Below are 57,671 nucleotides of genomic sequence, written 5' to 3'. Positions count from 1 at the left end.
AAATTTTCACTTCTCGTTTTACTTCTTCTACTGTTTCGCACGCTTTCATATTGGTTTCATCTTTAAAATGACCGAAGAGGGATTCTTGGGGGGCGTTATCCCAACAGTATCGCTTTGGCCATTATACGTGCCGTATGCGCTTTTCGAATTGGGCATACAATCTCGGATTTCTACATAATGCGGCGAATACGTTGTAAGTTATATGTAATCCCATATTGGTTTTCTAACGTCATTTCGTTCTTGGGAGTTTTCCTTTTTCATTTTCTGCAATAAAATAGCGTTTAAATTCCTCAGTATAAGTATCGCTTGATCACTAGCAGCCTGCACATTAGGATTACCGTTTAGTTGTTTTTGCTCTTTTTTAGTAAATAATTATTTCGTCATTTATTCCGCTCCGACATCTTTTTTCAAAGTGTCTATCTTAGAGGGTACAGTTTTTGGATAGGCAGCTCTTTTTTCTTTATTGAACTCACATGAAAGAACGGAATCATCTTTCATTTTCTGTGGTGAAGTGCTGATTTTTGCATTTCATGGACGGCTAACGGAGCAGTTTAATTCAATATTCGGAAGGAAAAAGGTATATAGAAAGTAAGCCCGAAATATAAAAAAGCGCACCTTTTCGGTACGCACAACGAATAGCCATTTATCTGAAAAAATTTCAGATAAACAGCTATTTTGCACATGTCACTTAGATATTTTTCGACCAAGGCATGTAATTCTTTAAAATCTCTGGCTGCTGGTGAATCGGTAAATTTGGCAATTCTGTCATTAACGTCACTAGGTATTGATAGAAATCGATGCCGTTTGCTTTTGCCGTTTCAGCTAAACTTAAACAGATGGCATTCGCTTTAGCGCCTGCTTCACTAACAGAGAAAAGCCAGTTCTTACGACCTATCACATTTGGATGAATCGCATTTTCAGCCGGATTATTATCGATTTCAATCCTACCGTCGAACAGAAAAGCTTTTAATCCGTGAATACGATTTAATGTGTATTCTGCAGCTTTGGCTAAGGCATTTTTTCCGAAGAAAGGTGATTCATCCACCCATTTTGAGAATTTCTCTACAATCGGCTTTGAATGTTTTTGCCTAGCTTTTCGGCGCTTGATAACCCCGAAATCTATATTTATTATTGCTTTAGAAGATAATCTTCGCCGTTTATCGTTACTTTAGAAGCTGAGAAAAGAATTTCTTCATTTGCTGTAAAATATGGGTCTAAAATATTGTAAAATGCTTCCCATTTTTCTTTGATTTTTTCTTGTTCTTCTTTTTCATCAAGGGCTATGATTTCTTCATAAAGCTGTTTTAATTGCTTGCTATCTGCTTCACTAACTTTGAAATCAAAGTCAGCCATGTATTGATCAAATGTTTGAGGCTTTATGGACTGGTTTAGTATTTCATAGAATTCTACCCATAGCTTCCCGTACAACTCTTCATTTTCATCTTTTGCTGCTTTTTGAGATTCCTCATAAATAGTTTTTAGTTTGGCTAAAGTTTCAGCTGGGATATTTAATTCCATTCCTTCCATATACTCTTCGAATGTTTCCGGTGCATATAGCTCATCTAAATATGGTTCGAGGATTTTATCAAACTCTTCATATTTTTCTTTAGCCTTTTCTTTATCACCACTTTTTTGAAGCTTTACCCATTCTTCATAAATAGCTTTAAGTTTTATGTTATCGTTTTCTTTAATAACTATATTTCTCTCATTAAATCCGTAACCTTCCATATATTCTTCAAATGATTGAGGCTGCCAATCAGCTAATGTATACGGATCTGTAATTTTATGTATTTCTTCGTAAATTTTCTCCAGTTCCTCATGTCTCTTTTCTAATTCTTTATCGGTAAATTCTGTCTTTTTTGTAAATTCATTTTGCAACTGCTTCATTTCATTGAACAATTTTTCTATTTTTGTTAGATCTTCTTTTGTCATCTCTTTAGGCATGTCTCTTTTAAATACTTCAAATGTGAAGAAGTCTGAATAACTCTCTATAACGTTACCTTCTACAGAGATTTCTTGTCCTTCTACTAATTTCATTTTTTCTATCTGCTCATCTGAAAATTTATGGAAACTGATAAAATAATTTTTATCATCTTTCCCTTTAAGGTTTATTCTATCGGAGTAGATGTCTTTAATAGTGCCTGTAATTTTTTGTTCAAGTTGAACAGTAATATTACTATCTGTAGTTTCTACTGATGCTGCTCCTGCTTGAAGTGGCGTCAAAACAGCCAATCCTATTGTAAGTGCTGAAGCAATCATCCATGTTTTTTTAATCGTTTTTTTCATATTTACTTCTCCTTCAAAGTTTTCAAAGGTAATTTCTTTAAATAACCTACAAAAGAAACTATAACCAATAAGAGACTTATTTACCATAATAAGAATCGTTTATTTTTGATAATAAAAAGCCACTCAACTGAGTGGTCTTGCTTCGTTATATACTTAATAGCTGTTTCTTTTATCATAAAATTCCTCTTGAGTTAAAAAACTCCATCCGGTAATTGCATAAAAAGTAGGCAGCTTCTAATAATGCAATTGCTGAAATGAAACACCTTAGCATTTTATCGTATGCTGAATCAATTCCAGCCTAACTTTAAAGACCAAGATAGCTTAATTACCGTCTTGGTCATTTTCTAATTTAAGATTAAAAATTTACATAACTAACTTCATCACTGTCTGGGTCATAATATCGAAAACCTCTTATTCCGTGTTTTTCCTGTAAGTATTCTTTTACTATTTCTATATCTTTACCGAAAGTAGGAAATGGAGAGCTTCCGAATCTTATTAAATAGGGTCCTTCTTCAGATATAGAAGCGTAAAATATTTCTTTATCATCGTAGTGAAAATCGACATTCCATCCTCTATAACAAATCAAATAAGTTCCATCGTCTCTGAAGAATTTTTGGAAGAAATAGCAGATAAAACATGTGTATACATACAATATACAACTGATTTAAGGAAGTTTTATATAGGTGAATCAAAATAAGTTGTGGATGATTATACCATCTTAATGAATGGATTTAAAAGACACTTTTTGCGGATTTCGCAATCGCTTTTGGTTGCTGGAGAGATAAACCTTCCAATAACCAGCGAAGTTCCTGTTGTGTTAAGTTTCGAACTTCATTCAACCGTTTTATTCAGACCTTTCCATTGAAGACTTCGGGCTCCTCATATTAAAGCAGTCGGTAAAAATGTTGAAATTCGCTGAATATGAGGGAGAAATTATCTTAGCGCGAAATGGTCATTTATTGGGTTGTGCATTTCATCCGGAATTAACTGTGATTCAAGAATTCTAGAATATTTTGTATCCTATGGTATTGCTTGCGAAATCTGTTTTCATATAGTACAGTATGGTTAAAATTTAAATAACTGAACACGATGATGGGAAGTAGTAGCAAGCACGTTTTTTTTAGAGAGTCAGCGGTTGGTGGAAGCTGATAGAAGCACTTGTGAATCCGTCCTGGAGTTGCACAGTCGAAGTAATGTAAGTAGGCTGTAGCCGGCTGAAATGCCGTTATGAAATAAGTGGATTAGGTATATGTCTAATCAATTAGGGTGGCAACGCGGGTAGCTCTCGTCCCTTTTTAGGGATGAGGGCTTTTTTGTGTTTATTTTGATTCAAAGCGGAGCTATTCGAGTTTAGCTTGCAACGCAATTAAACCAAGACTTAATGGATGCAATGTCATTAAACTACTGGAGGTATGACGATGTTAGATATTAAACGCGTACGCGATCATTTCGCGGAAATTAAAGAAATGCTATTAACACGTAATGAAGATTTAAGCAACTTAGATGACTTTGAGGATTTAGATGCAAAGCGTCGTGAGTTAATTGCTAAAACAGAAGAATTAAAAGCAGAACGAAATAAAGTATCTGAACAAATTTCTGTTATGAAACGTAACAAAGAAAATGCGGATGAAGTCATTGCGCGTATGCGTCAGGTTGGCGATGAAATTAAAGAATTAGATGTCCAATTAAATGATGTAGAAGAACGCTTTAAAGATATGATGATGCGTTTACCAAACGTTCCACATGAATCTGTACCAGTTGGCACAACAGAGGACGATAATGTAGAGGAATATACTTGGGGTGAGGTACCAACATTTGATTTTGACATTAAAGCACATTGGGATCTTGCTACAGATTTGAAGATTGTTGACTTTGAACGGGGTACAAAAGTAACAGGTAGCCGTTTCTTATTCTACCGCGGGCTTGGAGCTCGTTTAGAACGTGCATTAATGACATTTATGATGGATTTACATGCAGATGAGCATGGTTATGAGGAAATGCTACCACCTGTCATTGTTAATCGTGATAGCTTGACGGGTACTGGAAATCTCCCTAAATTTGAAGAAGATGTATTTAAATTAGAGGAAACAGATTATTTCATGATTCCAACGGCAGAGGTACCTGTAACAAACTTCTATCGTGATGAAATTTTACTGGCTGAGGCTTTACCACAAGGCTTTGCTTCCTTTAGTGCGTGCTTCCGTTCAGAAGCAGGCTCTGCGGGTCGCGATACACGTGGTTTAATTCGTCAACATCAATTCAACAAAGTAGAATTAGTACGATTTGTAAAACCAGAAGAATCTTATGAACAGCTAGAACTATTAACAGGTCATGCTGAAAAAGTACTGCAATTATTAGGGTTACCATACCGTAAACTAAAAATGTGTACAGCTGATTTAGGATTTACTGCAGCGAAGAAATATGATTTAGAAGTTTGGATTCCTGCACAAAACATGTACCGTGAAATTTCTTCTTGCTCTAACTTTGAGGATTTCCAAGCACGACGAGCGAATATCCGCTTCCGTCGTGAGCCAAATGCAAAACCAGAATATGTTCATACATTAAACGGTTCAGGTCTTGCCATTGGTCGTACAGTTGCCGCTATCCTAGAAAACTATCAACAAGCTGATGGAAGCGTCGTAATTCCTGAAGTGTTAAGACCATACATGGGTGGTAAAGAAATAATTGCACCAAATTAAATAACGGGCAAAAGCTATTTTAGCTATCCTTTAACAGGTAATTGTCTTGCCTTTTTATCGATTTACTGATGCTTTTAATAGTATCGGGTGTTGTAAACACAGTGAATTGAAAAAATGTTTTATTTCTTAAAGGAATTTTAGACTAAAAAAGATGTTCCTATAATCAAGGATGGGATATATTAGGGAAAATTTAGAAATGACATTTTGTAGCTCTTTCGCATTTTCCACTATTCCGCATTCGGGCGCTTTTCTTTAAGAAGGAAAGCGTCTATTTCGTTATAGAGACATATACTTTAATAAAGTGTTATCCAACACTGCCTAGGAAAGGATTTTTAAAAGGGAATTACATTGTTCAATTGAATATAGATATATAACTAATAAAAAGTTGGTGACTTATGAGGATAGTTATAACAATTGGATTCGTGGTTATAGCTGGAGCATTTGTATTTTACAACAAACTTTATTTCCTTTCATAAAAGGGATGTACCAAATTTAATTGTTTGGGAGGATGTGCGTTTTGATGGATTACGTTTATCATATGATACCTAAAAAAATGACGGGGGAGGTTCTTATTTCCCTTAACGAGATAAAATTGATACATCCGGAACTTTATAAAACTTACTCAAAAAAGTATTCTGACCATCCAGAAAGGCCGAGCTTATTATTGAAAAGAATCCCCAAATTAAATTGTTTATGGAATGATGTGATTTTTTTACTACCTCTTCATCCTTACTATGTTTACGAAGCATTACATTCTCTTGGAATAAGTATTAAAAAAGATTTGATGTTTTATGAAATACCGACGGAAAGATTAATGAAAAATAAAAATGCTGTGTATTTCTATAATAAAGAGAATTATATAGGTCCTGCTTCGGATATACCTGATGAAGAAATTCAAATCATTGATATCATTTCATATCCAGAATGTTCAGCTTTACCATCAGACACATTAGCCTACTTCACAGAAGAACATAAAAAGGGTGTAAACTTCGGAATGTTTGCACATATTCCTCATATTTTGAGTTTAGGAAACATTAATATTAAAGGTGTAAATATGATTAATTGGAGTGCTGCTCCAGTTCAAACATAATGCGACCTTGTTCAACTCCCATGAAAGAACTGTGATGTAGCGCTGGTTTTTGCGCTACATGATAGCTAATGGGTAACCGATTTTTACATTGACTGGAACACATATACATATAAAAGGAGGAAACGACAAGTTGAAATTGATTTGTAAAGCATGTAATTTAGAAATTTCTGAACCATTATCCGAATTAAAAGACTTGAATTTGATTAATAAAAAGGATGGTCATGATTATATTCCTAGAGGCTATTATTTAATTCAAAAAGAAACAGCTTACGAACTATTAGAAGGATCTATCATTATAAACGTTAAAGATTTAATCAATTCAAATCGTCATTCAGATAGCAGTAGATTAAATGGTTGTTGTGGTCTTGACGGTTGCGATGGAATGAACAGGGTTTGCTTGCATGATCACGAAATTGGTACAGAATACTCTGATTGTTGGAGGTTTCATAAAGTTGTATTAAATCCAGAGTTAGTACAATTTATTTAAGATTTACAATTACACGGTGTAGTTTAGTTGAAGAAGGAATTTTCACATTTTTACTTGAAATATATCTATAAAAAGACTATCGATGGAGGGCTATTTATGGCATTAGTTTCAATCTATACAGTGGGTAGGCTAAACCATCCCTATGACCACCCTGCCTCTCGTGAATTTTATCAAGTGGGAAATGAAGTATATCGTCAGGCAACTAAGTCAGGACTTATAGAGATATTTTCACCTGAAGGAGTCCCTTTTCCTGAAGAAACCGTAAAGGGAACGGGTTCTCCTATTCTTACGCTAACGGTATGGAGAAGTCTTCAATCCTTATATCGCTTTACCTATTCAGGAAAGCATATACAAGCATTACGAGATAGAAGCAAATGGATTGAGCCATATCCAGAGAAACATCTTTCTTATGTAGTTTGGTGGACAGAAAAGGTGAAGGATGTCACATGGGAGGAGGCATTTAAGAGATACAACTATTATATTCTGCATGGTCCAACTCCTTTTGCGTTTGATTTTAAACAATCATTTGATGAACAAGGGGAGAGGTTCTTGATTAAGTAGCATGGGCCCGCTCTGGAGGGAATTGTGAAGTATTCACTTAAACTAGCGTAGGCTTTAATTTAAGACCATTGAGTTGCATAGGCAATTCTCTTTTTCTTTATTGAACTAACGTAAGCAGAAGAGTTGAACAAGGGGAAGGCTTCACCATATAAAAACTATCCATAGATTGGGTGAATATTCCGATTTCTAACAATGAAGTACCCAAACTAAGAGAACTTGTTGGATGGGATAGAAGAGAAAAAGATTACCCGACATTATTTAAGCGTTGTAATTTCTGGGCTGGGGTAACAGAAATGAAAGTAAAAAATTGATTACTTTTGGTTATGTGTGTGGAATGGGCTTAGTACATGGTTATGTGGAAGATATAATCGTTCATCCTGAATCAGTTGAAAAATGGTATTAACAATAAACAAAGAAATATATTTTTTCCATTATTAGGATAATTATTTATCTCGCAACCACGATGAAGTATAATTTAAATATAGGGAAAATTCAAATCTCGCTTAAAAAAACACACGATGGAGGATGGAATGAATAGGAATAATTTTTTAGAGATAATTGAACAATCAAATATTGCAAATCATAAAGAGTATTTATCTCAAGTGGTGAGGCCAGCAATTGATATTCTTAAGAATAAAAATGCCGAACCACGATTAGGCTGTAGTCGTTTTGGAGGAGCACCTGATTTACCAATTGGTAGCGAATGGCCAACGTATGAGAAGAAGCTGTATCGCTTCATTGGCCAGATCAATTTCACAGAAATCGCATCACCTGAAAGAGGTTTGCCATCGAAAGGGCTCCTAAGTCTCTTTGTAGCAGATGATAATTATGATGATGATGAATATCTAGAGGTGTTTGAGGACGGATATATTCATGGTATCTATATTCCTGAAACGACGAATCTAGAGACGATAATGCCGCCCCATTCAGATATTGGCAAGACTACAGTGATTGAGTTTTTCCCGACTATTGATATTCCTTATGACGAATACCAGTTAAAGGACTGGTCTTTCGATGAAGTTCAGAGCGACATATACACAGAAATCCGGGATTCTCTACATAAAAGTTCGGACTATCTTCTAGGCTATCCTTCTCATTATTCACTAGCGTATGATCCAACGCCTGAAGCAGAATGGATCTCACTGTTAACGGTTGATTCGGATGATAGTCTTGAGTGGTGTTGGCATGACGGCGATAAATTAATGATATTTATTGAAACAGAACGACTGAAAAATTTGGACTTTAGTAGATTAAGGTCTGATGCAGGTTAAAGAGCCATAGATAGTGTAGAAGATGAATCGTTACGCTAAACTAAAAGAGCGTAAATACCATGTTACAAAAGAAGGTTAAATCAATATTTATCAGTGAGAACTCTTTTGATAAACGAGGCCTGACCCGGCGTTTTGTTCAGAAAAAGGATAAATTTAGAAGAGAACCATTATATGTTTTTCTAATATTTGTGGTTATTTATTTTATTTCTTATTGAACTAATGGTGAAGTTTAGTTGAATAGTGTTGTTTAACATGTCTTCAACAATCGAGCCATTTAATGGTGTGGAAGTCTAATTGAGGAGGGAAACTGTGAGGATACCTTTTGTACCTAAAAATGTTGAGATTAATCAAGACCGCTATGATTTTATTAAAGGATATCGAGGCGGAGGATTTATGTTAATTGCGGGTGCTGTCCTTCAATATTGCTGTTGCCATTCGTTTCTTTAGTTTGTTTCTCAATAGCAGCTTTCTTCATAGGTCATTCATTTGTTTTAATAACGGGGATTTGCTCCAGTTTAACGCTTATGTTTATTCTGCTATACGGCTTTACTGGTAAAGTATTTGTAGGAAGAACGCTTACTACGTCAATAGGTTTCATAAAAGTCGTGCTTTCAATAGCCCTCATTAAAACATCTATTGTAACAATTTATATTCCAATATCTACTTTAGCACTACCATTCACTTTATATTATTTTATTCAAGATAAACTTACGAGTGTACATTCAATTACAGTTAGCACTTTAACAGCTATATTATTTGGTGTATTAATGTACATAGTTCCTTTTTATATAATGTGGTATCTCGTTGTTGGGTTAACGCTTATTTTGGTTATCACGCAATTTTCACGTAAATATCGCTTTATTTAGAAACTAAAGTTCTTGTTCAACTATCGGAGGCTTTACTTCAATAAGAGGTAGAGCCATTTTCGGTTATATGGAGGCTTGGACTTCCCTCTAAATTATAGAGACAACGTAACTAATGGTTAGTTTGGGTGAATGATCAAATTAATCAATTTTTTTATAAAAAACAGTTTCAAAAAATATAGGAAAGCCAACGTTTTGATCAAAACTTTATTCAAAATGTTGGCTTTTTAATTACGGAGAAATCAAGAGTTTAGAGTGATTTTCACTCGGCACTTCTATATAAACATCAAACTCAACAAGCACAAAAACCTTTACGCAAAGAGGCTTATCATTTAAAAGCATCCTTTAACATAGATAGTACTTACCTCTATTGTCAAAATAACAACACTCTTTCTGAATGATATAACATTTGGAATTGGCATGTGCAGTTTTTTGATTCCTGAGTAAAATTCATTGAACAGTTCATTACATTCATTTTGGATTGTAATTGGTTTTATATACAGTTAATAATACAAAAAAACAAGCATTTTTTAGTTTAAACCTCAAATAATAATGATTAGAAATAATTATTTGCAGGAGGTGAAAACTTGAGGAAATATTATCTGTTGATTGTACTTTGCATTCTTGGGATCTTTGTATTTTTTGTAAATGAAAAATCTTTTGCCGACAAAGGTAGGAAGTATTACGAAGAAGCAGGACAAATTTTGTGGGATATCAATACGGATGAAAAAGTTATTGCCTTAACTTTTGATGATGGTCCTCATAAAAAGTATACCCCTGAAATTTTAGATATATTATCCAAATATAATGCAAAGGCAACTTTCTTTATTGTGGGTGAAAATGCAGATAAAAATCCTGAGCTTGCTTTACGTGTACACGAAGAAGGACACGAACTAGCCATTCACACATATACACATCCTCTAAGAACGAACGTTTCCAAACTAATGAAAGAAATAAAACAATCACATGCAACGATTTTTGGAATTACTGGATATTCGCCTGTTTTATTTAGACCAGTAGAAGGTCAGTATACGGATGCCATGATTGATGCAATTATTCAAGAAGGGTATAAAGTTGTCATGTGGTCATGGCATTTAGATACATTCGATTGGAAAAATCCTGGAGAAAAGAGGATTGTTAACACTGTTTTAAAAGGTGCAAAGCCCGGAAGTGTAGTGTTATTTCATGACGGTGGAGGGAATCGTTCGCAAACCGTGAGAGCATTGGAAAAAATCTTACCAGAACTTGAAGAGCAAGGATATAAATTTGTAACGGTTTCTGAGCTGCTGGAAATCCAAAAATTAAGTAAAAAAGAAGGAAAATAACTATTGATAAAAAAGCGCAAATAGGTCAGGGCTTGGTTTCTAATAATAACTAAGCCTTGCTTTTTGAAATTGGTTGAAATTATTATATAATTAAGAAAAGTTTGGTATTTATAATAAAATGGAAGGTGAATAAGATGAAACAAATTATTGCATTAGGGGGAGGGGGCTTTTCTATGGAGCCTCATAATCCATTATTAGATACATATATTTTACAGCAATCTAACAAAGCTAATCCTAAAATTTGCTTTGTTCCGACTGCAAGCGGGGACTCGGAAAATTATATTTCGAGATTTTATTCTTTTTTTGACTCCCATCAATGTATTCCGTCCCACTTATCACTTTTTTCTCCGCCTACTCAAGATTTGGAAAGTTTTATTTTGGACAAGGATATAATTTATGTTGGCGGAGGAAATACTAAAAACCTTTTAGCTTTATGGAAAGAATGGTCGTTAGATCGCACTTTTAAGACAGCATGGCATGAAGGAATCCTTTTGACAGGCATTAGCGCGGGCTCAATTTGTTGGTTTGAAGAAGGAATAACAGATTCATACGGCGGAGGAAATTTACAGCCGATAAACTGTTTAGGGTTTCTTCCAGGAAGTAATTGCCCTCATTATGATGGAGAAATCAATCGAAAACCAGCTTATCATGATTTGGTCCAAGCAAAAAAGCTCTCATCTGGACTTGCTGTTGATGATGGAGTGGCCATTCATTTTATCGATCAAGAAATCCATAAAATTGTTAGTTCAAAGCCTAACGGGAAAGCATATAGGGTCTCTTTTGATGAGGAGATGAAAGAGCAAGAATTATTTGTAGAGTATTTAGGAAGTATGTAAAAACTTAAGCGTGTTGATTGGGAAAAAATAGGTTTAATATTGAGCGATATAAAGATTTTTTTGTAGCTATTTTGCTCATATATTCCGATTTAAACTGATTGTAGCATAGGTCTACTCGACTCCCACGGGAAAGCGAGTAGACCGTAGCGGAAATCAGAGCCTCCTAACTAATTAGGGTGGATAAAAATGGTTAATCAACAAACTTGTAAAAACTTTAAAGTATAAGCCTACTCATGATATTGAATAGGCTTATTTACATTTTAGAAGAAAAAACGTCATATTTGCTAATGTTGCAAAGTTAGGGGTTACGTGTTTTCATTCTAATTTTTAAAGTTAAGAAATAATTCGTCCTTTACCAAAAGGAATACATAATGGTGTGCCAAAAATAGGATCAGCCGTCATTTTACAATCTAGATCAAAAACATGTTTTACTAACGTAGTGGTCATGATTTCTTCAGGTCTTCCTTCTTCAAAGACGCCGCGATCTCGAACAGTAATAATATGATCAGCATAACGACAGGCCAAGTTTATATCGTGTAGCACCATAATAATTGTCCGTTTTTGCTGTTGATTTAATTCAAATAGTAAATCCAGAACTTCAATTTGATGAGTTAGATCTAAGTAGGTAGTAGGTTCATCTAATAAAATAATATCTGTATCCTGGGCAAGGGTCATGGCGATCCAGGCACGTTGACGTTGACCACCTGAAAGCTCGTCGACCGGTTTATCTCGTAAATGATCCACGCCGGTTGCCTTTAAGGCGTTTAACACGACTTCTTCATCTTTCTCTGTCCACTGTTTGCGCCAGCTTTGATGAGGGTAACGACCTTGTTTAACAAGTTGTAAAACGGTTAATCCTTCTGGTGCTACTGGGGATTGCGGAAGAATAGAAAGTTTTTTTGCTACTTGTTTAGTGGATAATTTAAAAATATCTTGGCCATCTAATAATACAGAGCCATTTTTAGGCTTTAATAATCGAGCAATTGAGCGTAATAGTGTAGATTTTCCACAACCGTTGGCGCCAATAAGCACAGTAATTTCATTCATGGGAATAGATAAATTTAGATTTTCAATAATATTGGAATCACCATAATTTAGTGTAAGTGATTTCGTTTCTAACGTAATAGTCATGACAGTTGACTCCTTTATTTTCTAGGGTTTCTAAATAATAAATAGATGAAATAAGGAGCACCAATGGCAGCTGTAAACACACCAGCTGGTACTTCTAAAGGGCTAAATGCAGTTCGTCCAATAATATCTGCAACCATTACTAGTAAAGCGCCAATTGCTGCAGATGTCGGAATGAGAACACCGTATGACGGTCCTACAATGCGTCTTGCAATATGTGGTGCCATTAAGCCGACAAAACCGATCGCTCCTGCAAAACAAATAGCACTTGCTACTAGACTTGAACTCAAGAGTAATAAGAATAAACGAGTTTTTTGTACAGATTGTCCTAAACTAGCAGCTGTATCATCACCTAATTCTTGGACATTTAGCTGTCGAGTAATAAAAAATGTTATAAGTAGAAGAACTATAATCACTGGAACGATAATTTGGATTTGATCCCAATCAGCACTTTTGACGCTCCCTGTAATCCACTTATTTGCTTCACTCGCTTGATAAATAGGACCGATAATCATTAACATTGTCGTTATGGCTTGCATAAATGCAGAAACGCCGATACCGATTAATACAAGTCGAGTGGGTGTTACACCATCTTTCCAAGCAAATATGTAAACAATGATACCAACGAAAGTTGCTCCGATAAAACCTGCAAGAGGTAACCATTCAATACTAACTGTTAAAGAATGATTGGAATCACTAAAGATGGCTAAAAAACCAACGACCGCTGCTCCACCACCGGCAGAAATACCGATAATATCAGGGGAGGCTAATGGGTTTTTAATAATTCCTTGTAATATAGCACCTGCCACTGCTAAAGCCATTCCAGCAAAAGCAGCAAGAAAAATTCTAGGCATTCGGAAATCAACAATAATTAATTGATCAAACTCAGAACCTTTGCCGAACAGGGTTTGGATCACCGTTAATGGATTTATAAATGAATCACCAAATGATGCACTAAAGAAAAAGACGGCTAGTGTCAGGATGCTAATAAAGGTAAGTTTTTTAGAAGCTTTGACATCAAGTAAAAACGAGATTTTATTTTGTAGTAAACGTATTGTTTTTAACTGTTTCATTATTTTTTTCCACCTTTTCGCGCAAGGTAAATAAAGAATGGCGTACCAATCATGGCTGTCATTACTCCTACTGGAACTTCTTGAGGCATAATGATATAGCGTGCTGCTACATCAGCTATCAGTAAAAGAATGCCACCTAATAGAGCGGCCATTGGAATGAGCCAACGATGATCTGTGCCAACAAACTTTCGCGCAAAATGGGGTACCACAATTCCAACAAACCCTATTGGACCAGCTACTGCAACTGAACCACCTGCTAATAAAATGACAATAATACCTACCATCAACTTCATGAATCCAAGGGGTAGTCCTAGGCCTCTTGCTACATCGTCCCCAAGAGCAAGAATATTCATTTTAGTAGAGATCAACAGAGCGCCAATCCACCCAATGATAAAATAAGGTAATACAGATATAAGAATTTCAATCTTTCGACCTTGTACGGAACCAGCTAACCAAAACAATACTTGTTCGAGTGCTGCTTCGTTTGTTGCAAGTAACCCTTGCGTAAAGGAAGCAAATAATGCACCGATAGCGGAACCTGCTAATGTTATTTTGACTGGCGTTATCGCGTCTCGTCCAGCTGCGCTAATACCATAAACAGATAGAGCAGCTATTGTAGCACCTAAAAATGCAATCCACGCAAATGCTTGCAAACTTGTAACATTGAAGAAAATCATAGCAAAAACGACCGCGAAACCAGCTCCCGCATTAATTCCTAATATGCCTGGTGATGCTAAAGGATTTTTCGTTAATGTCTGCATGAGCACGCCTGTAATAGCAAGGGAAGCACCCACACAAGTAGCGATTAGTGCTCTTGGAATCCGAACATTTTGAATAATAATATGCTCGTTAGAATGATTAAACTGTGTAAAAGATTCAATAGTCGTTTGAATGGACGTATCTGCATAGCCGTATACAATACTGATTCCCATACAAAGGAGTAGGAGTACTGTTCCTACTATTAATGCAATTGTTTTTGAAAAATTATTTTTTAAAATCATATAAATTCATACTCTTTCTTTGCATATTTATCATGTGTGTTGATTAACCATTTTTATCCCCTATTATCAATTAGAGGCTCATCACCATAACGTGGAGTTGATCTCCGTTCCGGCTGGGCGCTTTGTTGCTGACGCTTCGCTTTCGCACAGATAAAACATTTGCCGCTGCCGCTTCGCTTTCGCGCAGAGCAGAGCTTCCTGGGGGCGTCCGATGAGCCGCTTTTGTTGCTGCTGTCGTTGCACTTTCGCACAGACAAAACCCAGTTGCTGCCGCTACGTTAGCACTACGCTTTCGCACAGAAAACATCCGCTTCGCTCCAGGGTCTCATCTGTGACGCTGATCCCCAAGGAGTCGCCCAGCCTCCACTCCAATCAACTTATATGTATGACAAACGTTTTAACAAATGCCATTCCCAACTTTTGATGATGAATTTAATAACAATAAGCTGATTTTCGCTAAGTACAACTCTCTTTAATCAGTTAAAAACGGGAATATAATAGCAAAATAGCAACAAAAATTCTTTTATCGCTCAATAATAAAACCTATTTTTTCCTAATCAACACTTCTGCATATTTATAAAAAAATATTGACAGTAATAGATTCTTACAATATGATTAATTTCGTTCTCAAGTAGTTGAAAGTGATTCTCATTATCGCTTAATCTGCTTAAATATTCTAACATATACATTGGAGGAAGAAAAGATGCAAAAGGCATTTAAAAAATTACTTATTATGCTTGCTGTTGTTGCTGTATTTGCTTTAGCTGCATGTGGCAATGACAAGGAAAGCAAGAAAGAAGAAAGTTCAACTAAGAGCACTGCCTATACTGTAGAACATGCAATGGGGACAACTGAAATAAAAGACACGCCAAAACGTGTTGTTGTTTTAACAAATGAAGGAACAGAAGCACTTTTAGCTTTAGGTATTAAGCCGGTAGGGGCTGTACAAGCATTTTCAGGTAACCCTTGGTATGATCATTTAACAGATAAGTTAGAAGGCGTAGAAGTTGTTGGTTTTGAAAGTGAAATTAACCTTGAAAAAATCGCTTCTTTAAAACCAGATCTAATCATTGGGAATAAATTAAGACAAGAAAAAGACTATGAAAAATTAAGCAAAATTGCTCCAACAGTTTTCTCAGAAACATTACGCGGTGATTGGAAAGAAAACTTTACACTTTATTCAAAAGCGGTAAATCAAGAAGCTAAAGGCAAGGAAGTTCTAACAGCATACGAAGATAAAGTTCTAGCTCTTAAAGAGAAGCTTGGCGATAAAACGAACCAAGAGGTTTCATTCGTACGCTTTATGGCCGATAAATCTCGAATCTACTATACAGATTCATTCTCAGGCGTTATTTTTGATTCTTTAGGATTCAAACGTGTACCAGAGCAAGCGGAATTATTTAAAGATAATGCAAAATTAGGTAATTTAGCTGTTGAGGTAGGGAAAGAAGCAATCCCTAAAATGGACGGAGATGTACTTTTCTACTTCACTTACATGCCAACAAGTGATGAAACAGGATTAGCTACTGAAAAAGAATGGACAGAAGATCCACTTTGGAAAAACTTAAGTGCCGTACAAAAAGGCAATGTCCATAAAGTTGACGATGTCATTTGGAACACAGCAGGCGGTATTCTTGCAGCTGAAATTATGCTTGACCAAATTGAAGAAATCTTTGTTAAATAACATCGATATCCAGAATACTAATTAAGAAATCGCTATACGCTCATCGACATAGGATGATTGTATAGCGTTTTTTTCGCTTAAAATAACTAAATTTCATCAAATGCTTCTCTGTGAAACATTTTTTCGGAGTTTCACTTTCTTCTATATAATACTCGGAATATTAAATTCTCTGTCACTCATATTCCCCAAGGGAAATTTTACTTCAATTTAACGGGGAATCACCAAAAGCTGTGGATGAAAACGTATGCCTTGTATATAGTTGATCTTCGTTCCGACTGGGCAATTCCTTTGGGATTAGCGGCTCATCGGACGCCCCCGGACGGAACGGAAATCAACCACACGTTATGGTAATTAGCCAGTTTGAACAAAAAATGGTGATTATGCGTAAAATAAGTAGGGGGTGTTGAGTTTGAGGTATTTATTAATAGGTGTATTCTTATCATTATTCGGTGTTTTAATATCCATGATTTTTTGGGGAATGGAAAAAGTCTATTTAGTTACTGGGACGGTCGGTTGTATTTTCATTGGCATATCTATGATTCTTTCAGGTTCCATGGTAAGTGGGGATAGGATGAGGGCAAACTTCGCAACCGAGACAACTGATGAGAGGGACGAACGTAATAAAATTACTATGAATGCATTGCTAATTGCTTTACCAAATATTTTTGCAGCGATATTATTTTACTATTTAAGTAAATAGAGGATATTGAATAGACAAAATACTAAAAAACTTTTTGGGCGTTTTTTGGAACTTCTAACGAAAATAATAAAAAGGTCACTCGGACAATAGTGACCTTTTTGTATTACCTGTAGTGTGTAAGGCTGGTGCATGTTCTTACTATTACTATGATGATGTGATATTTAGCAATAGCGACTTTGGAAATAATTAATTGTGACAATGATAAATAGCCTTAACTACTTCATTAAAAATTTAATACTTAATCATAAAAAAATTACCTATTAATACAAGAATGTTGCGCCGACAATAATTAATAGAATGAACAGAACAACAATTAATACAAATGTTGAACCGCCGCCATAGCCTCCGCCACCGCAATTGTAGCTACCAACATTTCCACCTTGCCAGTATCCCATAGTGTATCCCTCCTTTCTACAATCTATAATATGTTTAAGTATAGGAAGGAGGGGTGGTAATCATCTAAGTATTATTTCCATTTGGCATTAAAATTTGAAAATTGTATTCAAGTTATAAATTTAAAAAAGGGTCACTTACAAAAAAATGACCAAGTTTAGGAGGTGCAAAGCTAAATTAGCTTTACACTACTATTATTATGATGAATTGCTTTTTTTCTATAGTGCATTGCCTGTCAAAAAATTTTATTGGGAAAATCAATTCCAATATGAGTAAACAACTTGAAGAAGAAATTGTTTCTAACGGTCTTACGGTTGCATGCGTGCACCCTAATTCACCTTGTTGAATAATAAAATTGAAACCATTACAAATTTCAACCGTATAAATTAGGGAAGGGTTCAAGGAGGTGTTGATGGTATGCCGTTTATTGGATGGGGCATTCTAACTTTTTCAATTGTTTTTTACATACCATTTTTTATTTGGGTTTCTGCTAGCTATTTAGGTGACGGAGATCGTACAAAAAGAAAAAATAACTATTGGGTATTCTTAGTATCAATTGGGTTATTAAATTCCATAAATTTTTTCTTCTTCAAGATTCAAGATACATATTATTTAGCAGTAATCATCGCAATCATTTTGTTCTATAGCCTATATATGTTTTTAATTGTCCGAAAAGATAAAAGAAAAGTATCATTTAGATGAGACTTTTAGGACAAGTTATCCCCATTAAATGGACATGTCTATTTAATGGGGATTTTTTTTATTAAGGCTCTGTTAAATTTAATTGTTGTTGGTTTTTAAATCAATAATTAGGGGAACCTAACCTGATCTGTTAAGTTTCACCGTTATTTCGAGGGGGCGTCTTAATAATGCGAATCTACAACGCTAAGAAAAATACGTGATTTTTTGCAAAAGGAAGAACAAGTCTATCGAGTGAAAATATAGGTATATCTGCGTTACACTATTGGTATAAATGTTGTATAAATAGTTTTCAAAAGAAATACCGAGAAACACTGATTTAACAGCGTTTTTCGGTATATAATGTGCGTCCAAACTTACATTTGAGACCGTTTATTAAATATTTTATAAATCCTTGTTGCACTAAAGAACCCGTTACTTTAAGTACATTTTTCACAATCTATGTATTGCTCAATAAACCCTCTATATTCATCGGATAATTCATTTGGCAAATTATTAATTGAGAAATATTGCATTTTTTCTGACTCGCTATAATCAATATTCATTTCTCCACTTATATCTTTGGTATAATAAACTGCTGTAACCGAATATAATTCATCACCATTTGGAACTTTTAAGTAATATTCAGAACCAGAGAAGACATTTAGTAATTTTAAGTTTTCAACTACTAATCCCGATTCTTCAAAAACCTCTCTTTTTGCTACCTCTTCAAAACTTTCTCCTAAATCCATTAAACCACCTGGTAAACCCCAATAACCATCATGCCTTTTTTGCAGTAGTACATCATTTTGTTCATTTAAAATGATGACAACCGAACCAGGTAAAATAATAGGTCTATGTCCTACATACTGTCGTAAATATTTATAGTATTCCATTTATTACCTCTCCTCTGTGACTGGTTTTCAATAAATTCTATAATTCAACTTACAGTTTGTTTTTTCCTTCCTATTGAGCTAAAATGCACCGTTAGCCATGCATGAAGTCAAAAATCAGCACGTCACCACAGAAAATGAAAGATGATTAAGTTCTTTCATGGGAGTAAAAAGTAGGGTTAAAATTTCCTTTTCAATAAATTTATTAAGTAATACATGAGTGAAATCAGAAATGATAGAAGTATAACAATTATTGAACCGAATGTATAGACCGCTGTTTCTGCATAATCACCGCCATCAAACACGTTAGTAAATAGAAAAAAGTAAATTACACTAACCATTAAAGTTAAGAAAAAAATACTAATATACTTTGACATATTATCCTCCTTTTCAAATCCAATAAAGCCCCCGTTCGTTGAATAAAAAACGACCCAAAGCCTCTCTTTGGTAACATTTCCTTGAGATTTTATTTATATGTTATCGCCATTCAGAACAAGTGGATCGAACAGTCTTCTTTAAAATTATTTTTCGCAGCGTCTCAGAGCGTTATTTTCTAATAAAAACAGCTACAAGCACTGTTAAATCAGTGTTTGTAGCTGTTTGAAATGTTACCAAGCACTTTTATTTAGGAACCTTATTAGATTCATTTATGTATACATTATAAATCCTTGTTACACTAAAGCACCTCGTTAGTAAACTTAATATCATTTATCTTGATTTCTTGATTTTCGTTTTCCAAGTTGATATGCACCAAAAATGATTCCCCCGAAAATTGCCAACCAAAAAATCAATGGTAAAAGAGCAATAAATGTATTCATTTAACTTAATTCCTTTCCTGCTCGATTTTAATCTTCTACTTATATAAAATCTTTAGTTTAAAGTATAACATTAATTTCCAAATTGTTCTAGGTAACATTTCCTTAAGATTTTATTTATATGTTACCGCCATTCAGAACAAGTGGATCGAACAGCCTTCTTTAAAATTATTTTTCGCAGCGTCTCAGAGTGTTATTTTCTATAAAAATCAGCGACAAACACTGTTAAATCGGTGTTTGTCGCTGAAATGTTACCAAGCTTGATTTGGGAACGTTTTTTAGATTTAGTTTGTATATATATAACCCTTTAAATTTAGGCTATTCGCAATAAGAAGTGGGATAAAATTATATTTCACTAAACAATTTGATAAAAAATGTGCAGCAAAAAAGTTAATTAGAATTTTAATCAGCTTCTGTTTTTTAGCTTTTTTTCGTTTCATCATTTTTACTTCTAAGAAGCAATGATGCCATGAAAATAAAAATTACTACCTATAAGGAGTAGAAAAAGTTATTAAGCAAAGCCAAATTACCATCTCTAGAATAAACCCAAACCGTTGAAAATAAAAACAATGTTACAAAGAAAGCGATATATAAGTATTTTCCAAATGCAGTCAATTAAAGCACCTCTATATGTAAAATCAAAATCGCTCCAAAATTTGCAGTATCGCCAAGATAAAATCGGGATATTTGGATAACCATGAGAGAGACGTAAAAAAAGGGTCACTCGAACCTAAGTGACCCTAAACCACAAACTAGGAGGGCAAAGCTAAGTTAGCTTTACACTACTATTAATATGATTTGGTAGCTATGTTTGTATAGTGAGATGCCTGTGAATTAGATTAAAAAAATTTAAGTTGCAAGGGACTACTGTATGTTTATAGATTTTGTGTAAATTACATCTATATGCTCTCCTTATTATTTTAAGATGATTTAAGTAGGCAACATCGCTAGTGATACCCGAGATCTAAAAACTTGTATTGGTACTTTATCCATTCGAAAAAGAGGTATGTAAAATTTTTCTGCACTCTTCCTCATAAATAAAAATTTCTTTTCAAGTCGCTTCGAAGTACCGTACAAATTTGCAAGAAATTACTGCCATCATATAAACCAATTTCAATTACTATCCTAGACATTTTATATGTATAATAGAATAAATTACATATGAAGGAAATTTAGATTATTTCAGTAAATGTTTTGTTACGAAAGTGAAATGTCATCTATAGAAGTCTTCAAAAAAACCATTACCGCTTCGCTATCGCGCAAAAACCCCATGCTGCTGCCGCTTCGCTATCGCGCAAAACCCCATGCTGCTGCCGCTTCGCTATCGCGCAAAACCCCCATGCTGCTGCCGTGGCATAGTTGAATAGACTAAGGAGATGTTGAAAATTGAAAGAGAATGTAAACATAGCAACTAATGTTTATAATAATGAGAATGATAGATATCCTGAATTCCAGCAAAATTTAAAAAGCTATTTTGATGAAGCAATTAGTAGTAAAAAATTATTTAAAACAAATGTTCAAGGTCTGTTTGATTTGTATGTAGATAATTTACCAGTAGAAGCTAGACAACATTATACTTGTAGCGCTTGTAGACATTTTATTGAGCGATTTGGTGGTCTTGTAACGATTGATGAAAATGGCATTATGGCATCTGCTATATGGGATGAGGATATGGCACCTCCATTTTTTAAAGCTGCTGTTTTAGCAATGAAAGCAGAAGTTTTAAATTCAAAAGTTATTGGTGTATTTATTTCAAACTCCCCAGTATTAGGAAAGCCTCATACTGGAAAGTGGAATCATTTATCCGTTGTAGTTCCTGAAGAAATGGTGAACCACTCTAGAATACAAACTGCGGGACAAGTGATGGCTGAGAAGTTAGAAGAATTCAAGATGCTATCAAATGCATTGATTGAATATACGATCGAGACAGTGGAACAAGCAGTAGTTTTATTACAATCAGAAGCATTATACCGTTCAGATAGAGTATTAGGAATTGCAGAATGGTTTAAATCATTGCAGGACAAACGAAATAGCGTAGGAAACAATAATCAGAAAACAAATCTAGTTTGGTTAGCAGTTGCGACAGCTCCTGTTGGCTTCTGTCATGTAAGAAGTTCGATGATCGGTACATTATTAGATGACATAGCTTCAGGAATGTCCGTTGAATCGGTTGCTCGTCGTTTTGCAGAGAAGATGAATCCAGCGAATTACATGCGCTCACAAGCTGCTCCAACGCAAAATGCAATTGTTGAAGCAGAAAAAATTGTTGAAAAATTAGGAATTGCTAATTCTTTGCGAAGAAGATATGCCACTTTTGAAGAGATTCCGTCATTTCTGTGGAAAAATCAAACTGAACCTAAAGTTGTTGAACAAAAGAAGGGCATATTTTCAAACATTCTTCCTAGGGAAAAAGCCAAATCAAAAGTATCTCTCCCGAGCACTGTGATGACGTGGGAAAAATTCCAACGAACTATTCTACCAACGGCTGAAAATATGGAAGTATTAGTCGATAATCCTAGTCGTTTTATGGCAGTAGTAACTGCGTCTGATGAAGCGGCGCCAAATATTTTACAATGGAACAATACATTTAGTTGGTATTACCACGGAGGAATTGATGGCGAAATTAAAAGGAGAGTAGAAAGTGCTGGTGGAAGATATGAGAATAATGAAATTCGAGCTTCATTAATATGGGAAGGCTATACCGACTTAGATCTACATTGCCTAACACCAAAAGGGGACCACATCTACTATGGAGATAAAAGTGATAAATTCGGTGGATTTTTAGATATTGATATGAATGGTGGTCATCATAGAAATCCTTCCCCTGTAGAAAATATTAGGTGGAGTGAAAATGCACCGGTTGGTCATTATAGATTTTATGTTCATAATTATTGTGAAAGAGGAAATGGAAGTACGCCGTTCAAAGTCGAACTCGAAGTAAACGGGAAAACCTACTCATTTATCGGTGTTGCTGGTGGGACTGGTTATGTAACGGATGTATTTGAATTTGATTATGTCAAAGGGCGTCAGCCGAATATTAGTAGCCATTCATACGCTAGTGATGATTCATGGACTGTTCAAATAAATAATTTTGTGAAGGTCAATGGTATTACAACTTCGCCAAATTTATGGGGGGAAGAGCCGATCTCACATTCTGGAAGTCATATTTTCTTTCTATTGGATGGCGTAAAGGACACTTCGGAAGGAAAAGGTAGAGGATTCTTTAATGAAACGCTTAAAGCTGACTTAAGACAAATTAGAAAAACGCTAGAAGCCTATACTGCTAGTACACCAATTGAAGGTAACGAGCATGCAACAGCTTGTGGTGTGGGATATTCAAAAGATCATGAATGGAATTTAACAGTTAAAGTAACAACAAATAATGCTACTAGAGTCATTAAGATTGATAGATGGGATTAAAAGTGGGAAGAAAGTAATTAACTCTCTCAGTCAAAAATTGCGACTGGGAGAGTTATCTTATAGGATTTTCAGTGGCAAGTTTATCGTATAACCCTTTTTTATTGTTTTTTGCGATGAATTTGCTTCTGTAAAACCCAAATTCCTACAACTAATAGAATTGCTCCAAAAAGTTTATAAAGAATATTTCTTATTAAAAAGGTTTCGTTTGTGATGCTCATTAACAAACTTCCAAATAAAATAATTAAAACACCGAAAAAGCCTATTAAATACCTCATGAACCAACCTCCTAACTGAACCTAAAAGGAGTGCTATTGTGAATGGGTTGCTAGTCTATAGGGGAAGGAAATTTGCTATTTACAGCTTCTTGTATGATTAATTGTGAAATCTCATGGTCATTGATTACATAAGCTACTTCTTCGGGCTCAACCCAAATGCGTGTAATCGTTTCATGCTCTCGAAGAAAAGGGAGGCACTTTTGAATATCGATCCTATAAAACATTTGATATCCGATTAAAGGGTACTTACCAGCAGCATTAAATAAAGGATTCTCTTCGTGACTGACTTCTATTGCGCCAATATAGTTGATATGACCCTGTACATAACCTTCTTCAAATGCTTCTCTATGCATTGTATCTTCAGGTGTTTCTCTTTTTTCTATATGACCTCCAGGAAAGTTAAATCCTCTTCCGTCTACATGAACTAACAAAACATTCCCATTATAAAAACAAACGCCATGTACACTTGTTACGTTGCTGTAATCGTCAATTTTCTTATGTGGTAGCCACGTTAGTTTAACATGATGCCCGTTCCAGTTCGCATAAATTTGATTGTTCATATGCTTCTTCCCTTTTTATCTTATTTTAAACCATTACAATTCCATTTTAACAATTATAAGATTATTTACCAAAAGTTGCTAGTGATATTTGTTGGGATATATGCTTTGTATATAAGTTGAGTGGAGGCTGGGCGACTCCTTGGGGTCAGATACACAGCGTCACAGATGAGACGATGGAGCGAGCTACGCGAGTGAAGATGCTCATCAGACGCCCCCCAATCGGAACGGAAATCAACCACACGTTATGGTAATGAGCCAATTGTAAGATGTATGTATAAATAAATAGCAGCAAACGTTTTGAATGAGATATTTTGTATATATATTTCTATTTTGGAAAAACATCGCAAGAAAAATCAAAAATCATTCATTATTATTCGATATGATAATAAATGAAAGGGAGGTGTAATACCGTTGAAATATGAATGGATCATTCAAAAAACAATAGATTGGATAGAATCTCATTTACATGAGCAAATTTCCGCTAATGATATTGATGAGGTTACAGGATTTTCAAAATATCATTTTCACAGGATTTTTCAAACTTCTGTGGGAATGTCTGTCTCAGAATATATCCGAATGAGGAGACTTGCAAATGCGGCAAGTACACTTCTCAATACTGATGAAAGAATTATTGATATCGCATTCTATTATCAATTTGAGTCACAAGAAACCTTTACACGTGCTTTCAAAAAATTGTACAGTTTGCCACCAGGGCAATACAGAAAAGTAATGGGAACTATGAGGAAAAACAAGGAGGAATCAATAATGGAAGAAAAAATTAAAGGCTGGTTCATCAGTGGAAGTCATCCTTATAATTACGAAATAGGAGTAGATCAAAAAAATGTACATCAAGGAAAAGCATCGGGCTATTTAACATCTAAAACTGTTCAAGCTCCAGACGAATTTGCAACAATGATGCAACAATTCAAGGCTGATGAATTTAGAGGGAAGAGAGTTAAACTTTCTGGATTTATTAAAACGAATAATGTAAAACAATTCTCGGGACTTTGGATGCGCGTTGATAGTGCATCAGAGGATATCCTACAATTCGATAATATGAGTAACAGACCAATTATTGGTACAAATAGTTGGAATCAGTATTCTATCGTTCTTGATGTCCCAGAAAACAGTGCAATAGTATCGTTCGGTATTTTACTAACTGGAAAAGGGGAAGTTTGGCTGGATGGGCTTAATTTTGAGATAGTAGATAACGATACCCCTACAACCCATATTAGTTTTGAGAACTATCTTTTAGAAGGTCCGACAAACTTATCATTTGAAGAATAAAACATGTTAGGGATCATTTTGACCCTAAAATTAATCAAGTTGTCTTGCTATTGATTATTTAAAAAATCCAAAAAGAGGTCACATCTAACTAGGTGTGGCTTTTTCTTATGCATCTAATAGAGAGTGAATAGAATGAGGGCATTCGAATACCGCAGTCATGTTTGTGATCAACTTTACGGAACTGAAGAGGTGGTAATATGCAAATAACAGATGGTGCATGGACTTTTGATACAGAAGTGATCGATAGGGTCGCAAATAAACTAGTAAGAGATGAGCAGGAGCGAGAAATGTTAAATGCATTTGCTCGCTATGCTTATCGTCGCTTCAAACAGATTAGAAATAGTGTAAATCCCCGAAAGTGTAAATATATGTGGATTGATCAAGTGCGTGAACATTTAAAATCACCAGCAAAAATACAAAAAGTTAGCAAGTTATTAAAAATGACAGATGAAGAAGTGCATTACGTTGTAGATTTTGTTAAAAATTATTTGAAGTATGTAAAATAACAAAAAGCTCCCGGTTAAAGTTGAACCGGGAGTACCATTTACTATTCTCTTAGATTGTCAATTGCCAAAGCATAAACCTCCCTGTTAAACGCCTTGGCTCTGGCGGATTGTTTCGCGAGCTAGTATATGAGTTTCTTCCTTAAATAATTGTAAAAAATTCATCGTGTGCTTTGCTAAATAGCGATCTTTTGGCCAAACAATGTTCGCTTTAGAATGGATATTACAATTAGCAAATTTAATGATGTTAATACCTTTAATTAAAAATTTATCGAGACTCGTTTTCGGTAAAATAGTGATCCCCAAACCTTCACTTATTAACGAAATAACCATCGCAATATCAATACACTCACAAATAATATTAGGCTCAAACCCGTGACTTTTAAATTCATCGATAATAATGCGAAACGTACTACAACTACGATGACGATAAAAAGAAAGAAACGGTAAATCTTTTAAGTCTTCCATTTGAATAGGGTTCGGTAAATGCCATTGTGCAGGTGTGGCAAGTACAAACTCCTTTAATGCTAACCCGATCGAAGAGAAATTTTCATCTTCAATCGGTTGTTGCAGTATAGCTAAATCGATTTCTTTATTTAAAAGACTATTTGTTAAGAAAAATGTATCTCCTTCAATAATTTTGAAGTTTAAATTAGGGTATCTTTCACGCATCCGTTTAATTTTTTCAGGTAAGTAAGATAAACAAGTTTGATCTGCACCAATCGATAATACCCCCCTTAGCCCTTCTCCAACTTCTTTTATTTCCGAAATCGTATCTTCGAAATTAGCTAATAATGTTTTGCCTTTTTCATATAAAATCTTTCCAGGTTCAGTAAGTTCTAATGTTCTACCATTTCGATCGAATAGTTTGCAGTTTAATTCTTCCTCCATCACTTTCAATTGATTGCTAAGTGGCGGTTGTGCCATATGAAGCTTTTTTGCAGCTTTTGTAATTTGTTTTTCTTCAACGATTGTAATGAAATAATTTAATTGTCTTAAATCCATCTTTTTCACCCCTATACTTAAAATCCACTAGTTTATTCAATTCGTATACTTATTCTGTATAGTAACATTTTTTAGAGTGTTTTCGTTAAATTTGTAAGATATTTCTGATTTTTTAGATAAGTATTGTGAAGAAACCTAGAAATAGCAAGGGTTTCACAGGAAATTAAATTACATAATTTTGATGAAAAATATATAACAATTAGAATACGGGTATACCAAAAATGTATATATAACGATTTAAAATATATATTTTTGGTATTTATCATTTTTTAACATACATGCTATTCTTTTGATTAACTAAAAACACGAATATCTACTTTAGGTATCGTTTAGTCTGCAATAATCTATTTTTATCTTATTTGTTTTATTGTTTCTGCAAATTTTTTGTTACACTGTTTGGCTATACATACCGTCATTTTAACTTCTTTCGGCAAAATATCCGCTGAAAGAAGTTAATGCCTCCGGCGGATGTCACGGAATCGAAAAGGGGTTCTTTGTGCTTGCACAAAGTCGATTCAGGACACAATTATGCCGAGGCATAATTGATAAGGAGATGCGGTTTTATAGGTATAAAAATAATGAAGGGGTGTAGTGCTTTATGAAAAAGACTTTATTGTCTCTTTTCCTATTAATGGGTGTATTAGTGTTGGCGGCCTGTAGTTCATCATCTGATCGAAAAGGTGATGCATCATCCGCTAGTTCAGGTACAGATACTTCAGGTGATTCAATTAAAATGGCAGGAATTTTCTCAGCATCTGGTGGGGCGGCCGCTCTAGGGGAACCGGAGATGCAAACGCTTAAAATGCTAGTCGATCAAAAAAATGCGGATGGTGGCATTAACGGTCGAAAAATCGATTTAGTCACATATGATGATAAATCTGACCAAAATGAAGCTATTCTTGCCATGAAAAAAGCGTTAACACAAGACAAAGTATCAATCGTTATCGGAGGCACGACAAGTGGGAACTCTTTAGCGATGTTACCTCTGGCAGAGCAAAATCAAGTGCCTTACATTTCAGTTGCTGCCAGTAAACAAATTTACATGACGGAAGATGGACAAGCACGAAAATGGGTATTCAAAATGCCACAAGACGATCAACAAGCAGTGGAGCGGATTTTACAATATTTAAAAGAGAATGATTTAACGAAAGTTGCCTGGTTGAACGTTGCGAATTCTTATGGAACTGGTGCTCATGAAGAATTTGGTAAACACGCAGCAGATTACGGTGTGGAACCAGTTATTGAAGATGAATTCGAGGCGACAGTGAAAGATGCAAAACCTCTGTTAACTCGTGTGAAAAAAGAAAGTCCAGATGCCATTATTGTTTGGGGAACAGTGCAAGAGTCTGCGGTAGTGATTAAAAATATTCGTGAATTAGGGCTAGATATACCAGTTCTTGCAAGTCATGGCGTTGCAACGGACCAATTTATCGAAGTAGCCGGTGCTGCAGCTAACGATGTGGTCTTGCCGACGGGGAAATTATTAGTAGCGGATAAATTGGAGGATTCAAATCCACAAAAAGAATTATTAAAAGCGTATAACGAAGCGTTTACAGCTAAATACAATAAACCAGCAAGTACATTCGGTGCATATGCAGCAGATGCTTTCGCGATTGCGACAAAAGCAATCGAAGCAAAAGGCAGTGATAGCGCTGCACTCCGTGATTACATTGAGCAAGAGCTAGGTGAATATGTAGGTCTGACAGGCGTATTTAACATTAATGCAGATAATCATATGGGATTAAGCCCAGATAGTTTTGCGATGGTACGAATTGTTGATGGTAAATGGACTTTAGAAGACTAAAAAAATAATACAAATCCAATGAACAGTGGTGTCTTTCCATCACTGTTCATTCATTATCAGCTTAGTAATCTCGAAAAGAAATGGAGTGAACGACAGTATGGAAATATTCTCTCAAATGTTGCAATTATTATTTTCAGGTTTAACAATAGGAGCCATTTACGCATTAATTGCGGTTGGATTCGTCATTATCTATAACGTGACCGGCATACTTAACTTTGCACAAGGTGAATTTGCGATGTTTGGTGCTTTAATTAGTATTTCACTTGTAAAGGCAAATCTACCCTTATGGTTAGCCATTATTTTAAGTATCGTCATTGTGGCGGCGATTGGTGCTGTATTTGAGCGAACGGCCATTCATACAGCTCGTAAATCATCCATGACAACACTCATTATCATTACAATTGGCGTATCGATTGCCTTCCGAGGTATTGCGATTTTAATTTGGGGAACACAAGCCCAAACATTACCGCCGTTTACGGATAATACACCTATTGAATTTTTAGAAGCCGTCTTACTTCCACAAAATCTATGGGCGATTGGCCTGTCAATCGTTATTTTAATCGTGATGATGTACTTCTTTAACTATACGTTTACAGGAAAATCATTAACCGCTTGCGTTGTAAATCCGTTTGCTGCGCGTTTAATGGGTATTAATCCAAATAAAATGTCATTGCTTGCTGTTGTGGTAAGTGCTGGGTTAGGGGCACTAGCAGGTACAGTGATCGCACCTATTTCCGGTGCATCCTACGATATGGGGATGATGCTTGGCATAAAAGCGTTTGTAGCAGCAGTTGTTGGTGGTTTAACAAATGCCCCAGCGGCAATTGCGGGTGCCTTTCTAATTGGCATTATTGAGGCGTTTACAGAGGGATTATGGTCTTCAGGATTAAAAGATGTGGTGAGTTTCTCTTTATTGTTATTAATTTTATTTATAAAACCAGAAGGTCTATTTGCTAAAGCTTCTGGAAAACGTGTGTAAGGAGGCTGCAACGATGGATAAAAAACACTTAAAGCTGATCTACAATAACAGCTTAGTTGGACCAGGCATTTTTTTCGCGCTACTATTTTGTCTTCCGTTAGTTGGATCTAATTATACACTCGCTATTTTTACGATGATTGGGTTTTATGCATTAGTATGTATAGGTTTAACGATGCTAACAGGCTACGCTGGACAAATTTCACTAGGGCATGCGGCTTTTTATGGCATTGGTGCCTACACATCTGCTTATATGACAGCAACAGTAGGTTTATCTCCTTGGTTAGCGATCGTAGTAGGTGCACTTATTTCTGCACTTGTTGCTTTATTAATCGGTATTCCTACATTTAAGTTAAAAGGCTATTATTTAGCGTTAGCAACACTAGGGTTTGGGATTATTGTTTACACGGCCTTTAAAGAATTAACATCGATTACAGGTGGCTCGAATGGCTTCTTCGGTATACCGAGTATCAGTTTATTCGGCTTTGAATTTATGACAGATCAAAGTTACTTCTATCTTATTTGGCTATTTGTATTTATGGCTCTCATTTTCTCACGCAATATTATTCACTCAAGAGTTGGACGTGGCTTACGTTCGATTGAGGGGAGTGAAATTGCAGCGGATGCCGTTGGTGTGAATTTAATGAAATATAAACTACAAATCTTTGTAATAAGCGCTATTTTCACATCCATTTCTGGTTCGCTCCTAGCACACTATGTCTCATTTATTAATCCGGATTTATTTACAGCTAATACGTCAATTTATTTATTAATCATGGTTATTATCGGTGGATCAACTAATATTTGGGGTGCCATTGTCGGTTCGGCTACTTATGTTTTACTTGGTGAACTATTAAAACATTATGTACCAGTCATCTTACCTAACGTAGGAGGGGAGTTCGAAATCGTCTTCTTCGGTTTATTGCTCGTGTTAACTTTAATTTATATGCCGAATGGATTAGTCCCTCAATTTATGAAAATTACCGGAAAGCTTCACAAGAAAGAACGCTCTACACCGATCGCGTTCTCCATCGACACACGTGCTACTGGAGGTAAAACAAATGACTAACAATGAGCTGATCTTACGTGTAGAAAACTTAACGAAAGTGTTCGGAGGGGTAGTTGCTGTAGACAATGTATCCTTCACTATTAATAGAGGTGAAATATTCGCTGTTATTGGTCCTAACGGTGCAGGTAAAACAACACTTTTCAATATGATTACAGGTGTATTGCCAAGTTCATCAGGGAATGTCTATTTCCAAGGCAAACGGTTAACGCGAAAAAAGCCTCATCAAATTGCACAAGCAGGTATCACAAGAACATTTCAGAACTTAGAAGTATTCGATAATATGACAGTCATTGAGAATGTAATGACCGGTGCGCATATTGCGATGAAAACAAATATTTTAACGGCTGGACTACGCTTACCGACTGTCGTTAAAGAAGAAGTTCGGACAATGGAAAGAGCGTTGCAATGTTTAAAGGATGTAGGAATTGCTGAGTTTGCCTATGAAATGTCCGATAAATTACCTTATGGCAGTCAGCGACTCCTTGAAATTGCACGTGCAGCTATTTCCAAACCGCAACTCATTTTATTAGATGAGCCAATGGCAGGTCTGAACGCTGAGGAATCAAGGCAATTAGTCGAAGTCATTTTAAAAATGCGCGCAGAGGGCATGACTTTTTTATTCGTCGAACATGATATGGAAACGGTTATGTCGATTTCAGATCGTTTAGTTGTTGTAGATAACGGGGTCAAGATTGGAGAAGGTACACCAGAAGAGATTTACAAAAATCCGAAGGTTGTGGCAGCGTATTTAGGCGATGATGAAGCGGAAGAAGGTGTGGCATATGCTTAAAATCGAAAATTTACATACCTATCATGGCCATTTACATGTACTAGAAGGTATTGATTTCGAACTATTAGAAGGCGAGTTACTATCAATTGTCGGGTCAAATGGTGCCGGGAAAAGTACACTCCTTGGTACATTAGCGGGTGTCTATTCACCGAGTGAAGGAAAAATTGAATTCAAAGGATTAGATATTACGAAAGATGGTGTACAAAAGACAGTTGCTAACGGGATTTGTTTAGTGCCAGAGCGAAGACAAATTTTTTCTTCATTAACTGTCAAGGACAATCTGATGCTCGGTGCTTATCATCGCTATAGTAAAGACAAGAAAACGGTGCATCGAGACTATGAGGAAATTGTGGAATTATTTCCACGCTTGAAGCAAATGCTTAATCGCCCAGGTGGATTACTTTCAGGAGGAGAACAGCAAATGGTGGCCATAGGTCGAGGTTTAATGGCCAATCCGAAAGTTTTGATGCTGGATGAACCGTCATTAGGACTCGCTCCGCTAATTGTCAAAGACATTATGAATATATTACGGAGATTATGCGATGAACGTGGTGTCACGATCATTTTGGTCGAGCAGAACGTGAAAGCTGCATTGAAGGTGGCTGACCGTGCCTGCGTTTTAGCTCATGGTAAGATGGCCATTTCAGGTACAGCACAAGAGTTGTTGAATGACCCGAAAATCCAAGAAGCATACTTCGGTAAACCGCAGACAAAATCGAAAGATGGAATACAGGTATAAATTAGCTTCGTCAAAGATTCCTCCTAGTTACATGAAGGGCTTCTAGTAACTAGTGAGGGATTTTCGCGTGTTAAAAAAGATATGAGAAACCTAATTAAAGCTTAAAAGGCTCTCACATCTTTTATTATTGGATGAAATTTTCATTTTTACGATAAACCATTGCTTCCATTGTTGCACATAATTCATCGTTGCTCCAAACATTAATACGATACCAGGCTAAACGACGAGTTTTTTTAACTTCTTCAGCGATCGCTGTTAGTTGGTGTTCTGCCAAGCCTGCGCTCATGTAATGTATGGTATTCGTAACACCGACAGCTGTTGTACCGTAAGAATTACTAGCTGCTGCGAAAGCGTAGTCTGCTAAAGAAAAAATGATCCCTCCATGTACAGTACCATGAGTGTTTAGCATGTGGAGTGTTGGAGAAAGTGTGACTTTTGCATACCCTGCTTTTAATTCTACTAACTCCATCCCTAAATAATTTGCGAATGGTTCCTGTTTTAACGCTTCAAAAATTTCGTCATAGTGTTTTTCGTGTTGTTGAGCTTCTGTTAACGTCATCGTAAACTCCCCTTTGCATGTAGTTTGCCATTCGTCTGTTTGTGATTTATATCCATATCATTAATACAAAATAAAAACGAATGATATTAAAGTGAAATATAAAAATAATTTAACATCTATTATTTGGAAAGTAAATGGATTAACGTATTTTTGTAAAATTATTTTAAATTTTCGATTATTTTTTGTAATTACGTTTGATTATCCTTGATTAATGGCGGATTTAAAAGGTTTCTAATGTATTTCTCTTTGTATTTCAACATGAATTTCAACTAAGATAAATCATCTAAAATCGAATTAATTAATTACACAAAATAGAGAAAATAAAATATATTGACAATTCGGACAAATAAGTTTATCGTAAAATTAATTACGGAATACAAACTCTCGTAATTTATTTGTTACACAAAGATAAATATAGTTGTACCGAATTGGAATAGCATAAGGGGGGCTAGGAAAATGTATCATCTAGAAATAGAAACAGCTTCAAGGGGAGAAATGGCAAGGATTCAACTAGAGCGTTTAAAAGCAACGGTTGAAAATGTCTATAACAACACACCTTTCTACAAGGAACAGTTTGATCAGCTCGGGGTAAAGCCGGCTGATATTCAAAGGTTAGAAGATATTCGCAAATTGCCATTTACGAAAAAAATAAATTTACGTGAGCAATATCCATTTAAGCTTTTCGCAGTACCGATGGATGATGTAGTGCGCATTCATGGTTCTTCGGGAACTAGTGGAAAACCAACAATTGTCGGGTATACAAAAAATGATATCGATATGTGGTCGGGACTTTTAGCTCGCGCTATTGTTACCGCAGGGGGACGCAAATCAGATATTTTTCATAATGCATATGGATACGGTCTATTTACTGGTGGGATAGGTTTACACTACGGAGCTGAAACATTAGGAGCGGCCGTTGTACCAGTCTCAGGAGGAAATACAGAACGTCAAATTACATTAATTGAAGATTTTAAACCGCGAGGCATCGCAGGTACACCTTCTTATATTCTGAACATCGCTGAAAAGATGGAGGAAATGGGCATTGATCCAGCGATGAACGGGATTGAATATGGAATTTTTGGTGCAGAGCCTTGGTCAGAGGAAATGCGTCGTGCGATAGAAGATAAATTAAAAATTCGTGCAATGGATATTTACGGTTTAAGTGAAGTGATGGGTCCTGGTGTTTCGGTTGAATGCTATGAAGCACAAGATGGTTTACATATTGCAGAAGACCATTTCTTCGTAGAAATTATCGATCCAGATACATTAGAACCTGTAGCTGACGGTGAAGATGGTGAATTGGTTATTACTAGTTTAACAAAGGAAGCGCTACCAATTATTCGTTATCGTACAGGTGATATTACATCGATTACACGTGAAAAATGTAAATGTGGACGGACAACTATGCGGATGGCGCGTGTGAAAGGACGAACGGATGACATGTTAATTATTCGTGGCGTCAATGTCTTCCCGTCTGAAATCGAGCGTGAGTTGTTACAAATTGAAGGTTTGGCACCGCATTATCAAATCCATTTGTTGAAAAAGGGCAATATGGATGCGATCGAACTCCATGTGGAGTTAACGCCAAAACTATATGAAAAAGTAAAAGGTGATCTAAATCATCCGCTAATTCAATTACTGACAAAGGAAATCAAGCACGATTTAAAAAATGCCTGTTTAATTTCTGTAAGTCTGGTCATTGAAAATATTGGTACTATTCCACGCTCTGAAGGAAAAGCAATTCGTATCATTGATAGAAGAAAAGAACAGAAGGGGGTTCTTCAATGATAGATACTGAGCAAATAAATGATGTGACCATTATAGGTGGGGGTCCTGTTGGTATGTTTGCTGCCTTCTATGGTGGTATGCGAGGCATGAGCGTCAAAATAATCGAAAGTCTTCCTCAGCTGGGCGGCCAATTAGCGGCACTTTATCCAGAAAAATATATTTATGATATTGCGGGTTTTCCGAAAATTCGCGCGCAAGATCTTATTTATAATTTAAAACAGCAAATGAATACTTTCCCAGTTGATGTTTGTACGAATGAATCTGTACAAACAATCGAAAAAGATGTAAACGGTATTTTCAAACTTGTCACGACTACGGGTACTCATTATTCACGAACAATACTAATCACTGCCGGAAACGGTGCGTTTAAAGTTCGTACGCTAGAGTTTGATGGGGAAGACAAGTATGCACAACATAATTTACACTACTTCATTAATGACCTCAATGCGTTTAAAGATCGTAACGTGATGGTTTTTGGTGGCGGTGATTCAGCGGTTGATTGGGCAATGATGCTAGAACCAATTGCTAAAAAGGTCTCTATAGTCCACAGACGTGATAAATTTCGTGCACATGAACATAGTGTAGAAAACTTAATGCAATCTTCAGTTGAAGTGATTACACCTTATGTACCTAAAGAATTAATAGGGGAAGAGCACATTACACATGTGAAATTAAAGCATGCAAAAGACGAAACACAACAGCCCATCTATGGAGTCGATGATATTATCGTGAACTTTGGTTTTGTTTCCTCTTTAGGTGCTATTAAAGACTGGGGCTTAGAAATTAGTAAAAACTCCATCGTCGTTAATTCTCGAATGGAAACGAACATTCCAGGTATTTATGCGGCAGGTGATATTTGCACATATGATGGGAAAGTAAAATTAATTGTCAGTGGTTTCGGAGAGGCACCTACGGCAATTAGTAATGCGAAAGTATATATTGACCCAACATCGAAAGTGCAGCCGTTGCATAGTACGAGTGTAATGGAAGAAAAAAAGAAACAGCTTTCCTAATGCTGTAGTTTGTGAAAGGAGTGAGTACATGGCGAAATTCACTAGAGTAGATCAAGATACATGTATTGCTTGTGGTGCATGTGGCGCATCGGCACCGGATATTTTTGATTATAATGACGAAGGAATTGCATTTGTTATTTTAGACAATAACCAAGGTTGCCAAGAAGTTCCGATTGATTTATATGATGATTTAGAGGATGCAATGGAAGGCTGTCCAACAGAATCCATTAAAGTAGCAAATAATAATAAGGTCTTGTTGGAAGTGTGATTTTTTTGCACTACAACATAACATAATAGTAACGATTATCGGAAATTGGTTATATAAGGAGGCTTTTACTATGAGTGTCGTTACACAATTATCTGAACAAGAATTACAGCAGCAATTTGAGGCGCGTATTGCTGCTGGAGAGAAGATTGAAGTAGATGATTGGATGCCAGAAGAATACCGCTTAGCGCTAATCAAATTAATTTCAATGCATGGTATTAGTGAAATTATGGGCGCTCTACCTGAAAAAGAATGGGTTCCGAAAGCACCGACTTTATATCGTAAGTTAGGAATTATGGCAAAGGTTCAAGATGAGATGGGGCATGGTCAATTATTATTACGCGTAGCAGAAGATTTACTTAAGCCATATGGTAAAAATCGCGGCGATTTAATGATTGATTTATTCGAAGGACGCCTCAAATTCCACAACGTATTCCATATGGAAGCAAAATCATGGGGGGATGCGGGGTTAATCGGCTGGCTTGTTGACGGCGCTGCCATTATTTCGCAAACAAACATGTTAGGTTCTTCATACGGACCTTATGCGCGTGCCTTGCAACGTATTTGTGCGGAAGAAGTATTCCATGCACAACACGGTGAAGCCATTATTATGGCATTAGCAGAAGGCACACCGGAACAACGTGCACTTGTACAAGATGCGTTAAATCGTTGGTGGGAATCATTGTTATTTTTCTTTGGCCCAGCAACAAAAGATACAACAGGTACTAGTAAACAAGATCTAACGATTAAATATAAAATTCGTGTCTTAACGAATGAGGAGTTAAGACAAAATTTCTTAACAAAATATATTCCTCGTATTCAATCGATCGGTTTAACTGTGCCAGACTCAACTTTGCACTTTGATGAAGCACAAAATAAATGGATTTACCAAGAGCCAAACTGGGAATATTTCAAAAAAATCCAGCGCAACGAAGGTCCATGCTCACAAGAACGCTTAGCACTTCGTCGTTCATCTTACGAAAATAATGCTTGGGTACGGGAAGCATTAACGGCTCTAGTAAATTAACTAGTAGAGAGAGGAGGAGCATCATGAAAAAGCAATCTTTCTATCAAGAATTTGAAGTATTTAGTAAACGAACACCAACATCAAATTTTCAACATCAGTTTAGTCTCTTAGCGCCGAATGGAGAAATGGCGCTAATTATGGCACAGGAAAACTTTATGCGTCGGGAGCCAGTAGTGGACATTTGGGTCGTCAATCGCAAACATTTACACGGTCTAACTCAAGACAGTAAACAAGCGCTGCAACGCCTAGACAATAAAGATTACCGTACAACAAAGGGCTATGGCTATTTAAAGAAAAAATGGCGTCACTATGAACAAGTCATGTTGGATGAAAAAGAAATCCTATCTTGGGCAGGAGGGGGTAAGGAAAATGAATAACGAAGTAACGCCTGAATATAAAAAAGCAGTCATTACGTTACTTTATCAATTAGCGGACGATGATTATTTATTTTCATATCGTGGCTCCGAGTGGCTTGGGTTAGCGCCGCATATTGAGGAAGACGTAGCGTTTTCATCCATTACACAAGATACGATGGGGCATGCGAAATTATTTTACACACTTTTAGAAGAACTTGGTGAAGGTATTTCAGACTCGTTAGCACAGCTTCGACCTAAAGAGGAGCGTTGTAATAGTTTACTTGTAGAACGACCGAATGGAGAAGGTTACTACAAGGAAGCACCGAATTACGACTGGGGTTACGCCATCGCACGCAATTTTGTTTATACAACGGCGAAAAAAGCGAAAATGGATGCGCTAAAAGCGAGTAGTTATGCCCCTATCCGAGAAGTGGCTGTGAAAATTAGTACGGAGCTTTATTATCATCAGATGCATTGGACAACATGGTTTACTCAATTATGTACAGCAACAGAGGAATCACGTTCCCGCATGATGATAGCATTACAGGAAGTGATAAAGGATGCTGGTGATTTATTGGCTTTTGGCAAGTCCGCTACGCATCTAGCAGCATGTGAATTAATCGAGTCAGAAGCTGCCATAAAAGAACGTTGGTTGGCTATTGTAACACCAACTTTTGAAGCGGTAGAAATCACAATACCTGGACTACCTGCACCGAAGATCAATGGTCGCAACGGGCAACATACAGACGATTTAACATCGGCAATCGAAACGATGTCAGAGGTGTATCGTTCTGATTTAGCGGCAAGCTGGTAAGGAGGGAAACGATGCCAACTACTGATCTGCACGAAGCGCACATCTATGAGGTGCTCGATACAGTGAAGGACCCAGAAATTGATACGGTGAGTATTATTGACCTTGGCATGGTTGAACGTGTGCAAGTGAATGATGGCCATATCCGTATTGAAGTGCTACCAACATTTTCAGGATGTCCTGCACTGACAATCATTCAACAAAATATAAAAAAAGCAATCGAACAACTAGAAGACGTTCGTGAAGTAAGTGTCGTGTTTATAAATAATCCTACCTGGACTTCGGATCGAGTAACAGCGAAGGGACGAGAAGGACTAAAGCAATTTGGTATTGCTCCACCACCTCGTTTTTTACAAGAAGATGGCTCTTGGCATGTAGATTGCCCGTACTGTGGCTCTACGTATGTAACACTTGAAAATATTTTTGGTCCAACAGCGTGTCGCAGTATTTTATATTGCAAAAGCTGTAAAAACCCATTTGAGGCAATGAAATTAATTTCTACTTCGATGTAGACAAAGGAGCGTATTTTACTATGGCAAAATTAATCGCGTTATATAAACATCCAGTTGATAAGGCTGCATTTGATGAGCATTACGAAAAGGTTCATACTCCGATTACTGCGAAAATCCCAGGCTTACGTGAAATGAAAGTGACAAAATTTAATTCAACGCCGATGGGCACAGAAACGCCATACTACTTAATGTGTGAAATGACCTATGATAGCGCAGAAGATTTAAAGCTTGGGCTACGTTCACCAGAAGGGAAAGCATCTGGTAAAGATTTAATGAGCTTTGCGAGCGATATCGTCACACTAATAATCGGTGAAGATGCCTAATGCCAGCATTCACATTTATTGAAATAACAATGGACAGTGGGATCGGGTATATCTACTTAAACCGCCCTCGCCAATACAATTCATTAAATCGTGCAATGGTACGTGAAATTGTGCAGGCAATGGAAATGTTTGATCGTGATGAGCACGTACAGGTCATCGTTTTAGCTGGAAATGGAAAAGCGTTCTCATCCGGTGCAGATATTGATGAGATGGCGGCAGACAATACGATTCGTTTGGAGCTATTAAATCAATTCGCCGATTGGGATCGAATAGGGCAAATTAAAAAGCCTATTATCGGTAGTGTTAAAGGGTTTGTTTTCGGAGGTGGCTTTGAATTAGCCCTGTGCTGCGATGTATTAATTGCCGCAGAGGGTACAGAATTTAGTTTCCCTGAAATAAACCTTGGTGTAATGCCTGGCGCAGGTGGTACACAGCGCTTAACAAAATTAGTAGGGCGAACAAAAGCATTAGAGTGGATTTGGAGCGCGGCGCGGATTACTGCCGAAGAAGCCCTCGCATATGGCGTCATCAACAAAATAGTACAGCCTGAAATATTAATAGAGGAAACACATAAAACAGCGATGATGCTCGCGCAAAAACCTGCCCTTGCTTTACGACTCATAAAGGAAGCAGTCAACAAAGCTGTAGACTACTCGCTCTACGAAGGTATGCAGTTTGAACGTAAAAATTTCTATGTATTGTTCTCTTCAGAAGATCAAAAAGAAGGCATGCAAGCATTCGTTGAAAAACGTCAAGCGAACTTTAAGGGGAGATAATTATGTTTGAAACGATTCAATACGAACTAAAAGAATCCGTAGCGTATATTTCATTAAATCGTCCCGACGCATTAAATGCTTTCACGGCACAGATGAATCACGAAATTCGTACAGCTGTCAAACAAGCATCTACAGATGATTCGGTACGTTGTATTGTACTACGTGGTGAAGGGCGAGCATTTTGTTCAGGTCAAGATCTTTCGGTTATTGATGAAGGTACTAAACTTGGTGATATTTTAACAGATTACTATGGTCCAATGGTACAACAACTACATAGCTGTGAAAAACCGATAATCGCAGCTGTGAGTGGTGCAGCGGCGGGGGCTGGTTTTAGTTTAGCCCTTGCTGCCGACTTTCGCGTGATGGCAGAAAAGTCCTTCTTTATGAATGCTTTCATCCATGTAGGGTTAATTCCTGATTCAGGGAATTTATACTATTTAAAACGATTAGTAGGCGACGCGAAAGCTCTTGAAATATCTATATTCGGTCAACGCATTAAACCAGATGAAGCCAAGCAATTAGGCTTAGCAACAGCTGTTTATAGCAACGAAACATTTGAAGAGGATGTGCATACATTCGCTCAACAGATTGTCCAGTTACCGACAAAAGCAATGGGTCTTATTAAACGTAATATCAAGGCGGCAGAACATTTAAAGTTCGAAGATTTCCTTGCTTACGAAGCACAAAGTCAAAGTATTGCTGGAGCGACAGACGATCACCAAGAAGGTATGAAAGCATTTGCAGAAAAAAGACAACCTCAATTTAGCGGACAATAAAAAAGGAGTGAATGACAATGGCACAACAAGTACAAGAGCAAGTTTCAGTGAAACGTGATTTTTATCATTTAATTATTAATGGTGAAAAAGTGGAGAGCAGTAAAGGCGAGACATTCCAAACGATTAATCCTGCGACAGGAGAAGTCGTAGCGACTGTCGCAAAAGCCTCACAGGAAGATGCGGAACGTGCAGTACAAGCAGCTCGCGAAGCATTTGATCACGGTAAATGGAAACAATATCCCGTGAATCGTCGTGCACAAGTGCTTCATAAAATTGCTACTATCATGCGTTCTCGTTTTAATGAAATCGTCGAGCTAGAAATGCTGGATACAGGAAAATCACTTGGCACAGCGCAGGGTCAAGTAAACCAAGCAATAGAAGATTTCGAATTTTATGCAGGCGCGATTGTTGGTCATCGCGGAGCAGTAAATAATATGCCGGGTCAATTCCATAACTACACGGAAAAAGAGCCTGTTGGCGTATGTGCACAAATTGTTCCTTGGAATTACCCACTTATGATGGCTGCTTGGAAGATTGCTCCAGCCATTGCCGTTGGTTGCTCCGTTATTGTGAAACCAGCATCTTTAACGCCTTTGACAGCAATCGTGTTAGGTGAAATTTGCATAGAAGCAGGTGTACCAGCCGGGGTTGTCAACATCGTTCCTGGATCAGGGAAAGATGTAGGGAATTACTTAGTAGAACATCAGCAAGTCGATAAAGTAGCCTTTACAGGTTCAACGCCAGTCGGCAAAGGCATTATGGAAAAAGCTTCACAAACATTAAAACGCGTTACATTAGAGCTAGGTGGAAAATCACCAAATCTAGTGTTCGAAGATGCAGATATCGATGCAGCGGTAGATGGCTCGTTATACGGCATTTTCTATAACTCAGGCCAATCTTGTGAAGCACGTTCACGCTTATATGTACACAAAGACATTTACGATGAGTTTTTAGAGAAATTTGTCGCGAAAACAAAAGCGATAAAACTAGGTGATCCATTCGATAAAGGGACTCATATGGGGGCAATTATCGACCAAGACCAATTAAATACGATCGATTGCTATGTAAAATCTGCCATTGAAGAGGGCGCAACGATTTTAACAGGTGGCAAAGTGGCAGCTGTAGAGGGCTTTGAAAATGGTTTCTGGTATGAGCCAACTATAATTGCTGACGTCAATCAATCCATGAAAGTCGTTTGTGAAGAAATATTTGGTCCAGTCGTGGTTGTCATGCCATTTAGCGATGAAAAAGAAGCAATTCGATTAGCGAACGATTCTGAGTTTGGTTTAGGCTCAGCGGTTTGGTCAAAAGACGGTGCACGTGCTACTCGTGTAGCCAATCAAATCCAAGCAGGAATCGTGATGGTCAATTGTCCATTCTCTGCAATGCCGGGTACTCCGTTTGGCGGGTATAAGCAATCTGGTTTCGGACGTGAACTATGTATCGAAACATTAGACTTATATACAGAGACAAAAAGTATCATTTCATATTATGGTAGCCGCCCACTTAATCCACTAGGCGTCTAACTAAGACAAAAACCATATGCGATGAGATATTTCCACTCTTCGTATATGGTTTTCACAATAAAGGAGGCAGTTTAAATGAAAAAAGTTATTGTCATCGGATCAGGGGTTATGGGACGTGGAATTGCCTACGTAAGTGCAGTTAGTGGCTTCGAAACAGCTATTATAGACATAAACGAACAGGCGTTACAAAATGCTCAAAATGAAATCAACTCCATATTCGAAAAATCCGTTGTACGCGGAAAATTAACAGCGCAACAAGTACAAGAAGCGATGTTACGTCTGACTTATGTAACAGATTTAGCGACTGTCGCAAATGAAGCAGACTTAATTATTGAAGCTGTACCCGAAAAAAGCGACATTAAACGAGCTGTCTTTGAGCGGATGGAACAGTATGCATCCTCTCATTGTTTATTTGCAACAAATACGTCAACAATGAGCCCGACAGAAATTGCTTCCTATGCAAAGCGACCTGAACAAACAATTGCGATGCACTTCTTTAATCCTGTCCATAAAATGGAACTCGTTGAGGTGATTAGAGGTTTGGAAACAAGTGATGAGACGGTCCGAACTATTTGCGAAATTGCGAAACAAATGGGTAAACAAACTGTCGTCATTAATGAGTTTCCAGGTTTTGTTACAAGTCGTATTAGTGCGCTTGTTGGTAATGAAGCCTTTTACATGTTACAAGAAGGTTTAGGTAGTCCGGAAGACATCGATAAAGCGATTAAGCTCGGCTTGAATTATCCTATGGGGCCATTCGAATTGGTCGATTTAGTCGGTCTTGATGCACGTCTAAATAATTTACGTTATTTACATGAAAAGCTCGGTGAAAAATACCGCCCAGCACCACTGCTCGAACAATATGTCCAAGCTGGACGTTTAGGGAGAAAGAGTGGGAAAGGTGTCTATGACTATAGCGAGCAAAAAGAGGTGGTGAAAAAATGACGGAAGTCGTTATTGTAGATGCTGTACGTACACCGATTGGACGTTATAAAGGTGCATTAAAAACCGTTCGGCCGGATGATTTAGCTGCTATTGTCATTAAGGCACTTATAGAACGAAACCCAAAAGTGTCAGCTGAACAAATTGAGGATGTTATTTTCGGAAATGCCAACCAAGCAGGAGAAGATAATCGAAATGTCTCGCGGATGGCTGCATTACTTGCTGAACTACCAATTGAAGTTGGAGGGACAACCATTAACCGACTTTGTGGTTCGGGAATGGATGCTATACATTTCGCAGCACGGGCTATTAAAAGTGGTGAAGGCGATATTTTTATCGCAGGTGGTACGGAAAGTATGACGCGTGCGCCATTTGTAATGGGTAAACCGGAAGTAGATTATCCAAGAGGCGATCAAAAGATGTTTGATACGACGATTGGCTGGCGCTTTACGAATCCGAAGTTGCAAAATATGTATGGAGCAGATACAATGCCACAAACTGCTGAAAACGTAGCCCAGCGCTTTCACATTAGCCGTGAGGAACAAGATGCATTTGCGTTTGAAAGCCAACAACGTGCAAAAAAAGCGATGGCCACAAATCGATTCGCAGAAGAAATCGTACCCGTCTATTTGAAAGATAAAAAAGGAAATGACATCATCGTAGATACAGATGAACATCCACGCCCAGATACATCATTAGAAGCACTTGCTAAACTACGACCTATTTTTGAAGATGGGACTGTTACAGCCGGTAATGCTTCTGGCGTGAATGATGGTGCCTCAGCATTATTACTAATGAGTGCAGAAAAAGCAAAAGAGTTAGGTATAACACCATTAGCACGATATGTAACAGGTGCTGTTGCAGGATTAGAGCCTGCTGTTATGGGGTTAGGTCCTATCCATTCTTCAAGAAAAGCATTACAACGCGCTGGCCTAACAACAAATGACATCGGTTTATATGAAATCAATGAAGCATTTGCGTCCCAAGCATTAGAATCTATTAAGCAACTTGAACTAAATCCAGCGCAAGTGAATGTCAATGGAGGCGCGATCGCATTTGGTCATCCACTAGGAGCGAGCGGTGCGCGAATAGTGACAACATTACTTTACGAGATGAAAAAACAAAACGTACAATATGGACTTGCTTCTATGTGTATTGGTGTAGGGCAGGGGATTGCAACGATTATTGAAAATATTGAATGATCATTAAAAAGAAAATGGTCAAAGGAATTTTCGTGAAGCGTCATACTTTCTTTATAGGACAACTTAATTTTATTAACATAATAGTTTTTTAAAAAATATGAAACGGCGCAATCGATGTGCCGTTTTTTAAATAGACAAATGAAAAAGGAGAGTTTGCAAATGAAAAGTATTTCATTTAGAATAGAAAATTATATTGCTTATGTAACAATAAATCGTCCAGAGGTGTTAAATTGTTTCAACTATGATGCATTGTCGCAACTGCAACAAATAGTGGACGAATTACATATAGCTGAGAATGTCCGCGTCGTAATTTTTACAGGTGCGGGTGATAAGGCATTTAGTGCAGGTGCAGATTTAAAAGAACGAAAAACATTAACAATACAAGAAGTATATCGGAACGTACGAGCAATTCGAGACGTGTTTAATAGTATAGCGAATTTACCACAACCAACTATAGCGGCAGTCAATGGACATGCACTAGGTGGGGGATTTGAATGGTTATTAGCATGTGATTTTGCGATTGCAGTAAACGAAGCACTACTCGGACTAACTGAAACAAGTTGGGCAATAATCCCTGGGGCAGGTGGTACGCAACGACTACCACGCTTAATCGGCGAAATGAAGGCGAAAGAAATGATCCTAACAGCAGCGAAAATAACAGCTTCTGAGGCAGCATCACTAGGCATCGTGTTAAAGACAGTGCCCCGTGAATCGTTGTTAATGGAATGTGAATCACTCGCAATGCGGATGATGCAAAATGGTCCTGTAGCTGTTCGTCAAGCCAAATATGCCATTTCACAAGGGATGAATACCGATATTCAAACGGGTCTTGCCATCGAATCGAAGGCATATGAGCTAGTCATTCCGACAGAGGATCGTCTTGAAGCATTACAGGCATTTAGTGAGAAACGCCAACCTGCATTTCAAGGAAAATGAGTAAGAAAGTAGAGGGAGAGAATGGGCGCAAATACACAGTCGATGATTTTTACGCTCTATGGCGATTATATCATGCATTACGGTTCAAAAATTTGGATTGGTAGTTTGATTCGTTTGTTAAAAGAATTTGGTCACACAGAGCAAAATGTACGCGTTTCTGTATCTAGAATGGTCAAACAAGGATGGCTGCAATCAGAAAAACGAGGGAATCGTAGTTATTATTTTTTAACAAAACGCGGTGAAAAGCGGATGCAAGAAGCGGCAAATCGTATTTTTAAATTGAAACCGACGAAGTGGGATGGACAATGGCGACTTTTGATGTACTCAATTCCAGAAGATAAGCGTCAAATACGGGATGAATTACGGAAAGAGCTCTTATGGAGTGGATTTGGTTCCTTTTCGAATGGCTGTTGGATCTCTCCGAATAATTTAGAAGAAGAGGTTAAACTACTCATTCAAAAATATGATGTTGCTAATTATGTAGACTTTTTTACAGCTGAATATATAGGCCCTCATGATCATGAAACGCTTATTGAAAAAAGCTGGTCGTTGGCTGAGATTGAAGCCCGTTATGAGAAGTTTATGGATCAATATAGTAAGCAGTACATTATCCATCAAAGCACAATCTCACGAAAAGAAATGTCGGATGCGGAATGTTTTGTAGAGCGTACAAATCTCGTTCATGAATATCGTAAATTCTTATTTATCGATCCAGGACTGCCACAAGAATTATTACCGCCTATGTGGAGTGGAAATCATGCTGCGCTCTTATTCCAAGAATATTATAATTTACTAGAAGGTCCATCATACCGTTTCTTTGAAGAAATATTTCATGCTGATAATTAAAAAGCGAAAAAAGAGCTTGTCCATATTTTTTTGGATAAGCTTTTTTGGTGTTGAAAAACTATGGAATCAGTAAAATTAAGGTGTCGTATTAAAGTATAGTTCTTCGGTAACGCGAGGGGGTAATTTCCATTGCGGCTGTGCTTCGCTGCAAGGTCTCGGGGCGACAGGTGTTTTTGCACGAAAGCGAAGCGGCAGCAACAGATGTTTTTTTGTGCGAAAGCGAAGCGGCAGCAACAGATATTTTTTTGTGCGAAAGCGAAGCGACAGCAACAGATATTTTTTTGTGCGAAAGCGAAGCGACAGCAACAAATATTTGTTTTTAAACATTTTGAGAGCTTTCCGATATTGGATAAGTTTTTTGTTTACAGGATCATGATAGAAGATGTTATTTTGGCGATACACTGCTCATTTTGGAAAACGGATGCCTCTACATAGCATGTTTTTCGCCCTTGTTTGACAATTATTGATTCAATCATAGTAGTTCCGATGTGAAGTGGTCGTAAAAATGTTGTTTGCAGATTAATCGATGCGAATCCTTGATTATTTTCTAATATAGAAGCCATCGAATAGGCCATCGTGATATCGGCTGCCGAAGTGATGAATCCGCCCATTACGACTTGATGACCATTTAAAAAACGTTCGTTCACCTCCCAAGAGCAAACGGCTTTTCCTGCAATAGCCGATTTTACTTGGATACCTAACGTTTGATCACACGCTGGTGGATCAATTTCTCCAGCAATCACTCGTTTTAAATCGATTAAGGTCACGATTGAACACTCCTAACTGAGTCTTTGAAATTATTCAGTAATGTACGATTTAGACAGTTCTGAGCTTCTTCCATCATATTCTCGATAAGAGTCGCAACGGTCGGCAAGTCTTGAATGATTCCTGCAATTTGACCACTATTCATAAAACCAGCTTGTTCCTGACCTTCAATAGCCCCTTTAATATGAAAGATTTCGGATGTACGTTCTTGATAGTCAACGAGAGTTATACCTTCAGCCTCGTCAGCAAGCAGTGAGGAGGCGTACGGTGATTGTAACACACGGCGAACCTGTCCAACCGAGCGTCCTAGAATGACTGTTTCCACATCAGTAGCATCCAGTAGCCTTTGTTTATAGGTCGGATGTACAGGCATTTCTTTTGTTGCAATAAAGCGTGTTCCCATCTGTACACCGGCTGCTCCAAGCATGAATGCAGCAGCCAAGCCACGTCCATCACCAATACCACCAGCGGCCACTACAGGTACAGAAACGGCATCAACTACTTGAGGAATCAATGTAAAGGTTGTTAATTCTAAATTGGAGTTAATTCCTGCAGCTTCATAACCTTCCACAACAATCACATCTGCGCCACCTTGCTCTGCTTTAAGAGCTTGTTTCACAGATGCTACAACAGCAATCACACGAATTTGATGAGCATGCAATTTCTCTATATATAATGTTGGATTACCTGCCGATAATGAAACGACCGGTATTTTATGTGTTATAGCCAATTGCAATAATTCTTTTGTATGAGGATTAACATTGATTGGCACATTAAGCGCAAATGGTTTTTGTGTAAGTTGCTTCGTTGCTACAATACGTTCCTCAACTTCAGCAGAAGTCATTGTTCCACAGCCAATTGTCCCTAAGCCACCTGCATTCGATACAGCTGCCGCAAGTTCAGGGCTACTGATATTACCCATTCCACCTTGAATAATTGGAAATTGAATTGCTAATACAGAACATAATTGATTCAAAAATAGCACCTCCGTTTAAAATGTGTTATACTAAATTCTAGCAAAATATTCAGATGAATGAAAGGATGAATTTAATGGAGATTACATACGCTTTAAAAAAGCCAAATGTTCATGATTCAGTATTTCAAGCACCAGGCACGTATATTATTGGAGATGTTACGATTGGTGAACAATCATCTATTTGGTTTAACGCCGTACTACGGGGCGATGAAGACAGTATCACAATCGGAAAACGCTGTAGTATTCAAGATAATGCAACTATTCATTTATATGAAGGGGCACCGGTAGTTGTAGAAGACGATGTAACAGTAGGCCATCAAGTAGTCTTACATGGTTGTAAAATTGGTCGCCGTTCGATTGTTGGTATGGGTTCTGTTATTTTAGATCATGCTGAAATTGGGGAAGAGTGTATTATCGGTGCAAACACACTTATCACACAAGGCTCTAAAATACCGCCACGTTCATTGGTCGTAGGCTCACCAGGAAAAGTCGTACGCCAACTGCAAGACAAAGACATCGAGTTAATCCAGCTATCAATCGACACATACGTACAAAAAGGAAAAGAATTTAAAGAATTACTAGAGGACTAATTTTAGCTGAAGTTCTCTTTGAATAGTAACGGTTGTAAACCCAAAAAAGTAAACATTTTGTAAGGATTGAGTTCAGTATCGTCTTGAACTTAGTCCTTTTCATTTTGTCTTCATTCGATTTTGATTGCTGCCAAAAGAAGTGAAAACTTGATGAGCTTGGATTTAAAAATGAGGAATGATATATGAAAGGTTATCATTTCTCATTTATCCACACTATATAGTATTATAAAGATTCAGGCGTGTTGATCCTGTCGCTTCGCTTTTGTCACAAAGCAAAACTTCTCGCAGGAAAGCGAGGAGCCCGTAGCGGAATTCAGAGCCTTCTATTTAATTAGGGAGGATAATACGTACCTGATAAAGTGTAGAATTAAGGAGTGTGAGAATATGAGATTCATGAAATTCCTTCTGATTATTTTAATTTTCCTAGGTGTTATTGGTTATGGGGTTTATCATTATGGTACAAAAATTGCATCTGATAAGATAGCAGATACAGTATCAACAGAATTAGAGAACAGCGGACAAAAAGATGAAATTAAGAATGTGATTGAAAGTGACCCACAACTAAAAACATATATGGAAGAGGCTAAAACTGCAGACAGCAGCAAATTGCCGTTTACGACTAAAGAAGAAGCTACAAAAGTATTAATTCAAAAAGTTGGTATTTCGGAGCTTAATAATATAAGAGTAAAAGTACAAAATGGTTCGATGACAAAAGAACAGGTCATTCAAGAAATGGAAGGTAAATTAACGGAAGAAGAAATTACGGCACTTAAAGTAATTGTTTATAAAGAGTTATATCAATAGAACGTTTATAGATTGTAAAAAAGAAAAAGCAACATTGCATTTAATTGCAAAAGTTTAGGACATGCCCCTGTAGCATGTCCTAATTTTTTTTGCTTTCTAAAGCAAAGTAGTTCATCTTGCAAAAAAAATAGTAAAGCTTTGTCCCTTATTGTTGTCAAAACCTGTATATAAGTTAATAAAGTGGAATTGCGAAGAAGTGTGATTGGTTGAAACGCAATTGTCCTTAGATCTCAAAAACAAAAGGAGGGGCATCATGGTCATATTTAGAGTTCAAAAAAAAGATAATTATGTCGTGTTGGATAAAGGATTTTTGAATGACAATCGTTTAAGTTGGAGAGCAAAAGGTTTACTTGCTTACATGTTGTCATTGCCAAATGATTGGTTATTTTCTATTGCTGATTTAGCCATTCGAAGTAAGTGTGGTCGTGATACAACGGCTAACATTATCAAGGAGCTAACGAATGCTGGCTATATTCACAAGGAGCAGGGCAGAACAAACCTTGGAAAGTTTGGCAAAATGGATCTCTTAGTTTTCGAAACACCACAATCTGCACCGTTTACTGAAAATCAGGTAACGGAAAACCTGCTGACGGAAAACCCGCTGACGGAAAACTCGCTGACGGAGAACCCGCTGACGGAGAACCCGCTAACGGAAAATCCGTCACTACTAATTAATAAATCACTAAATAATAATTTACTAAATAATAATTTACTAAATAAAAATAACAATGAAGATAGGAGCCATTTGTCAGCAGAAAATCATTCAAAAATACAAACGGCTTTCCAGTTTTATGAGCAAAATGGCTTTGGCGCTTTAGCTGCTCATGTTGCATACAAAATCGGTCACTGGATTGATGACCTTTCGGAAGAGCTTGTTATTCATGCGATGAAACTAGCAGTAGAAAACAATATACTTCGTTGGAATTACGTTGAGAAAATTCTACACGATTGGACTAACAAAAAATTTAGAACGATTGAGGAGGTAGAAGCCCACCGACTTCGATATACCGCTCAAAAAAAACAACGACATCATTCAATCCGATCCAATCAACAAGGGCGTCAAGAAATTGTTCCTGAATGGTTCCATCAACGGCATGAGGATAACAATGATACGGAAGCGGGCAAAGCTATTGATTTTGAAGCTGAACGTCAAAAAATTTTGGCAACTTTAAGGGAGGCTAAAAGGAGTAGAAGGTGAGATATTTTCAATTCAATCCTAAAGCAAAAGCTTTTGTATCAATGTAGGAAATATACCGACTTTTGGATAATATGATACTATAAAATGGAAGTTTACTATAAAGCAAAGGGGCACATTTATGAGCACAAATTTTAATTTTACAACTTTTCCTGAATTCGAAACGGCACGTTTTATTGTTCGAAAAGCACAGGAAAATGATTGTTTTGACCTTTTTGAGCTTTACTCCGATGAAAGTGTTGTGAAATACATACCATTGGCACCGTTTAAGTCAATTGAGGATGCAAAACATGAAATGAATTGGTATGAAAAAATTTTTAAAGAACAGATTGGGTTAAGGTGGGTAATTGAAGATCCTATGACTAAAAAAGTAATTGGAACATGTGGATTTTTACATTATGAAAAGGCCCATAATCGTATAGAAATTGGTTATGATTTAATGCCTACTTATTGGGGTAAGGGCATTATGAAAGAGACCTTAGAAAGTATCATACATTTTGCTTTTACAAAGATGAACATTAATAAAATAGAAGCAAAAGTCGAACCAGAAAATACATCATCGCTAAGATTGTTGGAAAAATTAAATTTTCAACAAGAAGGTATTTTACGAGAGCATGAATTTGAGAAAGGTCAGTATGTTGATCTTGTTATTTTCTCAAAATTGAAAAGGGAATATCTATAATATGTTCTCTCTGTCAGAAGGTGTGGTTTTTTATATAAACCGTCAAGAATAGGTCTACGATCCGTGAGGTTAAAAATAGTTATACCATCACTTTCTGACATCCAAATTGTCTGAGCAATATGATAATTGGATAATTAAAGAGCTTTATACCATAAAGGTTTAGCGGAAGTGAAATCATCATGATCTTGGATAATCAAATGAATTCTTTCTAAAGCATCATCAAAAGATGAAGGATCGTATTGTTTAGTCCACACGATAGTGGAAAATATATTCATGGCTGCATATAAGGCGAATATCCGCCAAAAAGTATCATCAGGTGACGTTGAGAGATAACCATTAATTTGTCCAATACAATAAGGAATACTAAGTCTTCTGCTAAACAAGGAAAGATTATAAAAATCATGATAGGGATCTCCAAAATCAAATCCATTAAAATCAATTACTCCATTGAAATCACGATTGAATATGATGATATGTCCGAGATGAAAATCATCATGGAGTAAGGTTACAGGTTTATCTTTTAGCAGGTGAAAATTGTGATTAATATAATCGAGTATTTTCTGCTCCTGTGGAATTTTAAAGCGAACCTTTTGATATTCACTTAAATAATAGTTGAATTTCTTTGCGTTGTTCAGCTTCCCAATTCATAGGGTGTGGGGCTTGTAGTTGGTGAATTTTTCTTAATTCTTTGCCGGCTGCAAGGCCAATCGTAAATTGCTCCATATTTGAAAAATTTTTTATGATCTCACCTGCAGGAGTTCCTTCAATGTAACTTAGCAACATGACAGTTAAATTTGCATCATTTTTGTATTCAATCGCTTTATGCGTTTGTACACCTTGTTTTTCTAACTCTCTAAGCAATGAGAATTCTATTTTTCTCTTTTCATGATATTTCATGTCCGATAAGCGTATAAAATACTTGGTTTGACCAATTGTTACTATGTATTTTTCATCTGGTGAATATCCTTTATCAATTTTCTCAAGCAATGAATAACCTTTAAGACTCGATATGTTGTTTATGACATTATCAATTATCATTATTACTTCCTCGCTTTCACAATTCAGAAGGTGAATGATACTATGCGTAGAAGTAATTGTCAATAATTTTCTTGTATTGTAAATTGAAGGAATGGATAAGTTGAATTTCTTTGTGAAGATTCCCGATTCATAGGGTGTGGGCGTGTAGTTGGTGAATTTTTCTTAATTCTTTGCCGGAAAGATTCTTAATGAGCGCATCTGCAGGAGTTCCTTCAATGTAACTTAGTAACATGACAGATAAATTTGCATCATTTTAGTATTCAATCGCTTTTGCGTTTGTACCCCTGTTTTTCTAACTCCAATAAAGTCGGTGATAGTATGTTTAAGCAAAGTATCAGATTGCCATTAATATTTTTTGTAGTATTAACCGCGTTAAAGTTGATTTCTAACAAAGAGGTTAATTGGATTGAAAACATAACGTCCAGTTTTATAATGTTCTTGTTTATTCTGTTATATAAATGGGCGGAAATTCCGTATAAGTGGAATAAGGACGATGAATGAGTAAATCTAAACAATAATTTCCTATTCAACTCCCATGAAAGAACTTGATCATCTTTCATTTTCTGTGATGTAGCGCTGTATTTTGCGCTACATGGATGGCTAACGGAGGGAGGTTAGTCAAACACTACGTTGTGACGCATAAAATATACATTGAAAGAATGTAGGGTTTATCATTCTAAACAACCGGTGCAAGAGTTGCTGAACAAACATGATACGGCAGCTCTTTTTCTTAGGCTGTTTTCTCAAAGATTGTTGTTTTTTGAGTCAAAAGTTCTGACTCCTTTAATTTTTTTCTAAATAAGGATAACAAAACAAAATAGAGAATAGAAGGAGGCTGATTATGTTGAAATTATTATTAACTTCTAATGGTTTTTATACTGACGCTATTAAAAACCACTTTTTAATACTCATTGATGGTGAAGTTAACGAAATGAAGGTCGCTATTATCACAACTGCTTCACCACACAGGGAGAATAATAGGTATGCACAAAAAGCAAAAGAAGATTTTAGAGAGATGGGGTTCCAAAACATTGATTTCATTGACTTGGAATTTGATAACCCTGAAAGTCTTACACAGAAAGATGTCATATACATTAACGGTGGAAATCCATTTAACTTGCTATTTCATACTAAACTGAGTGGTGCAGATAAAATTCTAAGACAGTTAGTTTCAAAAAATGTAGTTATTGTAGGTGCTAGTGCTGGTGCTATTCTACTTGGTCCCAACATCAAAGTCGTTCATTCTTTTACTCCGCAAATGGATACACTAAATACTAAAGATTTTTCAGCATTAGGATTAACGGACCAACTTGTTTTTCCTCACTACGACAGAGAAGATTTGTTCAATGATAGTACAAGCAAGACAATTGAAGATAGACTCAAAGAATTTGAAACCCTTGAAAATTGCGAAATTACGAGACTAAAAGATGATGAATATATCACAGTAGAAAAGTAATTTAATGACCTCTATTTTGAGGTCTATTTTATGTACTTCGCAACATCTCAACCGTTGTATAGTTCGACTTTTGATACGCTGAAATAAGCATTTGCTCTACTCTTTTATCAAATGATAAATTCTTGCCTAATTCGAGCCAACGGAACCAATAGAGGTAGTTGTCCAAATAATGAGTTCCTACATCTTGGAAACGCACCAGTCATCCCTTTAAGCGATTGTGGAAGTTATTAACGTGTTGTATGTGGAATATCCCTTTTTTTACTCGTTGATTTTGACATTTTTCCGGATAACGCGAACCCGAAAAAGGCGTATTTGTCATATCATTGAATGTTTTCCCACAATCCATAAATATCTTTGTCTAGAACGATATTTACCATTACGCTTTACGGCAGTACTTCCACAATGAAGACAACCTAAACCAGACGAAAATCGAGACTCCTTGATCTTAGGAAGTGATTTTCCTATTTTATTTCCATCTCTTGGATATAGATATTGTTTTAATTGCTTAAATAAGGCTAGTTGATCTGCTTTTCCTAATTCTCCGACTGCTTCATACACATATCTCCACATTATTGAACGCCTCCTGGAAATGCATTATATTCAACAATATCCAGTATTTTTAAGATACAACAATCTATACGAAAACAGCCTTTTCTTATTGTAGTAAGTCTTATTGACCTATTAGGGCAGAAATTACAAAAGAGGTATTTGTTATTTTATGTATAATTAGTATATATAGGGCTATTTAGTTTTTATAGCCGAAACTTAAGGAAGGGGTGACATATTGAAAATGATAGAATTTCAAAAAAGCATGCTAATGAGAGGCATTACTTCTTAACTAAGGTTTAATCCTCTCAAAGGTAATGGGAGGAAAAATAAAAGATGATGAATTTAGGAAACATGGTAAGAGGAGTAGCTTCTGATGCTGTTGCTCAGAGTCTCGTTCAATTCTGGGAATATGACGAGGGAACTTTGGAGTTGTGGCGTGCAAGTTCAAACTTTGTGTATGCTTTTGAACGTAATCAAGTTCAATATTTTTTGAGAGTTAGTTTTGAGCAGGATCAATCTATTGAACAAATAAAAGCTGAGTTAGAGTTTATGCAATATTTGCGATTAAATGGATTTCCATCGGTAACACCAATTCAATCAATAAGTGGAGAACTAATTGAAACACTAAAAACACCAGAAGGAACGTATATTGCCGTTGTCTTTAGTGCAGCAAACGGAATCAATTTGGATGCCGATACTATTACTGCAAAACAGATGGAGAAATGGGGAAGATCACTTGCCTCACTTCATTTTTTGTCAAAAACTTTTGAGCCAGTGTCAGAAAGAAGAAAGAGTTGGCTCGACACAGTACAATTCATGGAAGGTGTATTTAAAAAGCATCCAGGAGAACAAATAGCCCTTCAAGAGCTAAGTAAGGTGTCGAATTGGTTTCAATCGTTACCTACTAACAAAGAGGTGTTCGGATTGATACACTATGATTTTCAATTGGATAATATCTTTTTGGAAGAGGATAAGGATCATAGTTTCAATATAATCGACTTTGATGATGCAATATATCACTGGTATGCACTTGATATTGTAACAGCACTTGATGATTTTATTGACGATGACAATCCTCATTCAAAATTACTGCTTCAATCTTTTTTGAACGGATATCGTTCCAAAATGGATTTAGAAAATGATGTAGTGGCTCAATTTCCGCAGTTTCAAAGATATGCAAACTTATATAAGTTCTCCAGAATATTAAAGTCTTTGGATTATGGTGAAATAAATGAAACGCCATCTTGGTTTGTTGGATTGAGGGGTAAATTAGTTCGTGTTGCAGACGAATTAAGACAAAGCTTTCAAAAACCATGGCAACAGGATAACATGAAATAAATTAATAAGCCATTCCAAACTTTTGGGAGTGGCTTTTACTTTTATCTCATAAATAACTGTACAGCTCGAAAAATAGGAATTGTGTTGTTTTTAATAAAATGAATAATAAAGTAGAATTATTTTATTTGGATAATTATGTTAATTTTATTATAGGGATTGAAAAGATGTACTTAAACGGAGCAGTTCATTTTTCTTAGAGTTGATTTTTCTTATGGATATTTATGTTAAAATTGATTTGAAGATTGTGAAGAAATGTACTTAAACTAACGGTCAAAAAGAAGGATTTTAAAGGGAGGCGTCCGAATGGTTGGTTTAGTTATTGTAATTCCGATTATCTCGGTTTTGGTTGGACTATATTTTATAACTTTAGGGCTATGGGAATTAAAAGAAGGCGTAAATAGAAGACAATACATAAAGTATATGTTCACTGGCTTATTTTTGCTGGTGGTTTTACCCTCTATGATTTGGCTATTTTGAAGTAGCTTTTTAATGCGAATGGGTTAAGTATGTGAAAAAATATACTTAAAGTAACGGGGTGCTTTACTTGAAGACAGTCGAGTTGCTTAGACGGCTCTTTTTTCTTGTTCAACATAAGCATGTTAGTTGAATGATGAACTAGAAAGTGTTGTAAAATAATGTGAGAAACGTTTTGTATAGTAGAGGCTCATAAAGGGAGTTGTATGAAAAAATAGCCGATACAAATTGAAGACTTAGGAGATGTGTTAATTTGGCTTATATTCACGAGTTTGGAATAGTTGAATGTATAGAAAAAAATAAAAAGTATGTTGGTTACGAACCTGAAAAATATAATTGCATAGGTGTAGATGGGGACCTTTTTGATGAACTTATGTCTAAGGATTTTGGTAAAAAAATGCATCGCCTAGATACATTTGCACATAACACAAATAGACCTTATAAAAACCTCGCCTATTTTGGAATAACATTGATACCACCGAGTTCTCATAAACAATTTTTAAATATTGTTAGTGAAGCAAACGACGAGTACAAATCAGAAGAACTTGAAAAATTGATGAAAAAAATAGCTGAAGCAATAAAAGAAGATAGATGGTTGATTCATTTTGGTGTTTAATTTTGTCAATACATACATGTAAGCTAAGAGGTGATTGTTCGATTAGAGCAATCGCTTCTTGTGCTAACGGTGCAGGTTAGTTGAAAATCAACAATCAAAAAATAAAGGCTTCAGAAAGATGGGTGGAAGATTTATTTTGAGAAGTGAAATTCAAGAATTGTTTGGTGATTTCAATTTGTTTTCCAGACAAATTGCAAATGTTCAATTGTCAAATCTATCATTTGATGTATATGAATTTAGAGATAAATCTGCAATGCAAGTAGACTTATTATTCACCAGAAAAGGTCAATTTGATAATATTCAAGAGGCATTTTCTGCAATATTTAAAAAGCAATTGTATGATGGAGAAGAATGGGATACCTGTGATGAACCAGACTCTTCAGATGAACAATGGCTAACACTAAAAAATTTCTGGATTAATGAATATTATCCAAGAAAATGTGTTTGTATAGAGTCAGTAAAAGGAGATTTTATAAGTAAATTTAAAAGGGATTTAGCTGATGTGAATGTACCCGAATCAGTTGTTAAAGAACTTTTAATTAGATTAAATCATATCGAAACAATACAAATACAAAAAGGATATGTTCATGAGTGCATATTCGGACAATCTGATAGCCACTATTTTTTGTTTGAATGGGGGATATACGCTTAGAATTATTAAGACTACTAAGATTGTGAAAAAATGTACTTAAACTAACGCAGGCTTTACTTCAATAAGAGGTAGAGCCATTTTCTTTTTAGACTAACTGGGCAATTTAGTTGTATAAGGAAAAACATGGTTTTTATTTAAATTTATGCAATAATAGAAATATTAAAAAAACGTAATTCAGGGAGGTTTTTATGCAAACTGCAATACCAGATACTTCTATGTTTCTAATTATTGGATTGCTCATTTTAGTTCGTAGAATCCGTTCTATGTACAAACCAACCAAAGGCAGAGGAGGGCGATTAATTTTTCCTCTTCTATTTTTAACACCAGGGTTTTCACTTTTTCTGAACGCTTCTGGGCACGTCACATACCTTCAATTATCTATAGCAATTTTTTTAGGAGTGGGTTTTTCGATTCCTCTTATTTTATGGTCAGATTATGAAATACGAAATGATGGTTTAATTTATGCTAAGAAAAGTTCCGCTTTTATAATTACTTTCTCCATTATGATTGCTTTACGTTATTATTTTCGACAACATATTTTGATGTTAGTCTAAATAATGGACACAGAGAATTGGGAGTTTATAAAGTATAATAATCTTAACAATTTACTAGGAGTGTCTAAGATGACAAAACGAAAAAGTTATGACAAAGAATTTAAATTAGAGGC

61 protein-coding genes, 3 pseudogenes and 1 other annotated feature (1 of these 65 running past the window's edge) are annotated in these 57,671 nt (G+C 36.4%); of the genes and pseudogenes, 46 read left to right on the top strand and 18 right to left on the bottom strand.

The genetic code is table 11. The features are described from left to right. The 3 genes and pseudogenes from BFJ97_RS25275 to BFJ97_RS15065 form a co-directional block, all read right to left on the bottom strand. Positions 1-106 (bottom strand): annotated as a pseudogene (locus BFJ97_RS25275) (IS3 family transposase); its annotated part reaches 91 nt to the left of the window's first position; the annotation flags it as partial. 582 nt (positions 107-688) lie between these two features. Beyond that, positions 689-1,105: pseudogene (locus tag BFJ97_RS15070) on the bottom strand (IS66 family transposase); the annotation flags it as partial. Positions 1,106-1,128: 23 nt separating this feature from the next. Further along, complete coding sequence (locus BFJ97_RS15065) at positions 1,129-2,286, bottom strand: hypothetical protein (RefSeq protein ID WP_068985478.1); 1,158 nt, start codon at positions 2,284-2,286, stop codon at positions 1,129-1,131. 1,080 nt (positions 2,287-3,366) lie between these two features. Beyond that, positions 3,367-3,582: a binding site (T-box leader), on the top strand. 122 nt (positions 3,583-3,704) lie between these two features. Between BFJ97_RS15065 and serS the strand changes: the two genes are divergently transcribed. The 9 genes from serS (at position 3,705) to BFJ97_RS15015 (ending at position 11,418) form a co-directional block, all read left to right on the top strand. Continuing rightward, complete coding sequence (serS, locus tag BFJ97_RS15055; protein ID WP_068985476.1) at positions 3,705-4,985, top strand: serine--tRNA ligase; 1,281 nt, start codon at positions 3,705-3,707, stop codon at positions 4,983-4,985. Between the two features lie 520 nt (positions 4,986-5,505). Continuing rightward, positions 5,506-6,075, top strand: coding sequence for a group-specific protein (locus BFJ97_RS15050; protein ID WP_068985475.1), 570 nt, complete (start codon positions 5,506-5,508; stop codon positions 6,073-6,075). 130 nt (positions 6,076-6,205) lie between these two features. Next, complete coding sequence (locus tag BFJ97_RS15045; protein ID WP_068985474.1) at positions 6,206-6,562, top strand: hypothetical protein; 357 nt, start codon at positions 6,206-6,208, stop codon at positions 6,560-6,562. Positions 6,563-6,658: 96 nt separating this feature from the next. Beyond that, positions 6,659-7,123 (top strand): DUF3291 domain-containing protein, encoded by a 465-nt coding sequence (locus BFJ97_RS15040; protein ID WP_068985473.1) that lies wholly within the window; start codon positions 6,659-6,661, stop codon positions 7,121-7,123. Positions 7,124-7,653: 530 nt separating this feature from the next. After that, positions 7,654-8,394 (top strand): YwqG family protein, encoded by a 741-nt coding sequence (locus BFJ97_RS15030; RefSeq protein ID WP_068985472.1) that lies wholly within the window; start codon positions 7,654-7,656, stop codon positions 8,392-8,394. A 309-nt stretch (positions 8,395-8,703) separates the two neighbouring features. Beyond that, complete coding sequence (locus BFJ97_RS24780) at positions 8,704-8,841, top strand: hypothetical protein (protein ID WP_175401770.1); 138 nt, start codon at positions 8,704-8,706, stop codon at positions 8,839-8,841. Between the two features lie 77 nt (positions 8,842-8,918). Continuing rightward, the gene (locus BFJ97_RS15025) at positions 8,919-9,260 is read left to right on the top strand and encodes a hypothetical protein (protein WP_068985471.1); all 342 of its coding nucleotides are present in this window, start codon (positions 8,919-8,921) and stop codon (positions 9,258-9,260) included. Positions 9,261-9,844: 584 nt separating this feature from the next. After that, positions 9,845-10,582 carry a polysaccharide deacetylase family protein gene (locus tag BFJ97_RS15020; protein ID WP_068985470.1) on the top strand — a complete coding sequence of 246 codons (738 nt, stop codon included), beginning with the start codon at positions 9,845-9,847 and terminating at the stop codon, positions 10,580-10,582. A gap of 134 nt (positions 10,583-10,716) precedes the next feature. After that, positions 10,717-11,418 (top strand): peptidase E, encoded by a 702-nt coding sequence (locus BFJ97_RS15015; RefSeq protein ID WP_068985469.1) that lies wholly within the window; start codon positions 10,717-10,719, stop codon positions 11,416-11,418. A 333-nt stretch (positions 11,419-11,751) separates the two neighbouring features. Here the strand turns inward: BFJ97_RS15015 and BFJ97_RS15010 are convergent, their stop codons facing one another. From BFJ97_RS15010 to BFJ97_RS14995, 4 genes are all read right to left on the bottom strand, one after another. Continuing rightward, a complete protein-coding gene (locus BFJ97_RS15010) occupies positions 11,752-12,549 on the bottom strand; it encodes an ABC transporter ATP-binding protein (protein WP_068985468.1) in 798 nt (265 codons plus the stop codon). 14 nt (positions 12,550-12,563) lie between these two features. Beyond that, positions 12,564-13,619, bottom strand: coding sequence for a FecCD family ABC transporter permease (locus BFJ97_RS15005; RefSeq protein WP_068985467.1), 1,056 nt, complete (start codon positions 13,617-13,619; stop codon positions 12,564-12,566). After that, complete coding sequence (locus BFJ97_RS15000) at positions 13,619-14,620, bottom strand: FecCD family ABC transporter permease (protein WP_068985466.1); 1,002 nt, start codon at positions 14,618-14,620, stop codon at positions 13,619-13,621. Before BFJ97_RS15000 ends, BFJ97_RS15005 begins: the two co-directional genes overlap by 1 nt. A gap of 70 nt (positions 14,621-14,690) precedes the next feature. Further along, positions 14,691-14,927 (bottom strand): hypothetical protein, encoded by a 237-nt coding sequence (locus tag BFJ97_RS14995; RefSeq protein WP_068985465.1) that lies wholly within the window; start codon positions 14,925-14,927, stop codon positions 14,691-14,693. A 396-nt stretch (positions 14,928-15,323) separates the two neighbouring features. Between BFJ97_RS14995 and BFJ97_RS14990 the strand changes: the two genes are divergently transcribed. Both BFJ97_RS14990 and BFJ97_RS14985 read left to right on the top strand, forming a co-directional pair. Next, the gene (locus BFJ97_RS14990; RefSeq protein ID WP_068985464.1) at positions 15,324-16,304 is read left to right on the top strand and encodes an ABC transporter substrate-binding protein; all 981 of its coding nucleotides are present in this window, start codon (positions 15,324-15,326) and stop codon (positions 16,302-16,304) included. Between the two features lie 400 nt (positions 16,305-16,704). Continuing rightward, on the top strand, positions 16,705-17,004 hold the full coding sequence (locus BFJ97_RS14985; RefSeq protein ID WP_223555284.1) for a DUF5316 domain-containing protein: 300 nt from the start codon (positions 16,705-16,707) through the stop codon (positions 17,002-17,004). A 260-nt stretch (positions 17,005-17,264) separates the two neighbouring features. On the opposite strand, the gene BFJ97_RS14980 is transcribed toward BFJ97_RS14985, so the two are convergent. Next, complete coding sequence (locus BFJ97_RS14980) at positions 17,265-17,399, bottom strand: YjcZ family sporulation protein (RefSeq protein ID WP_068985462.1); 135 nt, start codon at positions 17,397-17,399, stop codon at positions 17,265-17,267. Between the two features lie 415 nt (positions 17,400-17,814). Between BFJ97_RS14980 and BFJ97_RS14975 the strand changes: the two genes are divergently transcribed. Then, a complete protein-coding gene (locus BFJ97_RS14975; RefSeq protein WP_068985461.1) occupies positions 17,815-18,099 on the top strand; it encodes a hypothetical protein in 285 nt (94 codons plus the stop codon). A 416-nt stretch (positions 18,100-18,515) separates the two neighbouring features. Here BFJ97_RS14975 and BFJ97_RS14970 read toward each other — a convergent pair whose 3' ends face one another. After that, positions 18,516-18,971, bottom strand: coding sequence for an NUDIX hydrolase (locus tag BFJ97_RS14970; RefSeq protein ID WP_068985460.1), 456 nt, complete (start codon positions 18,969-18,971; stop codon positions 18,516-18,518). Positions 18,972-21,169: 2,198 nt separating this feature from the next. On the opposite strand from BFJ97_RS14970, the gene BFJ97_RS14960 reads away from it, so the two are divergent. Further along, positions 21,170-23,203, top strand: a complete 2,034-nt coding sequence (locus tag BFJ97_RS14960) for a YfaP family protein (protein WP_068985458.1) — start codon at positions 21,170-21,172, stop codon at positions 23,201-23,203. 98 nt (positions 23,204-23,301) lie between these two features. Here BFJ97_RS14960 and BFJ97_RS24775 read toward each other — a convergent pair whose 3' ends face one another. Together BFJ97_RS24775 and BFJ97_RS14955 are read right to left on the bottom strand one after the other, a co-directional pair. Next, positions 23,302-23,478 carry a hypothetical protein gene (locus BFJ97_RS24775; protein ID WP_175401769.1) on the bottom strand — a complete coding sequence of 59 codons (177 nt, stop codon included), beginning with the start codon at positions 23,476-23,478 and terminating at the stop codon, positions 23,302-23,304. Positions 23,479-23,528: 50 nt separating this feature from the next. Then, complete coding sequence (locus BFJ97_RS14955; RefSeq protein ID WP_068985457.1) at positions 23,529-24,038, bottom strand: NUDIX hydrolase; 510 nt, start codon at positions 24,036-24,038, stop codon at positions 23,529-23,531. Between the two features lie 411 nt (positions 24,039-24,449). Between BFJ97_RS14955 and BFJ97_RS14950 the strand changes: the two genes are divergently transcribed. Further along, entirely contained in the window at positions 24,450-25,325 is an 876-nt protein-coding gene (locus BFJ97_RS14950) for a helix-turn-helix domain-containing protein (protein ID WP_068985456.1), read from the top strand. Positions 25,326-25,522: 197 nt separating this feature from the next. Next, complete coding sequence (locus tag BFJ97_RS14945) at positions 25,523-25,831, top strand: hypothetical protein (RefSeq protein ID WP_068985455.1); 309 nt, start codon at positions 25,523-25,525, stop codon at positions 25,829-25,831. Positions 25,832-25,915: 84 nt separating this feature from the next. Here BFJ97_RS14945 and BFJ97_RS14940 read toward each other — a convergent pair whose 3' ends face one another. Beyond that, a complete protein-coding gene (locus BFJ97_RS14940) occupies positions 25,916-26,833 on the bottom strand; it encodes a LysR family transcriptional regulator (protein ID WP_068985454.1) in 918 nt (305 codons plus the stop codon). Between the two features lie 598 nt (positions 26,834-27,431). Here BFJ97_RS14940 and BFJ97_RS14935 point away from each other — a divergent pair. The 5 genes from BFJ97_RS14935 (at position 27,432) to BFJ97_RS14915 (ending at position 32,211) form a co-directional block, all read left to right on the top strand. Next, the gene (locus tag BFJ97_RS14935) at positions 27,432-28,637 is read left to right on the top strand and encodes an ABC transporter substrate-binding protein (RefSeq protein WP_068985453.1); all 1,206 of its coding nucleotides are present in this window, start codon (positions 27,432-27,434) and stop codon (positions 28,635-28,637) included. 97 nt (positions 28,638-28,734) lie between these two features. Then, positions 28,735-29,616: a branched-chain amino acid ABC transporter permease gene (locus BFJ97_RS14930; protein WP_068985452.1), complete on the top strand. Its 882-nt coding sequence runs from the start codon at positions 28,735-28,737 to the stop codon at positions 29,614-29,616. A gap of 13 nt (positions 29,617-29,629) precedes the next feature. Beyond that, positions 29,630-30,682, top strand: coding sequence for a branched-chain amino acid ABC transporter permease (locus BFJ97_RS14925; RefSeq protein ID WP_068985451.1), 1,053 nt, complete (start codon positions 29,630-29,632; stop codon positions 30,680-30,682). Then, a complete protein-coding gene (locus BFJ97_RS14920; RefSeq protein WP_068985450.1) occupies positions 30,675-31,472 on the top strand; it encodes an ABC transporter ATP-binding protein in 798 nt (265 codons plus the stop codon). The genes BFJ97_RS14925 and BFJ97_RS14920 overlap by 8 nt, the downstream gene beginning before the upstream one ends. Then, positions 31,465-32,211 (top strand): ABC transporter ATP-binding protein, encoded by a 747-nt coding sequence (locus BFJ97_RS14915; protein ID WP_068985449.1) that lies wholly within the window; start codon positions 31,465-31,467, stop codon positions 32,209-32,211. Before BFJ97_RS14920 ends, BFJ97_RS14915 begins: the two co-directional genes overlap by 8 nt. A gap of 124 nt (positions 32,212-32,335) precedes the next feature. Here the strand turns inward: BFJ97_RS14915 and BFJ97_RS14910 are convergent, their stop codons facing one another. Next, a complete protein-coding gene (locus BFJ97_RS14910; protein ID WP_068985448.1) occupies positions 32,336-32,770 on the bottom strand; it encodes a PaaI family thioesterase in 435 nt (144 codons plus the stop codon). A gap of 456 nt (positions 32,771-33,226) precedes the next feature. Between BFJ97_RS14910 and BFJ97_RS14905 the strand changes: the two genes are divergently transcribed. The 16 genes from BFJ97_RS14905 (at position 33,227) to BFJ97_RS24770 (ending at position 46,192) form a co-directional block, all read left to right on the top strand. Then, complete coding sequence (locus tag BFJ97_RS14905) at positions 33,227-34,558, top strand: phenylacetate--CoA ligase family protein (RefSeq protein WP_068985447.1); 1,332 nt, start codon at positions 33,227-33,229, stop codon at positions 34,556-34,558. After that, complete coding sequence (locus tag BFJ97_RS14900; RefSeq protein ID WP_068985446.1) at positions 34,555-35,571, top strand: NAD(P)/FAD-dependent oxidoreductase; 1,017 nt, start codon at positions 34,555-34,557, stop codon at positions 35,569-35,571. Before BFJ97_RS14905 ends, BFJ97_RS14900 begins: the two co-directional genes overlap by 4 nt. A gap of 28 nt (positions 35,572-35,599) precedes the next feature. Further along, positions 35,600-35,839, top strand: a complete 240-nt coding sequence (locus BFJ97_RS14895) for a ferredoxin (RefSeq protein ID WP_068985445.1) — start codon at positions 35,600-35,602, stop codon at positions 35,837-35,839. 70 nt (positions 35,840-35,909) lie between these two features. Beyond that, a complete protein-coding gene (gene paaA / locus BFJ97_RS14890; protein WP_068985444.1) occupies positions 35,910-36,863 on the top strand; it encodes a 1,2-phenylacetyl-CoA epoxidase subunit PaaA in 954 nt (317 codons plus the stop codon). 23 nt (positions 36,864-36,886) lie between these two features. Continuing rightward, complete coding sequence (paaB, locus tag BFJ97_RS14885) at positions 36,887-37,240, top strand: 1,2-phenylacetyl-CoA epoxidase subunit PaaB (RefSeq protein ID WP_068985443.1); 354 nt, start codon at positions 36,887-36,889, stop codon at positions 37,238-37,240. After that, positions 37,233-38,033, top strand: coding sequence for a 1,2-phenylacetyl-CoA epoxidase subunit PaaC (gene paaC / locus BFJ97_RS14880; RefSeq protein ID WP_068985442.1), 801 nt, complete (start codon positions 37,233-37,235; stop codon positions 38,031-38,033). The genes paaB and paaC overlap by 8 nt, the downstream gene beginning before the upstream one ends. A gap of 11 nt (positions 38,034-38,044) precedes the next feature. Next, a complete protein-coding gene (paaD, locus tag BFJ97_RS14875; protein ID WP_068985441.1) occupies positions 38,045-38,542 on the top strand; it encodes a 1,2-phenylacetyl-CoA epoxidase subunit PaaD in 498 nt (165 codons plus the stop codon). Between the two features lie 20 nt (positions 38,543-38,562). Next, on the top strand, positions 38,563-38,865 hold the full coding sequence (locus BFJ97_RS14870) for an EthD family reductase (protein WP_068985440.1): 303 nt from the start codon (positions 38,563-38,565) through the stop codon (positions 38,863-38,865). After that, positions 38,865-39,641, top strand: a complete 777-nt coding sequence (locus tag BFJ97_RS14865; protein ID WP_068985439.1) for an enoyl-CoA hydratase/isomerase family protein — start codon at positions 38,865-38,867, stop codon at positions 39,639-39,641. Before BFJ97_RS14870 ends, BFJ97_RS14865 begins: the two co-directional genes overlap by 1 nt. Before the next feature lie 2 nt (positions 39,642-39,643). Further along, a complete protein-coding gene (locus BFJ97_RS14860; protein WP_068985438.1) occupies positions 39,644-40,417 on the top strand; it encodes an enoyl-CoA hydratase/isomerase family protein in 774 nt (257 codons plus the stop codon). A gap of 17 nt (positions 40,418-40,434) precedes the next feature. Beyond that, on the top strand, positions 40,435-41,943 hold the full coding sequence (locus tag BFJ97_RS14855; protein WP_068985437.1) for an aldehyde dehydrogenase family protein: 1,509 nt from the start codon (positions 40,435-40,437) through the stop codon (positions 41,941-41,943). A gap of 75 nt (positions 41,944-42,018) precedes the next feature. Next, positions 42,019-42,888 carry a 3-hydroxyacyl-CoA dehydrogenase gene (locus tag BFJ97_RS14850; protein WP_068985436.1) on the top strand — a complete coding sequence of 290 codons (870 nt, stop codon included), beginning with the start codon at positions 42,019-42,021 and terminating at the stop codon, positions 42,886-42,888. Further along, positions 42,885-44,087, top strand: a complete 1,203-nt coding sequence (locus tag BFJ97_RS14845) for an acetyl-CoA C-acyltransferase (RefSeq protein WP_068985435.1) — start codon at positions 42,885-42,887, stop codon at positions 44,085-44,087. Before BFJ97_RS14850 ends, BFJ97_RS14845 begins: the two co-directional genes overlap by 4 nt. Before the next feature lie 159 nt (positions 44,088-44,246). After that, positions 44,247-45,023 (top strand): enoyl-CoA hydratase-related protein, encoded by a 777-nt coding sequence (locus tag BFJ97_RS14840; RefSeq protein ID WP_068985434.1) that lies wholly within the window; start codon positions 44,247-44,249, stop codon positions 45,021-45,023. A 21-nt stretch (positions 45,024-45,044) separates the two neighbouring features. Then, entirely contained in the window at positions 45,045-45,869 is an 825-nt protein-coding gene (gene paaX, locus BFJ97_RS14835; protein ID WP_068985433.1) for a phenylacetic acid degradation operon negative regulatory protein PaaX, read from the top strand. A 173-nt stretch (positions 45,870-46,042) separates the two neighbouring features. Beyond that, on the top strand, positions 46,043-46,192 hold the full coding sequence (locus BFJ97_RS24770; protein ID WP_175401767.1) for a hypothetical protein: 150 nt from the start codon (positions 46,043-46,045) through the stop codon (positions 46,190-46,192). Positions 46,193-46,231: 39 nt separating this feature from the next. Here BFJ97_RS24770 and BFJ97_RS14830 read toward each other — a convergent pair whose 3' ends face one another. Then, the gene (locus BFJ97_RS14830; RefSeq protein ID WP_083227059.1) at positions 46,232-46,636 is read right to left on the bottom strand and encodes a PaaI family thioesterase; all 405 of its coding nucleotides are present in this window, start codon (positions 46,634-46,636) and stop codon (positions 46,232-46,234) included. Beyond that, complete coding sequence (locus BFJ97_RS14825; RefSeq protein WP_068985431.1) at positions 46,633-47,610, bottom strand: NAD(P)H-dependent flavin oxidoreductase; 978 nt, start codon at positions 47,608-47,610, stop codon at positions 46,633-46,635. Before BFJ97_RS14825 ends, BFJ97_RS14830 begins: the two co-directional genes overlap by 4 nt. Before the next feature lie 74 nt (positions 47,611-47,684). On the opposite strand from BFJ97_RS14825, the gene BFJ97_RS14820 reads away from it, so the two are divergent. From BFJ97_RS14820 to BFJ97_RS14805, 4 genes are all read left to right on the top strand, one after another. Continuing rightward, entirely contained in the window at positions 47,685-48,200 is a 516-nt protein-coding gene (locus BFJ97_RS14820; protein ID WP_068985430.1) for a gamma carbonic anhydrase family protein, read from the top strand. Positions 48,201-48,584: 384 nt separating this feature from the next. Continuing rightward, positions 48,585-49,004 carry a hypothetical protein gene (locus tag BFJ97_RS14815; protein ID WP_068985429.1) on the top strand — a complete coding sequence of 140 codons (420 nt, stop codon included), beginning with the start codon at positions 48,585-48,587 and terminating at the stop codon, positions 49,002-49,004. A 253-nt stretch (positions 49,005-49,257) separates the two neighbouring features. After that, a complete protein-coding gene (locus BFJ97_RS14810) occupies positions 49,258-50,202 on the top strand; it encodes a DnaD domain protein (protein WP_068985428.1) in 945 nt (314 codons plus the stop codon). Between the two features lie 118 nt (positions 50,203-50,320). Beyond that, positions 50,321-50,881 carry a GNAT family N-acetyltransferase gene (locus tag BFJ97_RS14805; RefSeq protein ID WP_068985427.1) on the top strand — a complete coding sequence of 187 codons (561 nt, stop codon included), beginning with the start codon at positions 50,321-50,323 and terminating at the stop codon, positions 50,879-50,881. A gap of 134 nt (positions 50,882-51,015) precedes the next feature. Here the strand turns inward: BFJ97_RS14805 and BFJ97_RS25265 are convergent, their stop codons facing one another. Continuing rightward, positions 51,016-51,426 (bottom strand): phosphotransferase, encoded by a 411-nt coding sequence (locus tag BFJ97_RS25265; RefSeq protein WP_368072751.1) that lies wholly within the window; start codon positions 51,424-51,426, stop codon positions 51,016-51,018. Between the two features lie 52 nt (positions 51,427-51,478). Further along, a complete protein-coding gene (locus BFJ97_RS25260; protein ID WP_254660181.1) occupies positions 51,479-51,919 on the bottom strand; it encodes a phosphotransferase in 441 nt (146 codons plus the stop codon). A gap of 841 nt (positions 51,920-52,760) precedes the next feature. Between BFJ97_RS25260 and BFJ97_RS14790 the strand changes: the two genes are divergently transcribed. Continuing rightward, entirely contained in the window at positions 52,761-53,375 is a 615-nt protein-coding gene (locus tag BFJ97_RS14790; RefSeq protein ID WP_068985425.1) for a Type 1 glutamine amidotransferase-like domain-containing protein, read from the top strand. A gap of 28 nt (positions 53,376-53,403) precedes the next feature. Here the strand turns inward: BFJ97_RS14790 and BFJ97_RS23740 are convergent. Continuing rightward, a pseudogene (locus tag BFJ97_RS23740) lies at positions 53,404-53,945 on the bottom strand (IS1/IS1595 family N-terminal zinc-binding domain-containing protein). 312 nt (positions 53,946-54,257) lie between these two features. Between BFJ97_RS23740 and BFJ97_RS14780 the strand changes: the two are divergent. The 5 genes from BFJ97_RS14780 (at position 54,258) to BFJ97_RS14765 (ending at position 57,558) form a co-directional block, all read left to right on the top strand. Beyond that, positions 54,258-55,262 (top strand): phosphotransferase enzyme family protein, encoded by a 1,005-nt coding sequence (locus BFJ97_RS14780; RefSeq protein ID WP_068985423.1) that lies wholly within the window; start codon positions 54,258-54,260, stop codon positions 55,260-55,262. Positions 55,263-55,565: 303 nt separating this feature from the next. Then, complete coding sequence (locus BFJ97_RS24765) at positions 55,566-55,739, top strand: hypothetical protein (protein ID WP_175401766.1); 174 nt, start codon at positions 55,566-55,568, stop codon at positions 55,737-55,739. Between the two features lie 250 nt (positions 55,740-55,989). Beyond that, a complete protein-coding gene (locus BFJ97_RS14775; protein ID WP_068985422.1) occupies positions 55,990-56,352 on the top strand; it encodes a hypothetical protein in 363 nt (120 codons plus the stop codon). Positions 56,353-56,485: 133 nt separating this feature from the next. Continuing rightward, positions 56,486-57,004 carry a hypothetical protein gene (locus tag BFJ97_RS14770; RefSeq protein ID WP_068985566.1) on the top strand — a complete coding sequence of 173 codons (519 nt, stop codon included), beginning with the start codon at positions 56,486-56,488 and terminating at the stop codon, positions 57,002-57,004. Between the two features lie 188 nt (positions 57,005-57,192). Next, entirely contained in the window at positions 57,193-57,558 is a 366-nt protein-coding gene (locus tag BFJ97_RS14765) for a CcdC protein domain-containing protein (protein WP_139114453.1), read from the top strand. Positions 57,559-57,671 lie beyond the last annotated feature (113 nt).

It is taken from the genome of Lysinibacillus xylanilyticus (assembly GCF_001708185.1).
Lineage (GTDB): Bacteria > Bacillota > Bacilli > Bacillales_A > Planococcaceae > Lysinibacillus > Lysinibacillus xylanilyticus_A.
Note: the sequence above shows the minus strand (reverse complement) of the source record. Positions and strands in the feature narration are given on the sequence as shown.

Excerpts from the sequence above, each read along its gene's own strand:
- BFJ97_RS14865 (WP_068985439.1), top strand. The coding sequence starts at position 38,865 with ATGCCAGCATTCACATTTATTGAAATAACAATGGACAGTGGGATCGGG.
- BFJ97_RS14860 (WP_068985438.1), top strand. The coding sequence starts at position 39,644 with ATGTTTGAAACGATTCAATACGAACTAAAAGAATCCGTAGCGTATATT.
- BFJ97_RS14975 (WP_068985461.1), top strand. The coding sequence starts at position 17,815 with ATGCCGTTTATTGGATGGGGCATTCTAACTTTTTCAATTGTTTTTTAC.
- paaD (WP_068985441.1), top strand. The coding sequence starts at position 38,045 with ATGCCAACTACTGATCTGCACGAAGCGCACATCTATGAGGTGCTCGAT.
- BFJ97_RS14915 (WP_068985449.1), top strand. The coding sequence starts at position 31,465 with ATGCTTAAAATCGAAAATTTACATACCTATCATGGCCATTTACATGTA.
- BFJ97_RS14955 (WP_068985457.1), bottom strand. The coding sequence starts at position 24,038 with ATGAACAATCAAATTTATGCGAACTGGAACGGGCATCATGTTAAACTA.
- BFJ97_RS15015 (WP_068985469.1), top strand. The coding sequence starts at position 10,717 with ATGAAACAAATTATTGCATTAGGGGGAGGGGGCTTTTCTATGGAGCCT.
- paaX (WP_068985433.1), top strand. The coding sequence starts at position 45,045 with ATGGGCGCAAATACACAGTCGATGATTTTTACGCTCTATGGCGATTAT.
- BFJ97_RS15065 (WP_068985478.1), bottom strand. The coding sequence starts at position 2,286 with ATGAAAAAAACGATTAAAAAAACATGGATGATTGCTTCAGCACTTACA.
- BFJ97_RS14820 (WP_068985430.1), top strand. The coding sequence starts at position 47,685 with ATGGAGATTACATACGCTTTAAAAAAGCCAAATGTTCATGATTCAGTA.
- BFJ97_RS15025 (WP_068985471.1), top strand. The coding sequence starts at position 8,919 with ATGTTTATTCTGCTATACGGCTTTACTGGTAAAGTATTTGTAGGAAGA.
- BFJ97_RS14910 (WP_068985448.1), bottom strand. The coding sequence starts at position 32,770 with ATGACGTTAACAGAAGCTCAACAACACGAAAAACACTATGACGAAATT.
- BFJ97_RS14810 (WP_068985428.1), top strand. The coding sequence starts at position 49,258 with ATGGTCATATTTAGAGTTCAAAAAAAAGATAATTATGTCGTGTTGGAT.
- BFJ97_RS14905 (WP_068985447.1), top strand. The coding sequence starts at position 33,227 with ATGTATCATCTAGAAATAGAAACAGCTTCAAGGGGAGAAATGGCAAGG.
- BFJ97_RS15050 (WP_068985475.1), top strand. The coding sequence starts at position 5,506 with ATGGATTACGTTTATCATATGATACCTAAAAAAATGACGGGGGAGGTT.
- BFJ97_RS14935 (WP_068985453.1), top strand. The coding sequence starts at position 27,432 with ATGAAAAAGACTTTATTGTCTCTTTTCCTATTAATGGGTGTATTAGTG.
- paaC (WP_068985442.1), top strand. The coding sequence starts at position 37,233 with ATGAATAACGAAGTAACGCCTGAATATAAAAAAGCAGTCATTACGTTA.
- BFJ97_RS15000 (WP_068985466.1), bottom strand. The coding sequence starts at position 14,620 with ATGATTTTAAAAAATAATTTTTCAAAAACAATTGCATTAATAGTAGGA.
- paaA (WP_068985444.1), top strand. The coding sequence starts at position 35,910 with ATGAGTGTCGTTACACAATTATCTGAACAAGAATTACAGCAGCAATTT.
- BFJ97_RS14895 (WP_068985445.1), top strand. The coding sequence starts at position 35,600 with ATGGCGAAATTCACTAGAGTAGATCAAGATACATGTATTGCTTGTGGT.
- paaB (WP_068985443.1), top strand. The coding sequence starts at position 36,887 with ATGAAAAAGCAATCTTTCTATCAAGAATTTGAAGTATTTAGTAAACGA.
- BFJ97_RS14930 (WP_068985452.1), top strand. The coding sequence starts at position 28,735 with ATGGAAATATTCTCTCAAATGTTGCAATTATTATTTTCAGGTTTAACA.
- BFJ97_RS14845 (WP_068985435.1), top strand. The coding sequence starts at position 42,885 with ATGACGGAAGTCGTTATTGTAGATGCTGTACGTACACCGATTGGACGT.
- BFJ97_RS14815 (WP_068985429.1), top strand. The coding sequence starts at position 48,585 with ATGAGATTCATGAAATTCCTTCTGATTATTTTAATTTTCCTAGGTGTT.
- BFJ97_RS14970 (WP_068985460.1), bottom strand. The coding sequence starts at position 18,971 with ATGGAATACTATAAATATTTACGACAGTATGTAGGACATAGACCTATT.
- BFJ97_RS15040 (WP_068985473.1), top strand. The coding sequence starts at position 6,659 with ATGGCATTAGTTTCAATCTATACAGTGGGTAGGCTAAACCATCCCTAT.
- BFJ97_RS14900 (WP_068985446.1), top strand. The coding sequence starts at position 34,555 with ATGATAGATACTGAGCAAATAAATGATGTGACCATTATAGGTGGGGGT.
- serS (WP_068985476.1), top strand. The coding sequence starts at position 3,705 with ATGTTAGATATTAAACGCGTACGCGATCATTTCGCGGAAATTAAAGAA.
- BFJ97_RS14780 (WP_068985423.1), top strand. The coding sequence starts at position 54,258 with ATGATGAATTTAGGAAACATGGTAAGAGGAGTAGCTTCTGATGCTGTT.
- BFJ97_RS15030 (WP_068985472.1), top strand. The coding sequence starts at position 7,654 with ATGAATAGGAATAATTTTTTAGAGATAATTGAACAATCAAATATTGCA.
- BFJ97_RS14920 (WP_068985450.1), top strand. The coding sequence starts at position 30,675 with ATGACTAACAATGAGCTGATCTTACGTGTAGAAAACTTAACGAAAGTG.
- BFJ97_RS14980 (WP_068985462.1), bottom strand. The coding sequence starts at position 17,399 with ATGGGATACTGGCAAGGTGGAAATGTTGGTAGCTACAATTGCGGTGGC.
- BFJ97_RS24775 (WP_175401769.1), bottom strand. The coding sequence starts at position 23,478 with ATGAGGTATTTAATAGGCTTTTTCGGTGTTTTAATTATTTTATTTGGA.
- BFJ97_RS14855 (WP_068985437.1), top strand. The coding sequence starts at position 40,435 with ATGGCACAACAAGTACAAGAGCAAGTTTCAGTGAAACGTGATTTTTAT.
- BFJ97_RS14805 (WP_068985427.1), top strand. The coding sequence starts at position 50,321 with ATGAGCACAAATTTTAATTTTACAACTTTTCCTGAATTCGAAACGGCA.
- BFJ97_RS15005 (WP_068985467.1), bottom strand. The coding sequence starts at position 13,619 with ATGAAACAGTTAAAAACAATACGTTTACTACAAAATAAAATCTCGTTT.
- BFJ97_RS14995 (WP_068985465.1), bottom strand. The coding sequence starts at position 14,927 with ATGTTTTCTGTGCGAAAGCGTAGTGCTAACGTAGCGGCAGCAACTGGG.
- BFJ97_RS14765 (WP_139114453.1), top strand. The coding sequence starts at position 57,193 with ATGCAAACTGCAATACCAGATACTTCTATGTTTCTAATTATTGGATTG.
- BFJ97_RS14925 (WP_068985451.1), top strand. The coding sequence starts at position 29,630 with ATGGATAAAAAACACTTAAAGCTGATCTACAATAACAGCTTAGTTGGA.
- BFJ97_RS14940 (WP_068985454.1), bottom strand. The coding sequence starts at position 26,833 with ATGGATTTAAGACAATTAAATTATTTCATTACAATCGTTGAAGAAAAA.
- BFJ97_RS15010 (WP_068985468.1), bottom strand. The coding sequence starts at position 12,549 with ATGACTATTACGTTAGAAACGAAATCACTTACACTAAATTATGGTGAT.
- BFJ97_RS14990 (WP_068985464.1), top strand. The coding sequence starts at position 15,324 with ATGCAAAAGGCATTTAAAAAATTACTTATTATGCTTGCTGTTGTTGCT.
- BFJ97_RS14840 (WP_068985434.1), top strand. The coding sequence starts at position 44,247 with ATGAAAAGTATTTCATTTAGAATAGAAAATTATATTGCTTATGTAACA.
- BFJ97_RS24765 (WP_175401766.1), top strand. The coding sequence starts at position 55,566 with ATGGTTGGTTTAGTTATTGTAATTCCGATTATCTCGGTTTTGGTTGGA.
- BFJ97_RS14870 (WP_068985440.1), top strand. The coding sequence starts at position 38,563 with ATGGCAAAATTAATCGCGTTATATAAACATCCAGTTGATAAGGCTGCA.
- BFJ97_RS14945 (WP_068985455.1), top strand. The coding sequence starts at position 25,523 with ATGCAAATAACAGATGGTGCATGGACTTTTGATACAGAAGTGATCGAT.
- BFJ97_RS14850 (WP_068985436.1), top strand. The coding sequence starts at position 42,019 with ATGAAAAAAGTTATTGTCATCGGATCAGGGGTTATGGGACGTGGAATT.
- BFJ97_RS14790 (WP_068985425.1), top strand. The coding sequence starts at position 52,761 with ATGTTGAAATTATTATTAACTTCTAATGGTTTTTATACTGACGCTATT.
- BFJ97_RS25260 (WP_254660181.1), bottom strand. The coding sequence starts at position 51,919 with ATGATAATTGATAATGTCATAAACAACATATCGAGTCTTAAAGGTTAT.